Annotated in this window: 55 protein-coding genes; 27 read left to right on the top strand and 28 right to left on the bottom strand. The window is 63.7% G+C overall.

The window, feature by feature from the left end:
- Positions 1-42: 42 nt before the first annotated feature.
- The 4 genes from GSQ89_RS05715 to GSQ89_RS05700 all read right to left on the bottom strand — a co-directional run bounded on the left by GSQ89_RS05715 (position 43) and on the right by GSQ89_RS05700 (position 4,259).
- Entirely contained in the window at positions 43-279 is a 237-nt protein-coding gene (locus GSQ89_RS05715) for a TonB family protein (RefSeq protein ID WP_158922888.1), read from the bottom strand.
- Positions 280-755: 476 nt separating this feature from the next.
- Positions 756-1,148, bottom strand: a complete 393-nt coding sequence (locus GSQ89_RS05710; RefSeq protein WP_158922886.1) for a biopolymer transporter ExbD — start codon at positions 1,146-1,148, stop codon at positions 756-758.
- Positions 1,126-1,782 (bottom strand): MotA/TolQ/ExbB proton channel family protein, encoded by a 657-nt coding sequence (locus GSQ89_RS05705; RefSeq protein ID WP_158922884.1) that lies wholly within the window; start codon positions 1,780-1,782, stop codon positions 1,126-1,128. The genes GSQ89_RS05710 and GSQ89_RS05705 overlap by 23 nt, the downstream gene beginning before the upstream one ends.
- 89 nt (positions 1,783-1,871) lie before the next feature.
- Complete coding sequence (locus tag GSQ89_RS05700) at positions 1,872-4,259, bottom strand: TonB-dependent receptor (protein ID WP_158922882.1); 2,388 nt, start codon at positions 4,257-4,259, stop codon at positions 1,872-1,874.
- 726 nt (positions 4,260-4,985) lie between these two features.
- Here GSQ89_RS05700 and GSQ89_RS39740 point away from each other — a divergent pair.
- Entirely contained in the window at positions 4,986-5,909 is a 924-nt protein-coding gene (locus GSQ89_RS39740) for a hypothetical protein (RefSeq protein ID WP_158922880.1), read from the top strand.
- A gap of 367 nt (positions 5,910-6,276) precedes the next feature.
- Here GSQ89_RS39740 and GSQ89_RS05690 read toward each other — a convergent pair whose 3' ends face one another.
- Positions 6,277-6,906 (bottom strand): thiamine pyrophosphate-dependent enzyme, encoded by a 630-nt coding sequence (locus GSQ89_RS05690; RefSeq protein ID WP_158922878.1) that lies wholly within the window; start codon positions 6,904-6,906, stop codon positions 6,277-6,279.
- A gap of 12 nt (positions 6,907-6,918) precedes the next feature.
- Positions 6,919-7,452 (bottom strand): decarboxylase, encoded by a 534-nt coding sequence (locus GSQ89_RS05685; RefSeq protein WP_158922876.1) that lies wholly within the window; start codon positions 7,450-7,452, stop codon positions 6,919-6,921.
- A 96-nt stretch (positions 7,453-7,548) separates the two neighbouring features.
- Between GSQ89_RS05685 and tcuA the strand changes: the two genes are divergently transcribed.
- Positions 7,549-8,949, top strand: coding sequence for an FAD-dependent tricarballylate dehydrogenase TcuA (gene tcuA, locus GSQ89_RS05680; RefSeq protein WP_158922874.1), 1,401 nt, complete (start codon positions 7,549-7,551; stop codon positions 8,947-8,949).
- Positions 8,936-10,045, top strand: a complete 1,110-nt coding sequence (tcuB, locus tag GSQ89_RS05675) for a tricarballylate utilization 4Fe-4S protein TcuB (protein ID WP_158922872.1) — start codon at positions 8,936-8,938, stop codon at positions 10,043-10,045. Before tcuA ends, tcuB begins: the two co-directional genes overlap by 14 nt.
- A gap of 155 nt (positions 10,046-10,200) precedes the next feature.
- Here tcuB and GSQ89_RS05670 read toward each other — a convergent pair whose 3' ends face one another.
- The gene (locus GSQ89_RS05670) at positions 10,201-10,761 is read right to left on the bottom strand and encodes a nitroreductase (RefSeq protein ID WP_158922870.1); all 561 of its coding nucleotides are present in this window, start codon (positions 10,759-10,761) and stop codon (positions 10,201-10,203) included.
- A gap of 128 nt (positions 10,762-10,889) precedes the next feature.
- Here GSQ89_RS05670 and GSQ89_RS05665 point away from each other — a divergent pair, with 128 nt between their 5' ends.
- The 6 genes from GSQ89_RS05665 (at position 10,890) to GSQ89_RS05640 (ending at position 15,663) form a co-directional block, all read left to right on the top strand.
- Positions 10,890-12,218, top strand: coding sequence for an aspartate aminotransferase family protein (locus tag GSQ89_RS05665; RefSeq protein WP_158922868.1), 1,329 nt, complete (start codon positions 10,890-10,892; stop codon positions 12,216-12,218).
- A gap of 219 nt (positions 12,219-12,437) precedes the next feature.
- Positions 12,438-13,454 carry an ABC transporter substrate-binding protein gene (locus tag GSQ89_RS05660; protein WP_158922866.1) on the top strand — a complete coding sequence of 339 codons (1,017 nt, stop codon included), beginning with the start codon at positions 12,438-12,440 and terminating at the stop codon, positions 13,452-13,454.
- Positions 13,441-14,217, top strand: coding sequence for an ABC transporter permease (locus tag GSQ89_RS05655; protein WP_254073093.1), 777 nt, complete (start codon positions 13,441-13,443; stop codon positions 14,215-14,217). Before GSQ89_RS05660 ends, GSQ89_RS05655 begins: the two co-directional genes overlap by 14 nt.
- Positions 14,210-14,947: an ATP-binding cassette domain-containing protein gene (locus tag GSQ89_RS05650; RefSeq protein WP_158922864.1), complete on the top strand. Its 738-nt coding sequence runs from the start codon at positions 14,210-14,212 to the stop codon at positions 14,945-14,947. Before GSQ89_RS05655 ends, GSQ89_RS05650 begins: the two co-directional genes overlap by 8 nt.
- Positions 14,948-14,972: 25 nt before the next feature.
- Positions 14,973-15,332, top strand: coding sequence for a hypothetical protein (locus tag GSQ89_RS05645; protein WP_158922862.1), 360 nt, complete (start codon positions 14,973-14,975; stop codon positions 15,330-15,332).
- Between the two features lie 22 nt (positions 15,333-15,354).
- Positions 15,355-15,663 carry an EthD family reductase gene (locus tag GSQ89_RS05640; RefSeq protein WP_216856023.1) on the top strand — a complete coding sequence of 103 codons (309 nt, stop codon included), beginning with the start codon at positions 15,355-15,357 and terminating at the stop codon, positions 15,661-15,663.
- A 109-nt stretch (positions 15,664-15,772) separates the two neighbouring features.
- Here the strand turns inward: GSQ89_RS05640 and GSQ89_RS05635 are convergent, their stop codons facing one another.
- Both GSQ89_RS05635 and GSQ89_RS05630 read right to left on the bottom strand, forming a co-directional pair.
- Complete coding sequence (locus tag GSQ89_RS05635; RefSeq protein WP_254073092.1) at positions 15,773-16,162, bottom strand: cytochrome c family protein; 390 nt, start codon at positions 16,160-16,162, stop codon at positions 15,773-15,775.
- 145 nt (positions 16,163-16,307) lie between these two features.
- Positions 16,308-16,520 carry a hypothetical protein gene (locus GSQ89_RS05630; RefSeq protein WP_158922860.1) on the bottom strand — a complete coding sequence of 71 codons (213 nt, stop codon included), beginning with the start codon at positions 16,518-16,520 and terminating at the stop codon, positions 16,308-16,310.
- Between GSQ89_RS05630 and GSQ89_RS05625 the strand changes: the two genes are divergently transcribed.
- The 7 genes from GSQ89_RS05625 to GSQ89_RS05595 all read left to right on the top strand — a co-directional run bounded on the left by GSQ89_RS05625 (position 16,519) and on the right by GSQ89_RS05595 (position 20,971).
- Positions 16,519-17,181 carry a DUF3280 domain-containing protein gene (locus GSQ89_RS05625; protein ID WP_216856022.1) on the top strand — a complete coding sequence of 221 codons (663 nt, stop codon included), beginning with the start codon at positions 16,519-16,521 and terminating at the stop codon, positions 17,179-17,181. The genes GSQ89_RS05630 and GSQ89_RS05625 overlap by 2 nt on opposite strands.
- A complete protein-coding gene (pqqA, locus tag GSQ89_RS40005) occupies positions 17,132-17,425 on the top strand; it encodes a pyrroloquinoline quinone precursor peptide PqqA (protein ID WP_371734214.1) in 294 nt (97 codons plus the stop codon). Before GSQ89_RS05625 ends, pqqA begins: the two co-directional genes overlap by 50 nt.
- 52 nt (positions 17,426-17,477) lie before the next feature.
- The gene (gene pqqB / locus GSQ89_RS05615) at positions 17,478-18,365 is read left to right on the top strand and encodes a pyrroloquinoline quinone biosynthesis protein PqqB (RefSeq protein ID WP_158922856.1); all 888 of its coding nucleotides are present in this window, start codon (positions 17,478-17,480) and stop codon (positions 18,363-18,365) included.
- Positions 18,362-19,102 carry a pyrroloquinoline-quinone synthase PqqC gene (pqqC, locus tag GSQ89_RS05610; RefSeq protein ID WP_158922854.1) on the top strand — a complete coding sequence of 247 codons (741 nt, stop codon included), beginning with the start codon at positions 18,362-18,364 and terminating at the stop codon, positions 19,100-19,102. The genes pqqB and pqqC overlap by 4 nt, the downstream gene beginning before the upstream one ends.
- Positions 19,095-19,367 (top strand): pyrroloquinoline quinone biosynthesis peptide chaperone PqqD, encoded by a 273-nt coding sequence (gene pqqD / locus GSQ89_RS05605; RefSeq protein WP_216856020.1) that lies wholly within the window; start codon positions 19,095-19,097, stop codon positions 19,365-19,367. Before pqqC ends, pqqD begins: the two co-directional genes overlap by 8 nt.
- Positions 19,364-20,458 carry a pyrroloquinoline quinone biosynthesis protein PqqE gene (pqqE, locus tag GSQ89_RS05600; protein ID WP_158922850.1) on the top strand — a complete coding sequence of 365 codons (1,095 nt, stop codon included), beginning with the start codon at positions 19,364-19,366 and terminating at the stop codon, positions 20,456-20,458. Before pqqD ends, pqqE begins: the two co-directional genes overlap by 4 nt.
- Before the next feature lie 120 nt (positions 20,459-20,578).
- Complete coding sequence (locus tag GSQ89_RS05595; RefSeq protein ID WP_216856019.1) at positions 20,579-20,971, top strand: hypothetical protein; 393 nt, start codon at positions 20,579-20,581, stop codon at positions 20,969-20,971.
- Between the two features lie 21 nt (positions 20,972-20,992).
- Here GSQ89_RS05595 and GSQ89_RS05590 read toward each other — a convergent pair whose 3' ends face one another.
- Together GSQ89_RS05590 and GSQ89_RS05585 are read right to left on the bottom strand one after the other, a co-directional pair.
- On the bottom strand, positions 20,993-21,829 hold the full coding sequence (locus tag GSQ89_RS05590; protein WP_158922848.1) for a quinoprotein dehydrogenase-associated SoxYZ-like carrier: 837 nt from the start codon (positions 21,827-21,829) through the stop codon (positions 20,993-20,995).
- A 128-nt stretch (positions 21,830-21,957) separates the two neighbouring features.
- Complete coding sequence (locus GSQ89_RS05585; protein WP_216856018.1) at positions 21,958-22,896, bottom strand: quinoprotein relay system zinc metallohydrolase 2; 939 nt, start codon at positions 22,894-22,896, stop codon at positions 21,958-21,960.
- Positions 22,897-23,339: 443 nt separating this feature from the next.
- Here GSQ89_RS05585 and xoxF5 point away from each other — a divergent pair, with 443 nt between their 5' ends.
- From xoxF5 to GSQ89_RS05565, 4 genes are all read left to right on the top strand, one after another.
- Positions 23,340-25,151, top strand: coding sequence for a lanthanide-dependent methanol dehydrogenase XoxF5 (gene xoxF5, locus GSQ89_RS05580; RefSeq protein ID WP_371734213.1), 1,812 nt, complete (start codon positions 23,340-23,342; stop codon positions 25,149-25,151).
- A gap of 92 nt (positions 25,152-25,243) precedes the next feature.
- Entirely contained in the window at positions 25,244-25,762 is a 519-nt protein-coding gene (locus GSQ89_RS05575; RefSeq protein WP_216856017.1) for a c-type cytochrome, methanol metabolism-related, read from the top strand.
- Between the two features lie 23 nt (positions 25,763-25,785).
- A complete protein-coding gene (locus GSQ89_RS05570; protein ID WP_158922844.1) occupies positions 25,786-26,637 on the top strand; it encodes a substrate-binding domain-containing protein in 852 nt (283 codons plus the stop codon).
- Positions 26,634-27,197, top strand: a complete 564-nt coding sequence (locus GSQ89_RS05565) for a PQQ-dependent catabolism-associated CXXCW motif protein (RefSeq protein ID WP_158922842.1) — start codon at positions 26,634-26,636, stop codon at positions 27,195-27,197. Before GSQ89_RS05570 ends, GSQ89_RS05565 begins: the two co-directional genes overlap by 4 nt.
- Positions 27,198-27,248: 51 nt before the next feature.
- Here GSQ89_RS05565 and GSQ89_RS05560 read toward each other — a convergent pair whose 3' ends face one another.
- Genes GSQ89_RS05560 through GSQ89_RS05540 form a run of 5 tightly spaced genes read right to left on the bottom strand, consistent with a single transcriptional unit; the run spans position 27,249 to position 31,621 of the window.
- Complete coding sequence (locus tag GSQ89_RS05560; protein WP_158922840.1) at positions 27,249-27,860, bottom strand: hypothetical protein; 612 nt, start codon at positions 27,858-27,860, stop codon at positions 27,249-27,251.
- Positions 27,857-28,687 carry an ABC transporter permease gene (locus GSQ89_RS05555; RefSeq protein WP_158922838.1) on the bottom strand — a complete coding sequence of 277 codons (831 nt, stop codon included), beginning with the start codon at positions 28,685-28,687 and terminating at the stop codon, positions 27,857-27,859. Before GSQ89_RS05555 ends, GSQ89_RS05560 begins: the two co-directional genes overlap by 4 nt.
- A complete protein-coding gene (locus tag GSQ89_RS05550) occupies positions 28,684-29,454 on the bottom strand; it encodes an ABC transporter ATP-binding protein (RefSeq protein ID WP_371734217.1) in 771 nt (256 codons plus the stop codon). The genes GSQ89_RS05555 and GSQ89_RS05550 overlap by 4 nt, the downstream gene beginning before the upstream one ends.
- A gap of 5 nt (positions 29,455-29,459) precedes the next feature.
- Positions 29,460-30,437, bottom strand: a complete 978-nt coding sequence (locus GSQ89_RS05545; protein ID WP_216856016.1) for a YVTN family beta-propeller repeat protein — start codon at positions 30,435-30,437, stop codon at positions 29,460-29,462.
- Complete coding sequence (locus tag GSQ89_RS05540; RefSeq protein WP_254073090.1) at positions 30,422-31,621, bottom strand: ABC transporter substrate-binding protein; 1,200 nt, start codon at positions 31,619-31,621, stop codon at positions 30,422-30,424. The genes GSQ89_RS05545 and GSQ89_RS05540 overlap by 16 nt, the downstream gene beginning before the upstream one ends.
- Before the next feature lie 322 nt (positions 31,622-31,943).
- On the opposite strand from GSQ89_RS05540, the gene GSQ89_RS05535 reads away from it, so the two are divergent.
- Genes GSQ89_RS05535 through GSQ89_RS05515 form a run of 5 tightly spaced genes read left to right on the top strand, consistent with a single transcriptional unit; the run spans position 31,944 to position 36,225 of the window.
- Complete coding sequence (locus GSQ89_RS05535; RefSeq protein ID WP_158922834.1) at positions 31,944-33,101, top strand: (5-formylfuran-3-yl)methyl phosphate synthase; 1,158 nt, start codon at positions 31,944-31,946, stop codon at positions 33,099-33,101.
- Entirely contained in the window at positions 33,098-33,685 is a 588-nt protein-coding gene (locus GSQ89_RS05530) for a hypothetical protein (RefSeq protein ID WP_158922832.1), read from the top strand. Before GSQ89_RS05535 ends, GSQ89_RS05530 begins: the two co-directional genes overlap by 4 nt.
- A gap of 2 nt (positions 33,686-33,687) precedes the next feature.
- Complete coding sequence (locus GSQ89_RS05525) at positions 33,688-34,239, top strand: flavoprotein (protein WP_158922830.1); 552 nt, start codon at positions 33,688-33,690, stop codon at positions 34,237-34,239.
- A 28-nt stretch (positions 34,240-34,267) separates the two neighbouring features.
- Entirely contained in the window at positions 34,268-35,668 is a 1,401-nt protein-coding gene (locus GSQ89_RS05520) for a DUF6513 domain-containing protein (RefSeq protein ID WP_158922828.1), read from the top strand.
- Entirely contained in the window at positions 35,665-36,225 is a 561-nt protein-coding gene (locus GSQ89_RS05515; RefSeq protein ID WP_158922826.1) for a DUF447 domain-containing protein, read from the top strand. The genes GSQ89_RS05520 and GSQ89_RS05515 overlap by 4 nt, the downstream gene beginning before the upstream one ends.
- On the opposite strand, the gene GSQ89_RS05510 is transcribed toward GSQ89_RS05515, so the two are convergent.
- Complete coding sequence (locus GSQ89_RS05510; RefSeq protein ID WP_254073089.1) at positions 36,210-37,238, bottom strand: hydantoinase/oxoprolinase family protein; 1,029 nt, start codon at positions 37,236-37,238, stop codon at positions 36,210-36,212. The genes GSQ89_RS05515 and GSQ89_RS05510 overlap by 16 nt on opposite strands.
- Positions 37,239-37,284: 46 nt before the next feature.
- Between GSQ89_RS05510 and GSQ89_RS05505 the strand changes: the two genes are divergently transcribed.
- Positions 37,285-37,986 carry a HisA/HisF-related TIM barrel protein gene (locus tag GSQ89_RS05505; protein ID WP_158922822.1) on the top strand — a complete coding sequence of 234 codons (702 nt, stop codon included), beginning with the start codon at positions 37,285-37,287 and terminating at the stop codon, positions 37,984-37,986.
- Between the two features lie 89 nt (positions 37,987-38,075).
- Here GSQ89_RS05505 and GSQ89_RS05500 read toward each other — a convergent pair whose 3' ends face one another.
- Both GSQ89_RS05500 and GSQ89_RS05495 read right to left on the bottom strand, forming a co-directional pair.
- Positions 38,076-39,113, bottom strand: a complete 1,038-nt coding sequence (locus GSQ89_RS05500; RefSeq protein ID WP_158922820.1) for a glycosyltransferase family 1 protein — start codon at positions 39,111-39,113, stop codon at positions 38,076-38,078.
- A gap of 28 nt (positions 39,114-39,141) precedes the next feature.
- Positions 39,142-39,960 carry a UDP-2,3-diacylglucosamine diphosphatase gene (locus tag GSQ89_RS05495; protein ID WP_158922818.1) on the bottom strand — a complete coding sequence of 273 codons (819 nt, stop codon included), beginning with the start codon at positions 39,958-39,960 and terminating at the stop codon, positions 39,142-39,144.
- A 180-nt stretch (positions 39,961-40,140) separates the two neighbouring features.
- Between GSQ89_RS05495 and GSQ89_RS05490 the strand changes: the two genes are divergently transcribed.
- The gene (locus GSQ89_RS05490; RefSeq protein ID WP_254073088.1) at positions 40,141-41,034 is read left to right on the top strand and encodes a diacylglycerol kinase family protein; all 894 of its coding nucleotides are present in this window, start codon (positions 40,141-40,143) and stop codon (positions 41,032-41,034) included.
- 2 nt (positions 41,035-41,036) lie between these two features.
- Here GSQ89_RS05490 and GSQ89_RS05485 read toward each other — a convergent pair whose 3' ends face one another.
- The 9 genes from GSQ89_RS05485 to rpoB all read right to left on the bottom strand — a co-directional run.
- A complete protein-coding gene (locus GSQ89_RS05485; RefSeq protein ID WP_158922816.1) occupies positions 41,037-42,644 on the bottom strand; it encodes an alkaline phosphatase family protein in 1,608 nt (535 codons plus the stop codon).
- Positions 42,645-42,651: 7 nt separating this feature from the next.
- Positions 42,652-43,713 carry a serine hydrolase gene (locus GSQ89_RS05480; protein ID WP_158922814.1) on the bottom strand — a complete coding sequence of 354 codons (1,062 nt, stop codon included), beginning with the start codon at positions 43,711-43,713 and terminating at the stop codon, positions 42,652-42,654.
- 55 nt (positions 43,714-43,768) lie between these two features.
- Positions 43,769-46,294, bottom strand: a complete 2,526-nt coding sequence (locus GSQ89_RS05475) for a DUF4175 domain-containing protein (protein ID WP_158922813.1) — start codon at positions 46,292-46,294, stop codon at positions 43,769-43,771.
- Complete coding sequence (lysA, locus tag GSQ89_RS05470; RefSeq protein WP_158922811.1) at positions 46,291-47,619, bottom strand: diaminopimelate decarboxylase; 1,329 nt, start codon at positions 47,617-47,619, stop codon at positions 46,291-46,293. The genes GSQ89_RS05475 and lysA overlap by 4 nt, the downstream gene beginning before the upstream one ends.
- Before the next feature lie 245 nt (positions 47,620-47,864).
- Complete coding sequence (locus GSQ89_RS05465) at positions 47,865-48,647, bottom strand: hypothetical protein (protein WP_158922809.1); 783 nt, start codon at positions 48,645-48,647, stop codon at positions 47,865-47,867.
- Positions 48,648-48,747: 100 nt separating this feature from the next.
- On the bottom strand, positions 48,748-49,776 hold the full coding sequence (locus tag GSQ89_RS05460) for a hypothetical protein (RefSeq protein ID WP_158922807.1): 1,029 nt from the start codon (positions 49,774-49,776) through the stop codon (positions 48,748-48,750).
- A 423-nt stretch (positions 49,777-50,199) separates the two neighbouring features.
- Positions 50,200-50,520: a hypothetical protein gene (locus GSQ89_RS05455; protein ID WP_158922805.1), complete on the bottom strand. Its 321-nt coding sequence runs from the start codon at positions 50,518-50,520 to the stop codon at positions 50,200-50,202.
- A 390-nt stretch (positions 50,521-50,910) separates the two neighbouring features.
- Entirely contained in the window at positions 50,911-55,068 is a 4,158-nt protein-coding gene (gene rpoC / locus GSQ89_RS05450; RefSeq protein WP_158922803.1) for a DNA-directed RNA polymerase subunit beta', read from the bottom strand.
- Between the two features lie 164 nt (positions 55,069-55,232).
- A partial coding sequence (rpoB, locus tag GSQ89_RS39035) for a DNA-directed RNA polymerase subunit beta (protein WP_254073087.1) occupies positions 55,233-57,154 on the bottom strand: 1,922 nt, incomplete at its 5' end.

Below are 57,154 nucleotides of genomic sequence, written 5' to 3'. Positions count from 1 at the left end.
ACCGGATGGCGGGCGCTCGGATCCCCTGCTTGCGTGTCAGGGTTAGTGAACATCGATAGGAACGCGGATATCGATTGTCGACGCGACCGGCTGTCCATTGTCCATGGCAGGGAAAAAACGCCATTTCCGCAGGGCGAACATCAAAGCCGCATTGAGGCGAGGGTCGGCGGTTGCCTGAAGTAATGTGACTGTCGCGCTGCCATCAGCCGCAACGTGGAAGCGTGCCATTGCGACAACCGCAAGTTCGCGATGCCGCAGTTCCTCCGGAATGTCCGGCATCGGCTGGTAGAGTGCCCGGACCCCCATGGTCATACCGCCCGGGGGACTCTGCGTGACAGGTGCTGACGTAGGCACCTGAGCCGGTGCGGCGGTTTGATCCCGCGGACGTTGCCGCGACAGATCCCGGCGGTGCGGCGGTTGGGTGGGCTGCGGTTTCCGTGCTGGCACGGGCGGGGGTGGCGGCAGTGTCTTTGTCGTTGGCGTCATAGGTGTCGTGGGCGTCGGCGGCGCGCTTACGGGCGGTGGCACCTCTGTCGCCTCTGCCGGCGGTGGTGTTTCGATTGCCGGTGCCGGTTGGGGCTGCGATGGTTGTGGCGGCAGTTCGATGATCTGCATCGCCACTGGCTTGGATGCGGGGGGTGGCGACGCGCCTTGGGTCAGGACATCGAGAAATCCGGTCAAGGCCAGCGCTGTCACAACAAGCGCCATGGGCAGTGTCCAGGCCAACCGGACCCATGGCCTGTCTACCCGCACGCCTACTCCTTGCGAATGGCGAAGACGAACTCTTCTACGCCGGCCTCGCGCGCTTGCAGCATGGCCTCGACCACAGTCCCGTTTGGCGCCGCCCTGTCGGCCGCGACCACAACCGTCCGGCCTTCCGGTGGCTTCAACGCCGAGGCAAGCGTATCGAGTGTCACGGGAACCTTATCCAGAAAAAGATTGCCTGTCGCGGTAACGGTCAAGGTGACCGACTTTGACACGGCCAGCGGCGTCGCGCTTCCTTGCGGCAGATCGACCCGGAGCGAGTGCAGGTTCTGCATTGTCAGAGAGGCCAGCATAAAGGTCGCGAGCAGGAAGAACATCACATCGATCATTGGGATGATCTCGATGCGGCCGCGGCGGCGTTTATGCGCGGAGCGCAGCTTCATGCCGATCCTCCTGCGTATCGAGCCGGATATGATCAATGACGCGGGTGCCGAGCCGCTCCATTTCGTCCATGATCCGGGCTTGACGATCAGAACAATAGTTGAAAGCAAACAGCGCGATCAGTGCCACGAACAGTCCGAGTGCGGTCGCGATCAGCGCCTCGGCCACACCGCCCGTTACCCCCGCGGGGTCGACCAGGCCCTGATTGCCGAACAACTTGAACGAACGAATCATGCCGGTGATGGTGCCCAGCAATCCAAGGAGCGGGGCAGCGGTCACAATGGTTTCGAGAACCCATAACCAGCGGGCCAGAGATTTCTCGATCAGCGCCGCTTCATCGGCGGCGCGTGATTCCACCCACCAAACGGGATGTGTTCGATTGTCAAGAATGACGCTTAGGAAGCGCGCAAAATGGTTGCGCGCGCCAAGCCGGCCGAGCCGTTGTGCCAGGGCGTCCCAGCCGAAACCATAGTTTTCGACCAGGGCTACCAGGTCTTGTGGCAGGCGGGTCTGCACGAAGAACAGAAACATCTTGTCGATCACGATAACGATCGCAACGACCGCCAGCAGGCCCAGCGGGTAGACAGCCACGCCGCCGACCCGTAACGCATTGATGACGTCACTTACCTGTTCCACGCTTGCTCCTGAAACCGCGTCGTCCTGGCGGCTATCGTGTGCATGTATATTCCTTTGTCGTTTATGGCGAGAAGGGACATCAAGCCTGCTCAAAAGAATTTTCGTATGCCGGCGTAGATGGCTCGGCGTGGACCGTATTGCGGCGCGAACACACCGACACCCGTTCCCGAACGGATTTCATAGATGCTATCAGAGACATTCATCAGATTCAGACTCAGTTCGATCGGGCCGCCGGGCATGTTCTGGAAGCGGTGCGAGACACCGAGATTGACCTGGGTATAGCCGGGTACCGTACCCCCATTCGGAATGTCGCCACTATCCTGCCGGAGGCCCGATCCATAAATCATATCGGCACTGAAGCGGGTACCCAACCAGGTGTAAGCAATACCGCCCGAAGCGGTGACCCATTGACTGTGGTCCGTATAGATGTAGTTGCTCGAAATGAATGCGAGTTGGGCCGGTGTAAAATTGAATTGTTGCGATGCAACCTGGGTCGCACGTTCCCGGCCTACGGAGAGATTGCCGTACGCCGACCAGTTGCCGCGTTTATAGCTGCCGGTAAACTCGATGCCGTAAACATCCGCGTGGGCGTAATTAAAGACTGAGAGGATGATCGGCGCGCCGAATTGTCCTTCATCGATCAGATCCTGCGCAATCTTGTAAAACGCATCCACACCCAGCTTCAGGCCAGGCGCGAAGGTATGGTCCGCGCCGATATCGAAGTAATTCGAACGCTCCGGCAAGATCGCTCCGTCGGCGGGCGGGGATGCCGGTGTATACCCCGCGGGGTAGCCTGTTGTTCCCGCGAACTTGGCGATCGATTCTCCGGAGACCAGCTCCAAGGCCGGCGGCGTGAAATAACGCGAATAGCCGGCGTGCAGCGTGGTGTCCGACGTGGGCTTCCACACAACGTTGACACGCGGGCTGAGCTGATTGGTATTGGTGTAGGCGTTCAGCACATCGAAGCGCGCACCGTAATTGAGCGTAACGGTCGGAAGCAGCTTCCACTCGTCCTGAGCATAGGCGCTGTAGGTCCATCCGGTGATGGCGCTGCTGTCATTGACAGAGGTTGGGCTGGTTCCGACGCTGCTGCATGCCAGGTCAAGGCAGGGAAAGACCTGGGAATTGGTGTTCGAGGCTGCATGTTCCGCGGTGACCAATCCTCCGTAGCGCAAGGTGTGGCTGTCGTTGAGCTTGTAGCTTGCGTCAGCCTGGAGACCCTCCGCGACGTCGGTGCGAAGCGCGTTCTGCGCCAGCCCAAAGAACATGAGATCGCCGACGTCGTCGGGGGAGTAGGCAAGCCTGCTGTACCGCGTGAAGGCCGAGATCTGAAAACTGTAGTTGTCTTCGGTCTTGAGATAGGACAGCGCGGCGTAATCATTGCTCTCCTGCTGGGTGTCGTTGAGCAGCGTCGAGTTGAAGTTCGTCTGGTTGAGATATTGAAAAGCAGGTGCCTGACCTGGACTGTTCGGGATCTGGAAGCTGCCTTGGTAGGCGCCAAGGATCAAACTGATCTTGCTCGTTGGGTCGATGATATCTTCCAGATAGGCGAAACCATGACCTTGTCTCGTTTGATCATGGATCGGATTGCTCGAACTGGTCGGATTTTCGATGCCGATGCCGTTCTGAAGTAGATCCCCAGAGATATAGTAATTGAGATTGCCGGCCGACCCGGCATATTCCAGGCTTGGCTCCATCCAGCCGTGGCTGCCGCCATAGAAGCCGACTGAACCGCCTGGCTCGAATGCACCCGATTTGGTTTGAATATCAACGATGCCCGTTGTCACCAAGCCATACTGGGCCGGCAAGGACCCGGTGATGAGATCGACGGAACTCGCAAAACGCGAGCTCAGGCTCTGGCCGAAAAAGCTGATGCCCTCGGGTAGAATCACGCCGTTGATCCGGTATTGAATGTTGGCGTGGTCATTGCGGAGATGGATTTGACCAAACGAGTCCTGAGAGACGTCCGGGGCCTGCAACAGGGTTTGATTGAGCGGGATGTTCGAGCCTCCCGGTTGATCCTGGATCGCACCGTTGTCGAGCGTATAGGTGGTGGCGCCGATGCGCGGCTCCGTCTCGCTCCGTGCCGCGGCGAGCCGTTCGGCTGCAACTTTCATATCGAGGGCTTCGTTGGACGCGAGCGTCAGATCGCTTGCCACTCCCTTCGCCCCGACCGTTACGACTGCGGTCGCGGTCGCAAATCCTGTCTTCTCGCCAATCAGCGAGTAGACACCTGGTGCAACCGTAGGCAGCGTGTACTTGCCATTTTTTTGGGTCGTGCCGCGCGCGATCACTTTGCCGTCCGGCGTTTCCAGGCGGATTTGAACGCTGTCGAGCGGACGCTGCAACGCGTCGCGCGCGACGCCGGTCACCGTTTCAGACGATACCACCGTCGGGGTTTGGGCGTATCCAGGATGGCTACTGGTGACCAAAATGCCCCAAAGGGCAGCAGTCATGGCGCGCGTTTTTCTGTTCACGAGTGGCCCTCATGTTCGACGAACATTATCCAGGTGAATTATGGATTATCGGGTTTGGTAGACGGCTTCAGGCGGGCGGCGCGCGGACATGGCGCCGGAGAAATGTGTAAGAGACTGAAGTATCGACGGTAGCCGCAGTTTGCAGCTTGGGATGACGCGGGGCGGACGCATCGATAATCGGACACACGTATTGCGCATGTTCACCGGACTGTCGGCGCGCGCGTTGCCCCCTGCATCGACTTCGGCAGCCGAGAACCTTCGTAGCGCCTGCTGCTGCCGTCATCCTGCTCCCCATCATCTATTGAAATGTTATATCATAACATTACCTATGGTCAAGCGAGCCGCTTGATTTCTTTTGAGGCAAATCCGATTTTCGAGCGACATCGACCCAATTGGCTTGGTCGGAGCCTCTGACCGTCGCGCGGGATCGTATCGACGTGCATGCCGCGCCACGGCGGCGCGCTTTCCCCGGCGGCGGATATGAAGGATGCGCACGGTGTGCACCCCTTACCATGCCCGAGCTTTGGACGTGGTCGATGGGCCGTGAAAGTGCCGACGCGTTGCTGGTGCGCGGAGACACGGTGGTGACATAGTCGGAAATCTTTACAGGATGGCCGCTTCGCCCTTTGCCGGGGTCACGCAAAGCGGTGGAAATCAGCCATTTTGTCGCGTAGCACACCGATTGCATGTCACCGATAACGTGGCGTTATCGGAATGGGAACAATAATGAAACTTGATCTTTTGGCGGGTGTCTCGCTGCTCGCGATCTGTGTTGCCGGGACCGGCGCGCAAGCCACGCCGTTCTCTTACACCGGCACGACCCAGACCTACGACGTGACCACGACCGGGGAATACGACATCACTCTGTCGGGCGCGCAGGGCGGCAACTCGCCCGGGGGCTTCACGGGCGGCGAAGGCGCCTCCGTCAGCGGCGAGATTCTGTTGACCGCCGGGGAGGAGTTGAGCGTTGTCGTCGGCGGTGCCGGGGCCTCGGGGACGGGCGGCTTCGATGCCAGTCCCGGCGGCGGCGGCGGCGGCGGCGGCAGCTTCGCGTTTGTCGGATCGACGCTCCTGGGAGCGGCCGGCGGCGGTGGCGGCGCCGGGGGCGGCGCGGCCTATGAAGGCGGCAGCAACGGCGGCGCCGGTGTGACAGGCCTGAACGGGCAAAGTGGGGTCGGTGGCCACGGCAACGCCGGCGCCGGTGGAATCGGAGGTCTGGGCGGCGGTGGCGGCACCGCGACCGGGTTGAACGGCGCAGGAGGTGCGGGCTTCAGCGGCGCGGGCGGAAACGGCAACGGCACCGTCTCGGCTGACGGAGGTTCCGGTTACGCAACGTTCATGGGCGGCGGCTCGAACCTTCAGGGTGGTGCCGGCGGGTTTGGCGGTGGCGGCGGCGCAACCAGGCATGCTGGCGGCGGCGGTGGCGGATATTCCGGTGGTGGGGGTTCCTATTTCGACGGCGGTGGCGGCGGCGGGTCGTTTCTCGAGGCTGGGGCCTTGGACCCGGAGTTTCAGTCCGGCGTTCGGACCGGCAATGGCTACGTGACGATCAGCTATGCGGGGCCGGCGCCTGCCCCGGAACCAGCCTCGGCGGCGATCCTCGTCACCGCGCTCGCCGGGATCAGGCTCGCGCGCCGCCGGCGCGGTTAGAGCCGTCCCATCCTGACTGGACGCAGCAGTCGCGTCGCAGGAAGCTCTGGCAATCCGGCCGCGATGACGCGGCCGGGGGACACCGAAGCCAAAGTTTCCGCGTGTCAGGCCTGAGCCTAGTCACCGTTGCCATTGACCACTGCAACACGGTCTATCTGGACCGTGTCATAGGACGTTTGCGCACAGCGGGAGCAACGGTTCCTGGCGAACCGCCGGCCCATATTGCCTCCGCTTAGGATTGCGGCCGCCCATGCGATGATGCGACGACGAATTCAAGAATCGGTTGTGTTCCGTCGTCGGGGCCATCGCTGCATCGATCGCACAGGATATTGCAGGTCTGCCGGGAAATTTGCGACAGAACCGTTTATTACCCTCTCACCCCCAACCCCCGCATGAAGTTGTCCCGAATCCGAGCCGGATCGCGTTCCGTCGTGTCCACCGGCTTCTGATTATCGATCCGGCATCCGATCAGCCACGGCCCGTCTTCCTTCAGCGACCGCCCGATCAGTTCCACAAACGCATCTTCATCCGCCGCCCACGCGCTCTGCGTCAGCCCAGCCGCCCGAGCGATCCCGACGATATCGGCACCTTGGTGTGTGGTCGTCTGCTGGCCGCCGGTGATCTGGTACGCGCCGTTGTCCATGATCACGATGCACAGGTTCTTCTGTGCCCTGGCGGCGACGGTGGTCAGCGATCCGAGCTGCATCAGCACCGAGCCGTCGCCCTCCAGCGCGAATACCTTCCGCGACGGCTGGGCAATCGCCACGCCCATCGCAATCGGCACCGCCAGCCCCATGCTGCCCAGCATGTAGAAATTCTGCTGCCGCCGTCCGGACGCTGATTCGGATGCCGCCCACAGATCGAAGTTGGTGTAGCCGATGCCGCCGATCACCGCCTCATCCTGGTGCAGCAGCCCGACCATCCGCTTGGTGATGTCGTAGCGGTTCATCACCTTGGCCTGATCCCGGTTCGCCGGGTGGTTCGCTAACGATGCCATGACAACCGCCCCCTACTTCGCGAAAACTTTGCCGCCGGTCAGCAGCGGCGACAGGATGAAACAGACCGGCGCCATCGTGGCCACGGCCTGGGTGATGCTGCGATCGACAGTGAATTCGACCTCATCCAGCCGCGTCATCGTGTGGTTCTCGATCGACAGCGCGTCCAGAACCGGGCGCATCGTGCGCGCCACCAGCGACTGGCCGATGTTGAACTCGCCCAGCGTGCCGCGTTCGGACACCATCATCAGCGTCGGGATAGAGAACGGCACCGACAGCGACGCCAGCACGTTCGGCAGCGTCGCGAAGCCCGAGGTCTGCATCAGCAGGATACCGCGCACCCCGCCCATCCACGCACCGGCGTTGATCCCCAACGCCTCCTCCTCCCGCGTGCAGGAGAAGGCGGTGAAGAATGGATCGGCATGGATCGCCTCGATCAGCGGCCGCAGCACGTTGTCGGGCACATAGGTGACCAGGCTAACGTTGTGGCGCTTCAACACGTCTCGCACGATCTCGTACCAGGCGCGCCCGTCCGCGGCTTCGGCCATCTCGACCTCCTCTCCTCAAATTCTGGCGCCGCATTCGCATGCCTTGCGCGATCCCGCAACCATTCGTAGGAAAGAAACCGTCGGCGGAGGGAACGGATGCCTGATCGGACAAAGACCTATGACGTGCTGGTGGCAGGCGGCGGCAACGCGGCCTTGTGCGCCGCGATCACCGCGCGCCAGGCGGGTGCGAGCGTGCTGCTGGTGGAAAGCGCCCCGAAGGCGTTCCGCGGCGGCAACAGCCGCCACACCCGCAACCTGCGTGCCATGCATGACCAGCCGAACGCCGTGCTGACCGACGCCTACAAGGAAGACGAGTACTGGGACGACCTGCTGCGCGTCACCGGCGGCAACACCGACGAAGCACTCGCCCGCATGACGATACGAGCGTCCTCCGGCGTGTTCGGCTGGATGAAGGACGCCGGCGTGCGGTTCCAGCCGTCGCTGACCGGCACGCTGAACCTGGGCCGCACCAATGCCTTCTTCCTGGGCGGCGGCAAGGCGCTGGTGAACGCTTATTACCTGACCGCCGAACGCCTGGGCGTCGAGATCCTCTACGATACCGAGGTGGTCAACATGAACATGGAGGACGGCGCGGTTCGCTCCATCGACATCACCTACAAGGGTTTTCCGGAAACCGTGCATGCGCGCTGCGTCGTGGCGTCGTCGGGCGGCTTCCAGGCCAATCTGGACTGGATGCGCGAATATTGGGGCGACGCGGTGGATAACTTCGTCATCCGCGGCACGCCCTACAACCGTGGCCGCGTGCTGAAGAACCTGCTGTCGCAGGGCGTGGCGGCGATCGGCGACCCGACCCAGTGCCATGCGGTCGCGCTGGATGCACGCGCGCCGAAATTCGACGGCGGCATCACCACCCGCCTGGACAGCGTGCCCTATAGCGTGGTCGTGAACCGCAACGGGGACCGCTTCTATGACGAAGGCGAAGACGTCTGGCCGAAGCGCTATGCCATCTGGGGCCGCCTGATCGCCCAGCAGCCCGGCCAGATCGCTTATTCGATCTGCGATTCCAAGGCCTTTCCGTTGTTCATGCCGTCGGTGTTCCCGGCGATCAAGGCGGACACGCTGGAGGAACTGGCGGTGAAGATGAAGCTGGATCCGGGGAAGGTCCGCGAGACCATCGACGGGTTCAACAAGGCGGTCAAACCCGGCCAGATCTTCGACAACCTGAAGCTGGACGGCAACGCCACCGCCGGGCTGACGCCGAACAAGACCAACTGGGCTCGTTCCGTCGACAAGCCACCGTACTATGGCTACCCGCTGCGCCCGGGCATCACCTTCACCTATCTCAGCGTCAAGGTGAACGACAAAGCCCAGGTGCTGATGGACAACGGCCAGCCGGCCGGCAACTTGTTCGCGTCGGGCGAGATCATGTCAGGCAATATCCTCGGCAAGGGCTACCTCGCCGGCTTCGGAATGACCATCGGAACCGTATTTGGCCGCATCGCCGGCCAGGAGGCAGCTCGTCGTGCAAGAAACTGACGCCGTCATCAATGCTCGGCGGGAAATGGAGATCTGCAACGCCTGCCGCTACTGCGAGGGTTTTTGCGCCGTGTTCCCCGCGGTGGAACTGCGCCGCGAATTCTCCGCGGGCGACCTGAGCTATCTGGCCAACCTGTGCCACGGCTGCCGAGGCTGTTACTACGCCTGCCAATACAGCCCGCCGCACGAATGGGGCATCAACGTTCCCAAGGCGCTGGCGGAAGTCCGAGCGGAAAGCTATGCGGAATATGCGTGGCCGAAGCCGTTGGCATCGATGTTCAATCGCAATGGCACCGTGGTGTCGTTGGTCGCCGCACTGGGCATCGCTGTCGTGTTGATCCTGAGTATGCTGCTGAATTCACCGGGCAACTTCTTCGGCGCCCATGGTACGGCCGCGGACTCGTTCTATGAGGTCATTCCGCTTTGGGCGATGCAGGTTGTCGCCATCCTGACGTTCGGGTTTTCGCTGGTGGCGCTGGCGATGGGTGCCCGTAATTTCTGGCGCGATGCCGGACCGCGCGAAAAGATCGGTCCGACGGCGATCTCCGTCGCGCTGTGGGATGTGCTGACTCTGAAGAACCTCGGCGGCGGCGGTAACGGCTGCAACGACAATTCCGAGGCGTTCTCCATGCGCCGCCGCCATCTGCACCACGCGATGTTCTATGGCTTCCTGCTGTGCTTTGCCGCCACGACGGTCGGCTTCATCTACCATTCGTTCCTGGGCTGGCCGGCGCCGTACCCGTTCGTCAGCGTGCCGGTCCTGCTGGGCACCGTCGGCGGTGTGCTGATGCTGGTCGGCACCGTCGGATTGTTCGCGATGAAGCTGGTCGATGACCCGCTGCCGTCCGTCCGCCGGTTGCTGGGCGGCGACGTCGCGCTGTTGATGCTGCTGGCGATGATCGCGCTGACCGGGCTGGTCCTGCTCGCGGTGCGTGCCACCGGCGCCATGGGCCTGGCGATGGCGATCCATCTCGGCTTCATACTGGCGTTCTTCGTGGTGCTGCCATACTCCAAGATGGTGCATGGCGTTTACCGCTCCGCCGCGCTGCTGCGCCGGGCGGTGGAGCGGAACATGAAGCCCCTGGGCGGCGAGTAGCTAAGGCTCCGCGGACAAATAAGTGCCTCAACGCTGGTACGGCCATCCACGCCTTTTCCAAGACCTACACTCAAGGCGTGGATGGCGGGCCTGCGCCCGCCATGGCGATGTTCGGGTAGCCGTGCTCCCTTGGGGCGGTTATTTCGCGTCGCGCCCTACCCAGCCCAGGCGGTCACGAAATCACGGGCTTCCGGGCGGGGGATGGGCGACGGCCCACCCACCTGCGTGCCGATATACAGAAACCCGACGATATTATCGTCCTCGGCCAGCCCGAGCGCCGTCTTGACCACTGGATCATAGGCCGGCGCGCCGGTCTTCCACACCGCGCCATACCCTATGGCGGGCGCCGCCAGCATGATCGTCTGCGCCGCGGCCGAGGCTGAGGCGATCTGCTCGATCTCCGGTATCTTGTTGCCTTTGCGGACTTTCGCCGCGACCGCGACGATCACCGGCGCGCGGAACGCCTTGTCGCGTTCGCGCTGCAACTCAATGTCGGTCGCCGTGGGATCGCGCCGCCGCAGCGAATCCGCCATCAGCGCGCCGAACGCCGCGCGGTGGGTTTCATCGATCACGACGAACTGCCAAGGCCGCAGCCGCCCGTGGTCGGGGGCGCGCACGGCACTGTCGAAAATCCGGTTCAGTTCCTCGGCCGAGGGGCCAGGCGATTCCAACTTCAACGCCGATTCCCGGCTCAGCATCAGTTCAAGAGCGTCCATGGTGGGTCCTCCTTGCGCGACAAACTAAGCGTGTCCGGCGGTTTCGCCAACCAGAGACCGCCGGTTGTGCCATCCAACTTGTCGTCCCCGGACCTCTGCGCCATGGTGCCGCCGATTGGAGGCAGCAAGTGACCCGAATCCTGCACCGTTCCGGCGCCATTCCGCCCATTGCCGTCCGGGGCGAGGGCATCTATCTGCATACCGAAGACGGACGCGCCATCATCGATGGGTCCGGCGGGGCCGCCGTCGCATGCCTGGGTCACGGCAACCGCCGTGTGGCCGAGGCCATCGGGCGCCAAGCGGCCGCCATGGCCTATGCGCATACCGGCACGTTCTCCAACCAGCCGGCCGAGGACCTCGCGGACATCCTGCTTGGCGACCAACCGGGGGGATTGTCCCGGGCGTGGTTCTGTTCATCGGGGTCTGAGGCGAATGAGGCGGCGATCAAGCTGGCGCGGCAATATTTTCTGGAGATCGGTCAGCCTCAGCGCACCCGCACGATCGCTCGCCGCCAATCCTATCACGGCACCACGCTGGGGGCTCTGGCGGCCGGCGGCAACATGATGCGACGCGCCTATTTCGAGCCGATCCTGAGCCAGACGCACAGTTTGGTTTCCCCCTGCTTCGCTTATCGGTTCAAGCACGACGGTGAGACGGACGCGCAGTATCTGGATCGGTTGACGGCGGAACTGGACGCGGAATTCCAGCGCCTCGGCCCCGATACGGTGATGGCGTTCCTTGCCGAACCGGTCGTCGGCGCCACAACGGGCTGCGTCACCGCCATTCCGGGCTACTTCGCCGCGGTGCGAGCGATTTGCGACCGTTACGGTGCCCTGCTGATCCTGGATGAGGTGATGTGCGGCATGGGCCGCACCGGCACCATGCACGCCTGGGAACAGGAAGACGTCACCCCCGATATCCAGGTCATCGCCAAAGGTCTCGGCGGCGGCTACCAGCCGATCGGCGGCATTCTGATCGCAGATCGGATCGTGCGTGCCCTGGCTGATGGCTCCGGCGGGTTCCTGCATGGCCAGACCTACCAGGCGCACCCCGTCGCCTGTGCGGCGGCGCTGGAAGTCCAAAGGATCATCCGTGAGGACAAGCTGGTCGCCAATGTCGCGGCCATGGGTCACCGGCTGGAATCCGCGCTGCAAGAACGGTTCGGTAACCACCGCCATGTCGGCGACATTCGTGGACGCGGCCTGTTCTGGGCCTTGGAGTTCGTGACCGACCGGGGTTCCAAGCAGGTCTTTGACCCGGCGTTGAAGCTGAACGAACGGGTCAAGACCCAGGCGATTGCCCGCGGCCTCGCCACTTACCCGATGGGTGGCACGATCGACGGCAAGCTAGGCGATCACGTCATCGTCGCCCCGCCCTACATCGTGACCGAGGCTGATATCGACACGATCGTGGAGCGGCTGGGCGAAGCAGTGGATGCCGCTCTTGCCAACCTCTGAACGTAGTACGAACCGGCATTGAGGCCGCCTCTTTCTTCGTCATAATCCGGACTGACTGGCGCCGGTCCATGACGAATCAGCGGGGTCACGACGAATCGCGAGTGCCGAGCCATGACGAAGCGGGCGTTGGCCCCCAACCGGGTTCGGCGTTCGCGACGCGCAGGGGCACTTGCATTTCCTCGCCGTCCGTCTGACAGAGAATGATCGGGAGGAACGAAGTTGCTCGGTTACGATATGAAAGCGGTGCCCAGGATCACGCGACGGGCGGCGATCGCGACCGCGTCTGCCACCATGGCGCTGCGCCAGGTGCATGCCGCCGAGTCGCCGGCGCTGCGGCTGGGAATCTTGCAGTTCGGCACCATCCAATGGGTGGCCGACGTCATCCGCCGCCACGCACTCGACCGCAAGCACGGCTTCACCCTGGACACCGTGATGCTGGCCAACATCGACGCCGGCCGTGTGTCGCTGATGGCCGGCGCCAGCGACATCGTCGTCTCCGACTGGATATTCACCGCCGTCCAGCGCGCGTCGGGCACCAAGCTATCCTTCGCCCCATTCTCCAGCTCCTCCGGCGGAATCATGACTGCCGCGCAATCACCGATTCGCAGCCTGGCGGACCTGCGCGGCCGCAAATTGGGCGTCGTCGGGGGACCGGTCGACAAATCCTGGCTCATCGTCCAGGCAGCCGGGCGAGCGACGCAAAACATCGATTTGGCGACCGCCGCGACCGTGGTCTACGGCGCGCCCCCCCTGCTCGGTGCCAAGCTGAAGCAGGGCGAACTGGACGCCGTGCTGACCTTCTGGAACTTCGCGGCACAATTGGAGGCAGCCGGCTTCCGCCAGGCGGTCTCGGTCGCCCAATGCGCCACCGCTCTGGGCATCTCCCCGCGCATGAGCCTGATCGGGTTTGTCTTCCATGAGGATTGGGCAAAAGCCCACCGCGCGACCGTCGACGGCTTCCTCGCCGCCGTCGCCGACGCCGAACGCCTGCTGGCCCAATCCGACGCCGAATGGCAAACCATCCGCCCGCTGATGAACGCCGACACCGACGCCCTGTTCACCCGCCTGCGCGACCGCTTCCGCGAAGGCATCGCCCACGAGGACACGGCCGGACAGACCAAGGCGGCCGACAAGATGTTCGCGGTCCTGCACGCCACCGGCGGATCGCGCGCCACCGGCGGCATCGACACACTGCCACCGGGGATTTTCTGGCCGCCCGAACATGAGGCGACCTGACCGGCTGGCGATGGGTATCGCCGGCCGCGACCGTCTGTTGTCCCTCGCCGGTTTCCTGGCCGTCTGGTGGATCGCCGCGAGGGTCGCCGCTTCCCCCACGCTGCTGCCGTCCCCCATGGCGGTCGCCCTCTTCATCGGCCGAGAATGCGAGGACGGCGCGATGCCCGCCGCCTTCGCCGCCACCCTGCTGCGTGTCGTCGTGGCGTTCGGCGTGGCGATGGCGGGCGGCACCGTGGTCGGCTACGCGGCGGGACGATCGGGCCGAGCGAACGCCTGGCTAGATCCCTGGGTGGTGATCGCGCTCAACCTGCCGGTCCTTGTCGTCATCGTGCTGGCCTACATATGGGTCGGGCTGAACGACACCGCCGCCGTGCTGGCGGTGGTCATCGCCAAAGCCCCGACCGTCGTGGTGACCGTCCGTGAGGGCACCAGGGCGCTGGATCCCGGACTGGCCGAGATGGCCGCCGCGTTCCGCCTGCCGCGCTTGCGGCGCCTGCGCCACGTCGTGCTGCCGCAATTGCTGCCGTATCTTGCCGCCGCCGGCCGCAGCGGGCTGTCGATCACCTGGAAAATCGTCCTGGTGGTGGAATTGCTGGGCCGCCCCAATGGCGTCGGCTACGTGTTGAACCTGTATTTCCAGAACTTCAACGTCACCGGCATCCTCGCCTACGGCCTGGCCTTCGCCGGCCTGATGCTGTTGGTCGAAGCCGCCATCCTGCAGCCGCTGGAACGCCGGACCAGTGCGTGGCGATCCGATGTTTGAGGCCCGTATCGACCGCAAGGTCTTCGTCGCCCCCGACGGCACCCGTCGGCAGGTGCTGCGCGACGTCCGCGTCTCCATCGCCGGCGGCGAGGTGATCGCGCTGCTGGGTTCGTCCGGCATCGGTAAGAGTACGACCTTACGCATTCTCCTCGGCTTGGACACGGCGTTCGACGGCGCGGTACAACACCGCGACTGGCGGATCGGCGTGGTGTTCCAGGAGCCGCGGTTGCTGCCGTGGCTGACGGTTGCGGACAATTTGCGCCTGGTGGTGACGGACGGAATGCCGCAACCGGATATCGGCGCCTTACTGGAGATGGTGCGCCTTCCCAACGCCGCCGACTTGTACCCCCGCCAGCTCTCCCTCGGCATGGCCAGACGAGCGGCGCTCGCCCGGGCGCTGGCGGTTTCGCCGGAGCTGCTGGCGCTGGATGAACCGTTCGCATCGCTGGACCCGCAGCTCGCGGCGGCATTGGCGGACGTGGTGGGCCGCTGGACGCGCGACACCGGGGCGGCGGTGCTGCTGGCGACGCACGATCTGGCGCAGGCGCTGCAGCTTGCCTCCCGCGTGCTGGTGCTGGCAGGCACGCCAGCCACACTGGCGGCGGATGTGCCGGTGCCCGCCGGCAACGACGCCGCCACCCGCGCGGCATTACAGGCAGACCTGGCCAGCCGGTTTCCGTTCTTCACAGCAAACGGAGACGGATTGCCCGGCGCATCACTAACGGATTAGGCTGAGCCAAGGGAGAAAAATGCCGATGCCGAACCCGCGCACCGCCTTGTTACTGGCCTTTGCCGGCATCGCCACGATGTGCACCGGCCGGGATGCCTCAGCGGCCGATCGGTTTTTCCTCTACAACCTGACAGCATCGACGACATTCACGGGTGTCTATCTCGCCCCGGCGGGATCGGACCACTGGGGCAGCAACCAGGCCCTGAACGACAAGGACAAGGCAGTCGATCCGTCGGAGCGGCTGCAGATCAAGGGTATCGAACGCGGACAATTCGACGCGAAGATCGTCGACAAGACTGGACGAACCTGCATCAAGCGCGCCATCGATCTGGGCAAGGACACCACGTTCGATATCCGCGACAACGATCTGAAAAACTGCCACTAAACCAAAGCAAAGGGAGAGCGGTGTGATAGTATCGGTAATGTACCAAGTCGGTCCGGGTCACAAATTCGACCTGGACTACTACATGAAAACCCACGTGCCGCTGGTTGGCCGGCTGTGGGGCTCCTCTGGCCTGAAGGGCGCCCAGGTGCTGCAAGGGGCCGGTTCCCCCAGCGGTGACCCGGCGATGTTTCACATCATCGCGCTGCTGGACTTCGAGTCGCTGGACGCCTTCAAATCCGCCGCCGCCGCGCACGGCAAGGAAGTCCTCGGCGACATCCCCAACTTCACCGACGTACAGCCGACAATCCAGTTCAACGATCGGCTGGCCTGAGTTCCGTTTACCGTCATGGCCGAACGGCGTCCCGGCGATCTGCACACCGACGGATGAAGCGCAGATAGCCGGCATGACACACGGGCGGAGCGCCCGTCCGTGCCGGCCGCTACTGGATCCGCGACCCGTCCGCCTTGTAGGTTTTCAAAAACGCGATCACGTCGTTCACTTTCGCCGGGTCTTTGATCCCGGGGAAGATCATCTTCGTCCCCTTCACCACCTGCTGCGGATTGGCGAGATACTTTTGCAACGTCGCCTCATCCCACGTCAGTCCGGAATTCTTGTTGGCCGCCGAGTAGCTGTAGTCGGGATACGTTCCCGCCGGCCGGCCGACCACGCCGTTCAGCACCGGTCCGACGAAGTTTTTCGCGGTCGGGCCGATCTGGTGGCAGGCGCGACAGACGACGAACGCTTTTTCGCCCGCCGCCACGTCCTGTGCGACGGCACGGACGGAAACCGCGCAGCCCAGCGCGACAATGATCATACCCCAACGCGTCACGAAGCCTCCCACCGTCCTCTCGGGAACGTTGCCAACAAAACCGAAGGATTATCGGTCTTTTCGAGCCGGATAGTCCCCGATGCGTCTCGTGACTGTCAATTGGTCCCCTGGTTCGGCTTTGCGAACGAACACTGGGACGGCGGGATCACAAATCCTCGCCCTCCTGACCCGGCCAGGCGCAGCGATAGGAGGCGATGCGGTCATTGGGGTGGTCGCCGGCCCATTGCGCGAGGTAAGGCTGCGCCTGCATCATACAGCTTTTCAGGGAGCCATTCGACTCAAACTCGAAATGCTTCTCGGAGCATGCATTCGGATTGAGCAGGGAGCAAACCATCACGATCAGCTCGACGATGTTCATGGCAACCTCCGCGTTTCGGGTCGATCGATGCCGCGGAACAAAAACCAAGCAGAACCGGGCGCGCGCGAATGACCGTTATTTAAGATATTATAGCCGCGATGTGATCTTAAAGGCCACGATTGGTTGCGCGTCGCTCGAACACCAGGGAAGAAGCGGGATTATGACCTCAGCACACGCCCTTGCGGCGGCTATAATGGGCGGCCTGCTGCTCGCCACGCCTGCGGCGCACGCGGCCTCACTTCAGACGGCCGTGTTTGCATTCGAACTTGACGATACCAGTTTGCAAGGCGCGATGCGCGGACCTGATGAGGCCGACCAGGCACGCCTGCATCAACTCGACGCGCAATTGCAGACCGCACTGGCACAATCGTCCCGGTATGAGGTGGTTGTAGTCGCCACCGATCCCTCCACCCCGTCCTGGTGGACCTGCGACGGGTGCGAGGTGGACGCGGCGCGCAAGGCTGGCGCCCGGTTCTCGGTGATCGGCTGGGTGCAGAAGGTCTCAAACCTGATCCTGAACATCAACGTCGTCGTCCGCGACGTGACCACGGGCCAGCGCGTGGCGGCGGGCAGCGTGGATATTCGCGGCGATACCGACGAATCCTGGACGCATGGCCTATCCTTTCTTTTACGCAACCGTATCCTCAACAGCGGCCAATAGAGCGTCGGCCGGAACGCCCCGAATGAACGGGGGGATTTCACGATGCCCCCAACAGCCGCGGCAAACCACTTTCCTAACCGCGGAAGATGCGCTAACCTTCCCTGTGCTGGGGGCAATCGTTCCCGGAGTCTTTGATTTCTCGAAAGAAAAAGATAGGAGACGACCTATGGCATGGACCCGCCCGACACTACGCGAAATCTGCCTCGGCATGGAAATCAACGGGTACTTCAGCGCCCGCGTCTGACGCCGCGGTTCGATTGACCAAGCAGAATTGGCAACCCCACCCGGTTGCCCTCGTGCTCGGGTCGGCTGCCGGAGGCGGTTTTCCACAATGGAATTGTGGATGCCGTCAATGCAGCCTGGCCCGCACAGGAGACTCGCGCGTCCGCCCGGCCACCCAGGCCAGCGTCGCGGTCACCGGAAATGGTGAAAATTGGCTCCTCATCGGCGCCTCGCCCGACCTCCGCCAGCAAATCTCCCAATCCCCCCATCTCTGGCCGCGCACACCGACCCGGGATTCACCGATCACGGACGTGCTACTGATCGGCGGCGACATCGACGCCATCGCCGGCCTGCTGGTGCTGCGCGAACGCCAGCCCTTCACCGTCTACGCCCCGGTCGAACTGCTCGATCTGCTGGCCACCAACCGCGTATTCGACGTCCTCGACCCCACGATGGTGCGCCGCGTGGCAATCAGGCCGATGGAACCCTTCACCTGCGCCGGCAACCTGACCGTGACCCTGCTGACCATGCCGGGAAAGGTGCCGCTGTTCCTGGAAAACAACCGCAACGCGGCGGCCGAACCCGAATCCGCCGCAACCTACGCCGCCCAGATCCAAACCGCCGGCCGCATCGTCATCGTCGCCCCCGCCTGCGCCGACATCACCGAACCCGTCCGCACCCAACTCAGCCAGGCCGACGTCCTGTTCTTCGACGGCACGCTGTTCACTGATACCGAAATGATTGCCGCCGGCCTGGGCAGCAAGACCGGCCGCCGCATGGGCCACACCCCGATCAGCGGTCCCGACGGCACCCTGACCAGGCTTGCCGATCTGCCCGGCCGGCGTATCTTCCTGCACATCAACAACACCAATCCGATCCTGGTGAACGACTCCCCCGAACGTCGGGCCGTCGAAGCCGCCGGGTTCGAAGTCGCCTATGACGGGATGGAGATCGACCTATGAGCAACGTCCTAAGCGGCAGCGAACTGGAAGCGCGCCTGCGCGAGATCGGCGCCAAACGCTACCACATCCTTCACCCGTTCCATCGGATGCTGCACACCGGCAAGTGCAGCAAAGGCCAGGTGCAAGCCTGGGCACTCAATCGCTACTACTACCAGGCGATGATCCCGCTGAAGGACGCATCTCTGATCGGCCGCTGCGAGGATCAAGCGCTGCGTCGCGAATGGCGCAAGCGCCTGGACGACCACGACGGCGACGACGACCGTCCCGGCGGGATCGAGCGCTGGCTGAAACTCACAGACGGCCTCGGCCTGGATCGCTCCGACGTCACCTCCACCCGCCTGCTGTTGCCCGCCACGCGCTTCGCCGTGCAGGCCTATGTCCATTACGTGCGCGAACGCAGCATGCTGGAAGCCGTCGCCTCCTGCCTGACCGAATTGTTCTCCCCGCAGATCATCACCGAACGCATGAGCGGAATGCTCGCGAATTACGACTACGTAACGGCGGACATCCTGTCCTACTTCGACAAACGCCCGCCGCAGGCTGAACGCGACGCGACGTTCGCGCTGGATTGGGTCAAGCAGCACGCCGTGACCGCCGAACAGCAACAGGCAGTGATGGACACGCTGATTTTCAAATGCGACGTGCTGTGGAGCATGATGGACGCCCTGCATCACGCCTACGTGACCCCGCGCCTGATCCCGCCCGGCGCGTTCGTGCCCCATGACTCCGATGCCTGACCTCCCCGAACGCCCGAAGCTGGCGCCCGGCGTGCGCCTGCACTTCGACAGCACGCGCAACGCCTGGGTTCTTCTGTCCCCGGAACGGGTGATCGAGGCCGAAGGCCCCGCCAACGAAATCCTCCGCCGCTGCGACGGCACGCGCACCGTCGGCGAAATCATCGACGAACTTGCCGTCGTCTTCGCCGCCGATCGCGCCCTGATCGAGGGCGATGTCACCGACATGCTGCGCGACATGGTTGCGAAACGACTGCTGGCGCCATGACCGGCATCCCGGCGCCGCTGGGCCTGCTGGCCGAACTGACGCACCGGTGCCCGCTGGCCTGCCCATACTGCTCCAACCCGCTGGCGCTGGACGACCGCACCACCGAACTCGACACCGCCACCTGGGCGCGCGTGTTCCGTGAAGCCGCAGCAATGGGCGTGCTGCAAGTCCACCTGTCGGGCGGAGAACCCGCGTCCCGTCGCGACCTCGTCGACATCACCGCCGCCGCCAGCCAGGCCGGCCTTTACACCAACCTGATCACCTCCGCGATCGGCCTCGATCGAGACCGCCTGGCCCGCCTGCAAACCGCCGGCCTGGATCATGTGCAACTCTCCGTCCAGGACATCGAGCCCACATCCGCCGACCGCATCGCCGGCTACCCCGGAGGCCACGTCCGCAAGCAAGCCTTCGCCGCCTGGGTCACCGAACTCGGACTGCCCCTGACGGTGAACGCCGTCGTCCACCGCGCCAACATCCACAACCTCTCAGCCCTGGTCGACTACGCCGTCTCGCTCGGTGCCGCCCGCGTCGAGATCGCCCACGCCCAATACTACGGCTGGGCGCTGCGCAACCGAGACGCCCTGATGCCCACCCGCGAACAAACCGATCGCGCAATGGCCGAGATGGACAGCATCCACGCCCGCCACGCCGGCCGCGTGCTGATCGACCTGGTGATCCCGGATTATTACGCCAGCCGCCCGAAACCCTGCATGGGCGGCTGGGGCTTGCGGTCGCTGAACGTAACCCCCTCCGGCATGGTGCTGCCCTGCCACGCCGCCCAAACAATACCCCTGGAATTCTGGTCGGTCCGAGACCACCCCCTGGCCGACATCTGGCAAAACGCCCCAGCGTTCCAAGCCTTCCGAGGCACCGACTGGATGAAAGAACCCTGCCGGTCCTGCGAATTCCGAGACCGCGATTTCGGCGGTTGCCGCTGCCAGGCCCTTGCCATCACCGGCGACGCCGCCGCCACAGACCCAAGCTGCGACCTGTCCCCCTATCACACGCAGCTCCTGGGCATGGCCGAACAAGCGGCGGCGGTGCGGGACACACACTACGTTTATCGTGGGCGACCGGTGGTTTCCGGCTGATTCGCCGTACCGTGGGATTGATCCACCACTCCCTGGTGGCGGACGTCTCGGATCCACGCCGAGGCCGGTGTGTCAATGTCAGCGCGACGGTATAAGATATTCGCGGAGGGAAGGATCGCCATGACGCTACGCATTTCGGCGCTCGCAATGACATTCGTGCTGGCCGGATTCGGCGCCTGGGCCCAGAGTCCGACTGTCACCAGCCCAGACGCCACGCCACCCGAAACGGCCGGCGCCGTGAACGACTACCCGACCGCGGCCCGAGCGGAATACGTGTTTGCCTGCATGGCCACCAACGGTGAGACCCGGGACGCGCTCGATCACTGCTCCTGCGCGATCGATACGATCGCCGCGGCGCTGCCATACAGCCAATATGAAAAGGCCGAAACCATCCTCCGCATGCGCCAGGAGGGCGGCGGCTACCTGGCGCAGGAATTCCGCGTCACCGAAAGCAACAACATGCTGCGCGACCTTCAGGAAGCCCAGGCGGAAGCCGACGTCAGTTGCTTCTGACCCGGCCGGCCCCGGAAGCCTTCAGGCAGCATCCTGCGCGGGAAACGAACCGCTGAAGTGCTTGCCGTCGCTGTCGCTACCGTCGACGCGAAACGTTTTCGCCTCATTCGGCTTGAAACTGAACCGGAACGATGGGTTCTCGGAGATCGATATCCCCCCCTCGACCGTCAGCAGAAGCTGATCGCCCTGCCATATCCGCAGCTTTTCCACGAAATCGGCGGGAATATACAGCCGCGTGAGCTGGTCCATCTGCATCCCCGAGTAATTCGGATGCCGCACCATGACCTGCGCCTCCCGCTGGGCGGGATCGGTCGCTTGCAGCTCGCGGAACCGCAGCGTTCCGACCGGTATGGCGTCCGCCGTCTGCTTCAGTGCCGGCGCCGAACATCCGCCCGCCGCCTTCACATAGCGCGTGGCCATGTAAAGCTTGCCGTCGCTGAGTTCGGCGACCGCATGCACGTTGGTGTAGTCGTCGACGCGAACACGGGTGGCGATGCTGTCGATACCGGCATGCGGCTCCAACGTGAACACCGCCGCCACCGGTGACGGATTGGCGTCGATCACCAGGGTGATCTTGCGCACCTGCCTGGGGTCATCCGCCGCCAGCGTCGTGTGCAGCGTCACGGGCACCACGGCGGCGTCCTCAGCGCGATAGGGTGCGTCGATCGTCAGCACGTTCGTCCCGTCCTCCAGCGCCCGGTCGGGGAAGATCTGCGGGGCGAGCGCGGGCCACGGATCGGCATCGGCGGCCATGGCGGCGCGCATGCGGGGCGCGATCAGCAATGTGCCTGACAGGGCGCCCAGGACGGCGCGTCTTCCGGTTCGCCCGAACCCGGCGGCGTGATCAATCGTCGGCATGTCGCCTCCTATCCGGTCTTTACTCGCATATAGTATAATCTGTACGGCTTCGACAGTCCTGGTCGTCCGATCCCAACGCTTGACTCCCGGGCGTCGGCTGAATTGGCCCACCCAACTCACCGGGATGCCTATTCCCATTCCAGTTCGCTGAATGCCGCCGTGGCGTTACGCGGATTATAGTCGTCGAACAGTTGCCAATGCCCGCGTTCGGATTGGCCGATCAGCGGTACCGCCTTCGCCAGCGGCGTGCCGGCGGCGATGAGCCGGCGCGCATCCGCTTCCACGGTCAGCAGATAGCGCCGCTCATCATCCAGTGCACCCGGCCACGACCCGATCCGGTGCCCATGCCCAGGCACCACGCGTACGGCCGACAGTTCGGCCAGTCGCGGCAACACGTCCAGCCAGCCCTTCAGGCTGCCGTCGATGACCGGAATGTGATCCAGGAACACCAGATCCCCGGCAAACAGGGTATGCGTTCCTTCATCCAGCACTGTCAGGTCGCAATCGGTGTGGGCAGGCGGCGACCAGGCCGTCAGCAACAGTGTCCGGCCGCCCAGATCCAGCGTCATCGTGTGGTCCACCAACACGGTGGGGGGGATCAGCCGGACCTGGTCGATCGCGGCGGCGCCGAGAACGTCGCGGAACGAATGCAGATAGAACGGACCATGTGCCCGCATGGATGCCGGCAGGTTATGGTGTCCGACGAAAGTCGCGCCCGTATTGGCGAATGCTGCATTGCCGAAGACATGATCCGGATGCTCGTGCGTGTTGATGACATAGCGCACCGGCTTGTCCGTCAGTTTTTGCACGGCTGCCCGGAGGGCCCGGCCAACCGCGACGCTGCCGCCGGTATCGATGACCGCCACCGCGTCGCGCCCGACAACGATGCCGAGATTGGCGATGTCGCCCGCGTTTGCGGCCGTGGTCATGGCGACCTGCCCGAAATGCACGTAGTCTCCGTCGGCGATCTTCTGGATCGCGAAGGGTTCGGTCTGCGCGTGGGCCGGCAGGACGAGGGCGGCGAGCATCCATGCTGCAAGTGCGAACGTGGCGGCTCGGAGTCGCATGGTCTTCCTTTCCCGATCGGCGGATGCGGCAATACCTGCGGCGCCGCAAACAACTTCCCGCCTATCACGGCACCGGTTCCGTGAATATCGACGATACAATCCGTTTCGATGATGAACATTCATGATGCGCCGCATCATTTCTCACGGAAACGTGTGCCGCCACCGTATCGCGGCGCTAACGAATAAACCTGTTGCTGTCTCACCACGACAGCATTATGGTTTTTGCAACCGACTTCTAGGCTACCTGTAAATCGGGAGGACAGGTAAAACCTCGAAGACAGTGCATCGTCGAGCAGGTGTTACGGGCGACCCTGGCCCCCTTCTCGCAGACGCTGTCGTGACACGCTGTCGGAAGTCTCTTCCTGATCGGATCGCCCGGTCGGCGTGGCAGGTTTTTCTTGTACTCGTCCATCGGTCGTCAAATGGCGAAGGGAAAAAACAAAATGGGAAGAATGTCTCGCAACGGGTTGCTGGTGACAGGGGCGCTTCTGTCATCCGTCCTGATGGCGTCAGGGTCCATGGCGCAAACCACGGCATCAGCGGCGGGCAAGGATTGGACCACGCCGGCTGGCACCATGAGCGGCCAGCGCTATTCCAGCCTGGACCAGATCACCAGCAAGAACGTTGGCAAACTTCAGGTCGCATGGACGTTCTCGACCGGCGTGCTGCGCGGGCATGAGGGCCAGCCCCTCGTCATCGGCAACATGATGTATCTGGACGCACCTTTCCCCAACACCGTCTTCGCCCTCGACCTCGATCACGATGGCAAGATCGTGTGGAAGTATGAACCGAAACAAGATCCCAATGTCATTCCCGTGATGTGCTGCGACACCGTCAACCGCGGCGTGGCCTACGGCGACGGCAAGATCTTCCTGCATCAGGCCGACACCACGCTGCTGGCGCTGGACGCAAAGACCGGCAAGGTGGTCTGGTCGGTGAAGACCGACGATCCGTCCAAAGGCGCAACCGGCACCGATGCGCCGCTTGTGGTCAAGGACAAGGTCTATGTCGGCGTGTCGGGCGGTGAGTTCGGCGTGCGCGGCTGGTTCGCGGCCTACAACGTGGCCGACGGCAAGCAGGTCTGGCGCGGCTATTCGATGGGTCCGGACAGCGACACGCTGATCGTTCCCGACAAGACGACCGACCTGGGCAAACCGGTTCCCGCCAATTCCAGTGAGGCGAGTTGGCAGGGCGACCAGTGGAAGATCGGCGGCGGCGATACCTGGGGATGGAAATCGTACGACCCGAAAACCAACCTGATTTTCTACGGTTCGGGCAACCCGTCCACCTGGAACCCGAAGCAGCGGCCCGGCGACAACAAATACTCGATGACCATCTGGGCCCGCGATGCCGACACCGGCGCGGTCAAGTGGCTGTATCAGATGACGCCGCACGACCAGTGGGACTATGACGGCGTCAACGAGATGGTACTGGTCGACCAGAAGATCGACGGTAAGGACCGGCATCTGCTGGTGCACTTCGATCGTAACGGCTTCGGCTACACGCTGGATCGCGATACCGGCGCGTTGCTGGTCGCGCAGAAATACGATCCGGCGGTGAACTGGGCCTCCAAGGTCGACATGGACCCGAAAAGCCCGAATTACGGCCGTCCGGAAGTCCTGCCGCAGTATTCGACCGAACACGGCGGCGAGGACGTGAACACCACCAACATCTGCCCGGCCGCCCTGGGTTCGAAGGATGAGCAACCCTCCGCCTTCTCGCCGCAGACCGGCCTGTTCTACGTGCCCACAAACCATGTCTGCATGGACTACGAGCCGTTCCGCGTGTCCTACGTCGCGGGCCAGCCCTATGTCGGCGCGACGCTGTCCATGTATCCGCCGAAGGGCGATACCAACATGGGCAATTTCATCGCCTGGGATGCCACCAAGGGTAAGATCGTCTGGTCGTTGCCGGAACAGTTCTCGGCTTGGGGTGGTGCGCTCGCCACCGCCGGCAACGTCGTGTTCTATGGCACGCTGGAAGGCTACCTGAAGGCGGTGGACGCCAAGACGGGCAAGCTGCTGTATAAGTTCAAGACCCCGTCCGGCATCATCGGCAACGTGATGACCTACGAACACGCCGGACGCCAGTATGTGGCCGTGCTGTCGGGTGTTGGTGGCTGGGCCGGAATCGGTCTCGCCGCGGGCCTGACGGATCCGCATGCGGGCCTCGGTGCGGTCGGCGGTTATGCCGCGCTCAACCAGTACACGTCACTCGGTGGCTCGTTGACCGTCTTCGCGGTGCCGCAGAACTGAAACCTGTCTGGATTGATTTGATACAGGGCCGGTGACTCGGCGATAAACCGAGTTCCGGCCCTTTTTTCGCCCGACCCTCAAGGATGACCAGTGTGACGAAACACGCACGTACTTTTGCTATCGCCTGCATTTTCACATGCCTGAGCACGAGTTTCGTATTTGCGGACAAGCCGGGCAATCCGGCAGCGGTGACGTCTCAGGATGGCAAATACGCCGACAAGGACGGCAACCCCACCTACAAGGTGGACAAGGACGGCAAAGTCGATTTCTACAGTTATATCGGTTTCGTCCGCTATTCGGCCAACTGCCTGCAGTGCCACGGCCCCGACGGCCTGGGGTCCACCTACGCGCCATCGCTTGTCGATGCGCTGAAAAGCATCGACTACGGCACGTTCCTCGCCACCGTCGCCGGCGGCAAGAAGGACGTGTCGGCGTCCCAGCAACTCGTGATGCCGTCGCTGGGTGAGAACAAGAACGTCATGTGTTATATCGACGCGATCTACATTTACCTGCGCGGCCGCTCCGACGGCGCCATCGGCCGGGGGCGTCCAGCGGCGCACGAATCGAAACCGGCCGCATTCACCACCGCCGAAGATAGTTGCATGGGATGAGGAACGCTCAGCAGCAACGCGCGATGAATCTTATCTTCCGTAACGGCCGCCAGCTTGCGTTGGCGATCTGTCTGTTCGGCATGCTCGCGGTGCGGGCGCATGCCCAGGCGCCGGGCCTGGGCGGGTCGGTGGAGCTGGTCGATCCGAAGGTGCTGCGTGTCTGCGCCGATCCGCGCAGCATGCCGTTTTCGGATGAGGCGCACGAAGGCTTCGAGGACAAGCTTGCGGAATTGTTCGCCCAGAAACTCGGGAAAACGCTGTCCTACACGTATTATCCGCGTGCGATCGGGTTCGTGCGCAACACGCTGAACGCGCTGAAATGCGACGTCGTCATGGGCGACGCACAGGGCGACGATATGGTGCAGACCACCAACCCCTACTACCACGCCTTCTACGTGCTGGTGGTTCCGGCCGGAGGCGGTCTCGGCGACGTCAAATCGCTGGAAGACCCACGCCTGAAAGGCAAGCATATTGGGGTGATCGCCGGCACGCCGCCGGCGACAGTCATGGCCAATAACGGACTTATGGGTGATGCAAGACCATTCCCGCTGATGGTCGATACCCGAGTCGACGCGCCATCCAAGTCGATGATCGATGAGATCATTTCGGGGTCGTTGGATGCCGGCGTCCTGTGGGGGCCGATCGGCGGTTACTATGCCAAGCATGCGTCCAAACCGCTGACCGTCATCCCGCTGATCCAAGAACACGGTGTGCCGATGGATTTTCGGATCTCGATGGGGGTGCGGCACAGCGACCAGGATTGGAAACGCACCCTGAATCGCCTGATCAGCGAAAACCAGGATGCTATCAACAAGATCCTCATCGGCTACGGCGTTCCGATCGTCGATGAGGAGGGCAAGGCGATCACCCAATGACGGGCCTGCCGCGCCCGCTCCTGCGATTGGGTGTGTTGCTGGGCCTGGTATTGTGGGCGACGACGGGTTTGGCTGCCTCGCCGCCTGAACCGGCGGGTTATCGCACCAGCGATTATCGTTCGCCCGTGCCGGCAACGGTCAACGACAAGCCGGTCCTGACGACACAGCAGGCGGCGGCGCTATGGCGGGATCATGCGGCGATCTTCGTCGATACCTTGCCGCAGGCGCCTCGGCCCGCCGAGCTTCCGGCGGGTACGATCTGGCACAGTAAGGTCCGCGAGGACATACCAGGCAGCATCTGGTTGCCGGATACCGGTTACGGGCAGTTGCCGGCGGTGATGGAAACGTATTTCGAGGACAATTTGCGTGATGCCACCGGCGGGGATCGGGGCCGGCATCTGGTTTTCTACTGCCTCGCGAATTGCTGGATGTCGTGGAATGCCGCGAAGCGTGCCATGGACCTGGGTTACACGCTGGTGGATTGGTATGCCGGTGGGACCGATGAATGGGCGGCGCAGGGCCTGCCGGTGGAACCGCGGGAGCCGAAGCCCCGGCCGTAATGATTTGGCGGGCAGGGCAACGGAACGCCTGGCCGCCAAACAACGGCCGGTTCAGCCAAGATTCTGCTGGATCGCCTGCGACAGTCCATACAACCGCTGCTCGATCGTCGTCGCCACGTCGCAGGCGAAGCGCAGGGACTGCCGCCTTGTCTCGAAAAACTGTTGATCCCACAACAGATGCTTTGTCAGGTCGGCGACTTTCGCGTCGTCCGGAGGCGTACTAGTTTGCGCCGCACGCAGGCCCTCGCCTTCCTGCCGCAGATTGGCCGCGAGGACCTTCTGGCGCTGGCCGAACCGGTCCAGTCCGTCGATCACCTTGCGCCGCTCCTGGTTCAGCACATCGAACACACCCGCGAACACCAACACCAGTTCGTGCTGCTTGTCATCGCCAGCTTGTTTGGCGAACGCGGCGATCCGCTGACCGGCCTCATCCATCGGTAGCCGTCTCTGGGTGACGGCACCGACCAGGGACGCCACCGCCGCATCCTTTTGCCAGTCGGCGGTCGCCGCATCGATCGCCGGGCCGTTCCAGAAAGATCCCACGGACAATTCGCTGACCTTCACCTGCTCGCAGGGCCAGTCGGGGTCGCTGTTGCGCGGCGCGGCCATCGCCAGGGAACTCGCACCAGCCAGCAGTGTCGCAAGCAGAAGCGTCCGTTTCATCCGGGTCCTCCTCCGCGGCGCACCAGCAAGCCCTTGGCGGGATCGTAGGCGACGATCGCGGCGATCATGAACACGGCGGTCATCACCACGACCACCGCCAGTGCGATGGGATCCAGCTTGCCGTAGAGCGAGAAGCGGATCAGTTCGATTCCATAGGTAAACGGATTCAGCCGGCAGATCAGGTAGACCGTCGGGCTGGATTGCTGCACCAGCCACAGCGGATACAGCGCAGACGAGGCGAAGAACATCGGGAAGATCACGAAATTCATCACGCCCGCGAAATTCTCCAGTTGCTTGATCATCGACGACAGCAACATCCCCAGCGCACCCAGCATCAACCCGACCAGGATGAGCGCCGGCAGCACGGTCAGCCACGACCATGGCGGCAGATCGACTCCCCAGAGTTCGGCGACGATCAGGAACGCGGCGACCTGCAGGATAGAGACCGCGGTGCTCGCCAGCAATTTGGAGACCAGCAGGTACCAGCGCGGAAACGGGCTGACCAGCAGCATGCGCATGTTGCCCATCTCGCGGTCGTAGACCATCGACAGGGACGACTGCATGCCGTTGAACAGCTGGATCATCGCGATCAGGCCGGGGGTCACGTAGACCTCGTAGAGGACGTAGGTCTCATAGGGCGGGATGATGGACACCCCCAGGATCTGGCGAAACCCGGCGGCGAAGATGAACAGCCAGACCAGCGGGCGCACCAGGGCCGAAACGAACCGTTCGCGCTGGTGGACGAAGCGCAGCCCTTCCCGCCAGGTGATGCCGCGCAGGCAGATCAGATGCTGCCTGAAGGTGAAACCCTGTGCGATGGCCGTCATGCCGCGGGCTCCCGCGATCCGGTCAGCGAGGTGAAGGCGCCGCGCAGATTGTCCGCACCGGTCTGTGCCACGACGTCGGATACCAGGCCGGCGGCCATCCGCTTGCCTTGATGCAGGATCACCACGTTGTCGGACGGTTCGATTTCATCCAGCAGATGCGTGGTCCACAGCACAGCTACGCCGCGTTCGCGCACCAACGTCCGGACATGCGTCACGATCGCGAGCTTGGAGGCGATGTCCAGTCCAACTGTCGGCTCATCCAGCACCAGCAGACGTGGGCGATGCAGCAGGGCTCTGGCGATTTCCACGCGGCGCATCTGGCCGCCTGACAGGTTGCGTGCCTTGTCACGGGCTCGTTCCGCCAGTTCCACCTCGGCCAGCACGTCCGCCGCGCGTTGGCGCGCTTCGTAGCCGCCGATGCCGTGGAGGGAAGCGTGGAAGAGGAGGTTTTCCCTGATCGAAAGATCGAGATCGAGCGTGCGGGCCTGGAACACCACGCCGAGTTGGCGCAACGCCTCTCCCGGCTCGCGGTCGATCCGATGGCCGAGGACGCTGATGCTACCGGTCTTGGTGTCGAACAGCCTTGTGATCAGCGACAGCAGCGTCGTCTTGCCCGCGCCGTTGAGGCCCAGCAGAGCGGTGAACTGACCCTGTCCGACGGTGAGCGTAACGTTGTCCAACGCCTTGCGGGCGCCATAGGCATGACTGACCCCGGTCACCGACAAAGCGGGCGTCGTGACGACTTCATCGTCGGTCAACGCCGTCACCACCGTCATTGCGCCGCGACCGCCACGCCCCAGGGCAACCGGCCGACCTGGATCGACTTGATGACCTTCTGGTCGGCGACGTCAATGACGGAAATATCGTTCGAAAGCCCGTTGGTGGTCAGCAGGTATTTTTCGTCCGGCGTGAACGCCATCTGCCAGACTCGCTGACCGACCAGCAGGTATTTCTCGACCTTCTGTGTCTTGGTGTCGATCACCGCGACCCGGTTGGCCGGCCCCAGCGCTACGAACGCGGTGGCGTCGTCCTTGGTGAAGCGGATCCCCACCGGCTGGATTACGTCCGAGCGCAGGCCCTGGACGGCAAAATTGATCTTGCCGACGACCGCACGTTTCGCCGTGTCTATGATGCTGACGGTGCCCCCGAGTTCGGAGGAAACCCAAACCTGCGAACCGTCATGCTTGAACATCGCGACCCGGGGACGGGCATCGACCAGCACGTTCGCGACGACCTTGCGCGTCTGGTAGTCGATGAAGTGCGCCATGTTGGTCGTTTCGGAGGTGTTGACGATGGTCTGGCCGTCCGGGCTGACCGCCATCCCCTCCGGTTCCACACCCGTTGGAATCTGCGCAAGCACCTTGCGCGTCGGCACGTCGATCACCGTGACCATGTTGTCGTTTTCGTTCGACACGTACAGCGGATTGCCGGAATCGCGCAGCGCGAAGGTCTCCGGGTCGGGCCCGGAGGGCAGGCTGCCGACGATCTGCAGCGTCGCTCGGTCGATGATCTGGATTGTGTCGTCGTCGCTGGCGCAGACCAGGATGTCTTTCTCGTCCTTGGTCAGCAGGATGCCGCGGGGGCGTTGGCCGACATCGATGGTCTTGATCGTTTTCATCTGGTCCATGTCGACGACGCTGATGGTGTTGTCGCGTTCGTTCGATACGTAGGCGGTCAGGGCGAAGGCATTGCCGCTGGCCAGCAGGATGCCGATCGCGGCGACCAGGATCCGGTTCATTGCAGTTTGCATTTCGTCTCCGGACGGTCGATGCCCAGCGTATCCAGCTCCGTCACCTGATGCAGGAACCCGGGTTGCGGGGAAATTGAAACAACAGTCCGGCCGTCCGCCAGCAGGATGGGTTGGCGAAGCTGCCAGTCCCAGTCGCGCAGCGTCAGGCGCTGTCCCTTGTAGGCGGCGATGCCGAAATCCGACCCTTTCATGTAGGCCATGATCTTGTCGGGATCGCTGCTGCCGGTGCGGCTGGCCGCCTCACCCACCATACGCACGCCGGTCCAGGCCTGCATGTCCAGCGGCATCATCTGCCGGTGAAACAGCCGCTCGAAGCGGTCTTGCAGTTGCGTGCCGCCCCAGGATTCGCTGCTGGCGTCCCAGGTCGTCGGCTCCAGCCCTGCCGAACCCGCCACCGGCCGAGCGTCCCAGGTGCGGAACGGCAGGTAACCGGCGAACACCTCGTTCTCATCGGCCGCGATCAGCACGTCGTAGTCGGGCGCGCCCTGCGTCTGCCTGGGTATCTGCTGCTGGGTCTCTGCCACGCCCGAATCGGTTTCCCGTGACCCGCCGGTGTCCGCGAAGAGCTTCTCCGCCACGATCTTGGCGCCGAAGCGGGTGGCGGTGCGGCGATAGGCGTCGGCCAGCAGCTTGTCCTCGGGATGCGAGCCGTAGACCAGGTACCAGCGGGTCCATTTCTTCCAGACCAGATATTGCCCCACCGCATCCGCCAGCATGGCACGCGAGGGCGCCACATGGATCAGGTCGTTGCGGCAATCCTGCTGGCGCAGCGTGTCGTCGGGCGCGGCCAGGTTGAAGACCGTCATGCCGTGCGCCCGCCCGGCGTCCGCCAGCTTCAGCACGGCGTCGGCCGGCAGGTCGGTCATCACCAGCTTGACGCCCTTCGTCGCCAGCCCCTCCAGCGCCGCCACGACATCGGTGTTCGGGTGCACCGGCACATCGATCAGCGCGAAGCTCTGGCCTTGCAGCCGGCCGGTCGTGTTGTCGTCGTCCAGCCCCAGCGTCGCGCCCGCCAATCCGGCATTGGGCGTCGGCTTGTCGAGCAGCGAGATCGTCGGATGCCGCTCCATCGACCTTATGTAGCCGATCTGGATCGCCGGCTCATCCGCCCGGGCGGTCGACGGCAAGGCGGAGGCGGCCAACAGCAAGGCGACCGCATGGCGCCGGCTTATGCCGTTGCGCACATTTCGATTTGGACGTTTCATGCCGCCAAAGTGGGACAACCGGACATTCCCCGCAAGCCGCCAGGAGGGCAGAAAGACAGCCAATGATGATGCGACCGCCGCATTTCGCGACAGGGTTTCGGGATCGTGAACAATCCTTTCTTTCCAGCAACCGGATCGTCCGTGTTGGGACCCTTCGCGCAGGCATCAGGATGGCGATCATACTCTCATCGTCATGGCCGCGCGTGTCCCGGCCATCCGCGCACCGGAGGACGAAGCGCGGATGGCCCGGACTTCGCCGGGCCATGACGGATAGAAACAGCCTGTCCGCGGGGCTCCTTCGATGACCCGCATGCTGGCTTCGGTGAACGGACCGGCGGAGGCGGACATCGCCCTGGCCGCCGGCGCCGACATCATCGACCTGAAGGACCCCACCCGAGGCGCCCTGGGCGCCGTCGCCACCGATGTGATCCAAGCCACCGTGCAGTCTGTCCGCGGGCGCCGCCCCGTCAGCGCCGTCGCCGGCGATCTGCCGATGCGGCCCGACCTGGTCGCGGCCACCGTGCGGGACATCGCCGCCACCGGCGTGGATTACGTCAAGCTGGGCATCTTCCCCGACGGCGACCCGGCCGCCTGCATCAAGGAACTCGCCGCGATCGCACCACACACGAAACTCATCGCGGTCTTCTTTGCCGACGCGGCACCTGACCTCTCCCTGCTGCCGCTGCTGAGGCAAAGCGGCTTCGCCGGCGCGATGATCGACACCAGGGGGAAATCCGCCGGCCGCCTGCTGGATCATTTCGATGTCACCCGCCTGCGCGGCTTCGTCGTCGACTGTCGCGCCCTGAACATGATCGCCGGCCTGGCCGGCTCACTCGAACCACCCGATATCCCCCGCCTGCTGGTCCTGGCCCCCGATCTGCTTGGTTTCCGAGGTGCACTGTGCGGTCCCGGCGGCCGAACCGCCGCGCTCGATCCCGAACGCGTGCGGGCGGTGCGTGACCTGATCCCGCTGGAAGGTTTGGACACCACGGTGCACGAAGTGGACTACCGCCTGCTGGCGGCGCGCGGCTATGCGCCGGAAGCGCCCGGTGACGATGTGCCGGTCGATCTGGTGCTGGTGGATGATTTCATTCTGCCCGTATTCATCGGCGCCTATGCAAGTGAACGGGACTCTCCGCAGGACGTCCGGTTCGCCGTCACCGCCTCGGTGATGCGCACCGGCCGCGCCGCCGAGGACATGCGCGATGTCTTTTCCTACGACCTGATCACCGACGGCATCCGGATGCTTGTGGGGGCCGGCCACGTGGCGCTGGTGGAAACGCTGGCCGAACAAATCGCCGCGACGGTGCTGGGCCATCCGCGCGTGACCAAGGTGGTGGTGCGGGTGCAGAAGCTGCAAACCGGCTCCGGCATCGTTGGTGTCGAGATCGAGCGCACCCAAACCGCCGCCCGCGCCGCCGAACGGCCGCTGCTGGCCGAAGCGGCGCCCAAATCGTGATCCGCGGCCCCACCGTGGTGAAACTCGGTGGCAGTCACGCACTGTCGCCGTTGCTGCGGCCGTGGCTGGATGCGATCCGCCAAGGCGCCGGCGATGTCGTCGTGGTGCCCGGCGGCGGCCCGTTCGCCGATGCGGTGCGCACAGCACAGCCCACGATGGGCTTCGACGACAACGCCGCACACGACATGGCGATGATGGCAATGGCGCAGTATGGCCGAGCACTGACCAGCCTCGCCGATGGGTTCGTCTACACCGACACGCTGACCGCGGTGCGGGAAGCGGTGGCCCATGGCGACATCCCGGTCTGGTCGCCCTGGCCGGGATTGCGGTCACATCCGGACATCCTGCGTTCCTGGGACGTCACTTCCGACAGTCTGGCCGCATGGCTCGCAACTGCCCTGAACGCGCGCCGCCTGGTGCTGATCAAGCATCGAGCGCCCGCCCCGACCGGCGGCGACGACCTGCTGGACGCCGCCTTCCCGCGCTTCACCCGGCACTTTCGCGGCACCATCGCCATCGCCGGCCCCGACGACCTGGCCTCGGCGGACACGCTGTTCGCCACCCATTCCCCCGCCGGCGCCTGACCATGGCCCGCAAGCGGCCCCCCCGCTGGGCTTGGGCACTCACCGGATCGGGGCATTTCTTCACCCAGTCGCTCGATATCGTGCGCGCCCTGGGGGACGTCGACCTGTTCGTCAGCCGCGCCGCCGCCGAGGTCGTGCGTATGTACAAAACCGATCTGAACCTGCCAAAAGGCTGCCAAGTCTATCGCGACACCACCGCCAGTGCCGCCCCAGTGGCACGCTTCTACCATGGCGACTACCACACCGTCGTCGTTGCGCCGGCGACGTCCAACACGGTGGCGAAATGCGTCGTCGGCATCTCCGACTCCCTGGTCACCAATGTCTTCGCGCAAGCCGGCAAATGCCGCGTTCCCGCCATCGTCTTTGCCTGCGACAGTGCCCCGGAGATGGAAACCGAAGCCCCCGAGGGCATAGTCAACGTCTACCCCCGCGCCATCGACCTTGAGAACACCACCCGCCTGGCATCATTCGAGCGAACCAAGGTGGTGCTGACCCTGGCCGATCTGGAATCCGCCATCGCCGAACGCCGCCGTGTGCTGCGGGACACACCATGACAGCGTCGCCGGTGTATAACCGTTCGTCATGACAGAACGGCTGCTTTTCCTGACCGGTCATCTCGCCGAACCCCGGCTGCGCCGCATTCTGCAGGCACTGGGCGAAACCCCCTTCGCCTGGGACATCGTCGACATCGGCGTGCAGGTCGCTGCCCTGATGACCGAGGCGATCATCCTCCGCCGCCTGCCGCGCCCGGTGCAGGCGACCCGCGTCATCTTCCCCGGCCGAGCCGGCATCGATCCCGCCCGCCTGACCGCCGAATTCGGCGTGAAATTCGAACGCGGCCCGGATGAACTCGCCGACCTGCCCGCCTATCTAGGCCGCGACGGTGCCCCGCTCGACCTGTCCAAGCACGACGTCCGCATCTTCGCCGAGATCGTCGACGCCCCACTGCTGCCATGGGACCGCCTGCTGGCCCGGGCCAAGACACTGCGTGCCCAAGGCGCCGACATCATCGATATCGGCTGCCGCCCCGGCACACCATTCGACCACCTGGAAACCACCGTCACCGGCCTGCGCGACGCCGGCTTCCGCGTCAGCGTCGACTCCGGCAACCGCGATGAACTCCGCCGCGGCGCGCTCGCCGGCGCCGACTTCCTGCTGAGCCTGACGGAAGAGACTCTCGACGTCGTCGACGGCACTGCCGCCATCCCGGTCCTGGTTCCGGCCAAACAAGGCGACCTCGACTCCCTGATCCGCGCGGCCGAAATGGCCCGAACCCGCGACCTGCCCTGTATGCTCGATCCGATCCTCGATCCGATTCATTTCGGTTTCACCGCGTCCCTGATGCGCTACGCCACGCTGCGGGCGCGCCTGCCTGACGCGGAAATCCTGATGGGCACCGGCAATCTGACGGAACTCACCGACGCCGATTCCTCCGGCGTCACCGCGATCCTGATGGGGATCTGCTCCGAACTCGCCATCCGCAACGTGCTGGTGGTCCAGGTCAGCAAGCACACCCGCGAAACCGTCGCTGAACACGACTTCGCCCGCCGCATGATGTTCGCCGCCCGAGCCAACACCGACCTGCCGCGCGGCTACGGGGCCAGCCTGCTGCAAGCGCACGACCGCAAGCCGTTCGTGCAGACCGCCAACGACCTCGTCGTCCAGGCACAGGCCGTCCGAGACCCTAACTACCGGATCGCGACCGCCGAGGACGGCATCCACGTCTTCAACAACGCCATCCACGAAATCGGCCGCGAGGCGATGGCGCTGTTTCCAACGCTCGACGTTGCAACCGACGGCGCACACGCCTTCTACCTCGGCACCGAACTGATGAAGGCCGAGACCGCCTTCGCGCTGGGCAAGCGCTACGTCCAGGACACACCGCTCGACTGGGGCTGCGCCGTGCCGCGCGCAAAGGCCGAACCGACCCGACTCGCCGAAGCCGGCCACACGTTGCGGTCGAAACCGGGCCGCACCCGATGATCCGAGAGGTCATCGTCACCACCATCTCCGCAGCCGGCAAGCCGCATGTCGCGCCGTTCGGCCTGATCGAGGCACCGCCGGCCGAATGGGTGATCGCCCCGTTCCATCCATCGACCACCCTGGACAATCTGCGGGAAATTCCGTTCTTGGTGGCCAACTACACCGACGACGTCCGCATCTTCGCCGGCAGCCTGACCGGCCGGCGCGACTGGCCCTGCGTGCCATCCACCGTCGTGCCGCCGCCCCGCCTGACCGCCGCCCTGGCCCATGCCGAGATGGCGGTGGCATCAGTGCGCGAAGACCCCCAGCGCCCCCGCTTCCATTGCCGGATCGTGCATCGCGAGACGCACGCCCCGTTCGAGGGCCTGAACCGCGCCAAAGCCGCCGTCATCGAAGCGGCGATCCTGGTCAGCCGGTTAGGCATGCTGCCGCGCGGAAAAATCGAAACCGAACTCGCCTATCTGGAAATCGCCATCGGCAAGACCGCCGCCGATCCGGAGCGCGAGGCCTGGGGCTGGCTGATGGACGCCGTCCGCGCCCATTACGCCAAAGGCTGATCCGCGGCGAGCAAACCCACCGCGACCGCCGGCGCGCACCCATCCACCCAGTTGACGCCATCGGCCCCGAACAGGCTGGCAAACGCCACGCACGGCCGCCCCAGCCGCTCCGCCAGCCGTTGAACGATCGAGGCACCCACCCCCGCCGCGATCACCGGCGCGTCCGGCGGCAGCCCAGCACCCGACAGCACCAACAGCGCCCCGTCATGGACCTGCCGCAGTTGCATCTCCGCGAACCACGCCGCGAGACCATGCCAATCCGCATCGCTGGCGTCCGCCGCATCACGGCCGATCATACGAGCCAGCCGCGCCCGCGAGTCCGCAACGGTCTTCGGCCGCCCATCGGCGGTGTCCATCTGATCCGCCGCCTCATCCAGCGTCCCAAGAACGCGATGGACATCCGCCGCGGACGCGAAATACTCAGCCGCGAGTGTGGTCCACGCTCCCCCGAACGGCGCCCGCGCCGCCATCGCCATCACGAACGCCCGCGTCAACCCGGTATAGACCAGTTCCCCATACCCCAACCGTTCCGCATCCGTGTAACCCCTGGCGTGCACGGTGCCATCACGAAGCGGAACGATATCCGTCGTGGTGGACCCGATATCGACGAACAGCCCATCACCAAACCGAGCGGCCAGCGCCGCGCTTGCATGCCAGTTGGCTGAAGCAATGTCCTCGACATGCCGCGCTACCATCGATGCATCGATGATCCCCGCCCGCCCGGCGTACAGGCGCAACGATCCAGCCGGCAATGCCCGCATTAAAGCCTCCGTGATCGCCAATACGCCGGTGCGCCGGTCGGGGAAAACGTCGGCCAACTCACCGGTCATCGTTGCGACATGCAGATCGGCCGCTCCGAACGCCGACAGCACCGTCTCCAGCACCGGTGCCAGCCGGTCCGCGCCCAGCCATAGCGGGCACGCCAACTGCCTGACCGCCGTCACACGCCCCTTCTCGATGCAGGCGGCCTTGACGTGAGCCCCGCCGATATCCCAGCCGATGACCTTTTGCACGGTGCTGTCCTCCTGGGTCACAATGCATGCTTCGGGAGGGGCGCGCATGGAAGTGATACCGGTGATCGACATCAAAAACGGTCAGGTCGTGCATGCGCAAGGGGGACGCCGGGATTCGTATCGCCCGATCCAGACCCCGCTGAGTCCCACCAGCGAACCAGCCGACGTAGCGGCCGGATTGCTGCGCCTGGCACCATTTCGCCACCTTTACATCGCCGATCTGGACGCAATCGAGGCGCGCGCCCCAAACGATGCCGCGATCCGTTCGATCGCCGAGAGCGTGCCCAGCGTCGAACTTTGGGTCGACAACGGCATCGCCGGCGCGGAAGCGGCATCGGCCTGGCTGAAACGCTGGCCGCATAGCCTGGTCATCGGCAGCGAATCCCAACATGACACGCAGACGATCGCATCCCTGCGCGATGAGCCGCGTGTGCTGCTCTCATTGGATTTTCGCAGTGATGTCTTTCAGGGCCCCGCCGCGTTACTGGAAGACCCCGCCTTATGGCCCGCCCGCGTAATCGTCATGACCCTGGCCCGCGTCGGTGCCGCCGCCGGCCCCGACATCCAGCGCGTGTCCGCCATCGTGACGCGGGCCAACCGGCGCGCGGTATTTGGCGCCGGTGGTGTGCGGCATGGTGCCGACATCAGCGCCCTGAAAACCATCGGGGCAGCGGGCGTGCTCGTTGCCACGGCGCTGCACACCGGCGCCCTGACCCGTTCGGACATCCAAAGATACGCCCAGCCTTGAGGCCGAAGGCCTATTTCAGTGCGTCAGTTCCTCGCCTGGCTGGTATCGGATAACCGAGTGCCAGGCCTACGTCGGCCGCGATGTGTGCCCTATCGGTTCCCCATCACGGGCACCAGATGCGACAGGAAGATCTCGGCGCAGGCACGCCATGAATAGCGCTCCGCATGTATGCGGCAGGCTGCACGGTCCGCCGTCAGCGCATCCAGGGCGGCCGCCCGAAGGTCTTCGTTGACCGAACCGATTTTGCCCTCGGCATTGATCAGCACGTCTTTCGGTCCTGTCACCGGGAATGCGGCCACCGGCGTGCCGCAGGCCAGGGCTTCCAGGATCACCAGCCCGAATGTGTCGGTCCTGCTGGGGAACACGAACACGTCCGCGCCAGAGTAGGCCCGTGCCAGAGCCTCACCATACCGCGGGCCGGTGAACGTCACCTTCGGATAGTCCCGTTGCAGCGACGCCAACTGCGGGCCGCCGCCCACGACCACCTTCGAGCCCGGTAAATCCAGGTCGAGGAACGTGCCGATGTTCTTCTCTACCGCCACCCGACCGACATAGATGAAGATCGGACCTGGAAGATGGGCGAACTCGTCCCGCGGGTACGCCTTGAACTGGCTCAGATCGACCCCGCGCGACCAGGGCCGGATATTGCGGAACCCGCGCGCCGACAGTTCGTCCCGCAGCGATTGCGTCGCGACCATGGTTCCCTGGCCGGCGGCATGGAACCGCCGCATCCAGGCGTAGATCGGCGTCACCGGAATGCCGGTCCTCGCCTTCACGTATTCGGCGAACCTTGTGTGAAACGCCGTGGTGAAGGCAACGCCATTGCGCTTCGCCCAGCTTCGGGCCGCGAGACCAAGCGGTCCCTCGGTGGCGACGTGCAGCGCATCCGGCTTGAACGCCTCGATCATGCCGATCAACCGCCGGCGCGGCATCAGCGACAACGCAATGTCAGGATAGGTCGGGCACGGCAGGGTGCGGAACCGGTCAGGCCCAATCACGTCGACGACGTGACCCATGTCCTGCAGTTCCTGCGCCACCGTGGACAGCGTGCGCACCACACCGTTGACCTGGGGCTTCCATGCATCCGTCACGATCAGGATGCGATGGCACGGGGCTGGCGGCAACATGTCCGCTATGTCCGCGAGGGGGATGGTATCAGGCAGTTGCGGGCACCCGGGTTTGGCGCGGGGCGAAGAACGACAGGCGATTGCGTTCCGCCCAATCGATCAGTTCCAGGCGTCCGTCGTGATGTTCCACCAATGCTGTGCAGCTTTCCACCCAGTCCCCGTCGTTCAGATACAGCACGCCCTGCACGTCTCGCATTTCCGCATGGTGGATGTGGCCGCAGACCACGCCGTCGAAGCCCCGGCGGCGAGCTTCACAGGCCAACGCGGTCTCGAACCGGTCGATCGCCTTGACCGCTTCCTTCACCTGCCGCTTCAGCCAGGCGGACAGCGACCAGTATGGGTAGCCCAGCCGGCGGCGGATGGCGTTGAACCAGCGGTTGACCACAAGCGCGGTCGTATAAGCCCAGTCGCCCAGCAGCGCGAGGAACTTGGCATAGCGCACCACGCTGTCGAATTCGTCGCCGTGCATCACCAGCAGGCGCTTGCCGTCGGCGGTGGTGTGCTCCGACTCGCGGCGCATCTTGATGCCGCAGATTTCCAGCCCGATCGGCAGCCAGTTACGGAACATCTCATCGTGATTGCCGGGAATGTAGGTGACGTCGGTGCCGGCGCGCGCATGGCGGACGATCTGCTTCAGCACGTCGTCATGGTGTTCATCCCAGTACCACGATTTCCGCAACCGCCAGCCATCGATGATATCACCGACCAGAAACAGGTTGTGGCAGCTTGATTTCTTCAGGAAATCCGCCAGGAATTCACTGCGGCAGCCACGCGTGCCGAGGTGCGTGTCCGAAATGAAGATGGTCCGGTAGTCGGTGGGGACGCCGATATGGGACATTGCGTTCATTCAGGGGGAAATCACTTTTTGTCGCTTCAGTCACAGCGCACCAGATACTGTGCTTCCCGCGCCGGAGAAGTTAAGATTCGATGACGTAAGCGATTTATCTGGATTTTCTCAAAGATATCCTGATGGTCACTCAACTGTCATGGAAATGACATTGGATAGTGGCACCCAGTGGTATTTACCGTGGAAACAGGTTTCGATTCGCTGATGGTCATCGTCTTCAACCCTGTTGCTGGACGCCGGCGCGCCCATTTACTGTGGCGGGTGCTCGATGTTCTTGTAGCCAATGGCGTCAGGCTGGATCTGGCGGAAACCCACCGTGCCGGACACGCCGAGGCACTGGCGCGTGAAGCCGCGCGGCGCGGGGAAGCCATGGTCGTTGCGGCGGGCGGCGACGGCACCATCGCCGAGGTTGCCAACGGCCTGATGGGCTCCACCGCCCGGCTCGGTGTTATTCCGCTTGGTACCGCCAACGTCCTGGCGCACGAACTGGGGCTGCCATTCGCGCCCCGGTCCGTCGCCGCGGCCCTGGCGTTCGGACGTACCTGCACGCTGTGGCCAGGCCAGGCGAACGGACCCGACGGCGCCAGGCTGTTCGTGCAAATGCTGGGCGTCGGTTTCGATGCACACGTGGTGCATAACCTGCCTTTCCCGCTGAAGAAAGTGTTCGGCAAGGGTGCTTACGTGATGCAGTCGATGCGGGAACTTGCCCGTTACAAATTTCCGCTGATCCGGATGCGCATCGACAACACGGAAACCGAGGCAGCGAGCGTCATCATCAGCAAAGGGCAGTTGTATGGCGGAAGCTTCCTTCTGGCCGCCGACGCGGTGCCGGGCGCCCCTGGATTCTCCGTGGTGCTGTTCGACCGGTCCGGTCCAGGTGCCGCGATGATGTATGGCGCCGCGCTGCCGTTGAACCTGCTGGGCCGTGCGCCGGGCGTGCGGCACATCCGGGCACAGCGGATCGACTTCCTCCAGAACGAGACGGTCCCGGCACAAACAGACGGCGACAGCGCCGGCCGCGCCCCGCTGTGGGTGAGTGATGCACCGGGACCGATCCAGGTGGTGATGGGGTAGACTTAGGACTGCCTCGCTTTGTCCAGCTCCGCCTGATCCCAGAAGCCGATCACGATCCCCCCCTTCAACTGCGAGGCCTCGCTGTAAGCGGCGATCCGGGCATCGGGCGTGGTGATCCGATTGTGATCGCGCAACGACCATGTCAGCAGCGCATCCTTCAGCCGAACACACACATCCGCGCAAGCGGGGTCGGCCCCGAGGTCGTGGAGTTCATTCGGATCGGTGTTCAAATCATACAGCATTGGACGAAAGCCGACTGCGTGGACGTATTTCCAGCGCCCATCAAACACCATGAACAGCCGCGACGCATCCACCGGCGTATCCAGCGTCCGGCGAGCCGGCATCGTCCCGTAGTCGTATTCGGAAAACACATGTTGCCGCCAGTCCGGCACGGCCTTCCCATGCAGCAGCGGTTGCAATGCCCGCCCCTCGATAACGTGCGACTTTGGCTCGCCGCCGAAGTATCGGATGAAACTGGGCACCAGGTCGATCGCCTCCACCAGGGCGTCGCTTACCGTCCCTCGCGTGGCATCCGCGGCAGGCGACGGGTCGACCACGATCAGAGGGACCTTGGCGGAGCAATCGTGAAACAAATCCTTCTCACCCAGCCAATGATCGCCGAGGTAATCGCCGTGATCGGAGGTGAACGCAATCATGGTGGTATCCAGCAGGCCGCGATCCGCCAGGAAACGCATCAGCACACCGATCTGGTCGTCGATCTGCTTGATCAGCCCCATATACGCCGGGATCACCCGTTGCCGCACTTCGTCGCGAGAGAACGCCTGCGACACCCTGGCGGCCATGAATGCGCCGTAGACGGGGTGCGGATCGCGTCTTTCGTTCTGAGACCGGATCGGCGTGATGATGTCCGACGGTCCATACATCGCGTGATACGGCGCCGGCACGATGTACGGCCAGTGCGGCTTGATGTATGAAAGATGCAGGCACCATGGGCGCCCATCCACCGCCGCCTCCTCGATGAACCGCATCGCCCGGCGAGTCATGTAGGGTGTTTCGGAATGTTCCTCCGGAATGCGCGCGGGTTTGTCGGCGTGCTCCAGCAGCCAGCCGCTCAGCAACGTGCCGTCCGGTGCCTCGGCCGAATTCGCCCATTGCTCCCACGGATTGCTTGCATCGAAGCCCTGTGCGCGCAGATAGTCGTCGTAGGGCACACGAGGCGCCGGGTCGGGGTTCAGGCCGTCATCACGTTCATAAGGTTCAAAGCCGCATTCGGCGACTTGCACGCCAAGCGATGAGGCCGGATCGATGCCGAGCCGACGCAGGCCCTCGATGTCGGCTTGCATGTGGGTCTTGCCGACAAGGACGTTACGGACGCCAAGTTCCGCCAGGTGGTCGCCCAGGGTTGGCTCGCCGATCCGGAGCGGGAAGCGGTTCCAGTTGGCACCGTGGCTACGCATGTAACGACCGGTGTAGGAACTCATGCGGGACGGGCCGCAGACCGGGGATTGCACATAGGCTCGGGTGAAGCGCACCCCACGCGCGGCCAGCGCGTCGATGTTGGGCGTGTGCAGATGCGGATGGCCGTAACAACTCAGGTAATCGAACCGAAGCTGGTCGCACATGATCCACAGGACGTTACGCTTGGTCATGTTTTTCCTATTCCGGTCTGAAGCCGCCAGCCTTCAGGATCATATCAAGCATCGAGACAACCATCGCCATCGGCGGCGACGGCAGCCCTGGTTTCCGGTCCACCCGATTCACCACCACAAGGTCGTGCGCCGGAATGACAAAAGCATACTGGCCACCATTGCCTCGGGCCAGGAAACTTCCTGCCGGCAACCTGACGCTCCCCGGCGTGGGGTCGGCGAGGGCCACGCGCCACAGGTATCCATAACCCGTTCCGGGTTCCGATCTGGAGTAGGCCTGGATACTGTCCCGCACCCATTCGGCGGGCACGACCTGGCGTCCCGCCCATCTGCCTTCGTGTAGATACAGCAACGCGAACCGCGCCAGGTCCCGGGCGCTCATCCAGATCGGATAAGCGCGGTGGATCGAGGCCGTACCGGTGAAATATTTACCGTCCCGCGGCCGGTAGTCCTGCATCCCGATCGGCTGCGCGATCTGTTGGTCCAGCGCGTCATAGATGCCGATCCCGGTCGCATGTTCATAGATCGTGCCGAGTGCATTAAAGTCCCAGTTGTTATAGTACCAGAACGTGCCCGGTGCGTGACTGCCCCGTGCCGGCCGCCGAAATTGCATCGTCTCCGTTTCATAAAGCGCGTCGTGGTAGACACCCGAACGCGCTTCCAACAGCATGCGGACCGTCGCCTGCTTCTCGACCTCGGTCAGCGACGGCGGGTTGTCGTCGATGCCCAGTTGCGCCAGCGTGCTGTCCAGGTTGATCTTCTTTTGCGCCACCGCGATGCCGATCAGAGCACTCAGAATACTCTTGCGCACCGAGGCGAGTTCGGTGCGCTTGGCGGTGTCACCCCATTCCGCAACCACCACGCCGTGATGGATCACCATCACCGCGGTTGAGTTGATTTTCCGCGACCAGTCCCGAGCCTGCGCCAGGCCCTCTTCCGACCATCCGGCCTGCGCAGGGGATACGTGTGCCCATTCGGCGCCGGGAAAGCGGTCTTCGGCCTTCGCATGACGGCCCGGAAACACGACGCAGAGCAAGGCGACGACCAGGATGTGTCGCAGGCTGCCGCTCATCGGCTGGTTCCCCCCCTCGACCCATGCTACCGCGCCTGCGCGATACGCCTACGAATCAGAACTGCTTCAGCAGCCGACCGATATAGTCCAGTTCCTGCCGTGGCCGCTCCTGGTCGGCACCGCGGCGGCGCAGTTCGTCCTGGATCGCCTGGGTTCGCTGCTGCTCCCGATGCTCCGGCACCGCGTTGTCGTCGTTGTCGGAGGCACTGCCCTGATTGTAGCGGCCCAAGGGATCCCGCCCATTCGGGTCGGCCTGATCCGGCGAACCCGGCAGCGCCCCTGATCCCTGGCCATCGGCGCCCTGGCCATCCTGCATCATCATCCCCAGGGTATCTTCGGAGCCATCTCCTTGCCCATCCTCACCTTCCTGCCCCGGCTGCTGGCCCATCCTCGCCATCGCCTGGCCCATCTCCTTGTTGCCCTTCTGCAACGCGGCGATCGCCTGCTGCTGCGAGTCGCCGGCAGCCTGGTCCTGCCCCTGGTTCAACTTCGTCACGGCGTCCCGCATTGCCTGATCCGCCTCGCCCAAGCCCGGGGATGCTTCGCCACTGAGGTCGGTGAACTGCTGCATCAATTCCCCCAGGGCGCGCCGCAGCGCCTGTTGGACACGGGCATCGGCGGTGCGTTCGGCATTGGGATCGGCCGCCGAGGGGTTCGGGTCATCGCGTTGCTGGGCGTGATCCAATAGCCCGCCTTCGCGCGCGATCAGGTCCTGAACTACGCTTTGCTGATTCTTGCCGCGCTGGCGCTTGCTCTTGGCCTGCTTACCGTCGTTCTTTTGGACATGCGCGTTACGAAGCTGGTCGAGCATCCGCTCCAACTGCGCCATCTGCTGCTGGGCATCGGCCATGCGGCCTTCCTTGGCCGCCTGTTCGGCCTGTTGCGCCATACGCTGCATATCGCGATCGGAGAGCCGCAGCGCCTTGGGATCGAACGGCATGATGGCGTTGTTGCGTTGCGCCTCCTGCAGCAGCGCCTGCATGTGCCGGTCGATGGCCTGACGCAGTTCCTCCAGCTTCTTCGCCAACTCCTGGCGCGTCGCGTCGTTGGGCTGCTGCTGGGCTTTGTCCATCGCGTCACGCGCGGCCTGGCGAGCCTCTTCCAGCGATTGGGCGGTCTGCTCGGTCTGGCCTTCCTCCATGTGCAACGCCAGTTGCCACAGCATGTCCTGCGCCTCGGCGATCGCGTTGTCGGCGTGGTCGAAGACCAGGCCATAGTAAATGGCGCTGAGATTGAGGAATGCGCCGATGTCGCCGGCGAACAACCCCGGACGCTGCATCAGTCCGTCCAGCGCCTCCAGCGCATCGCCGCGATCGTCGGGATGTAAACTCAGGCTTTTGCGAGCGGCGATCAGCACCTGGGCGACGGGGTTGTGGAAGGGCCGTTCGGCGATGGTGAACGTCGCATCGGCGCTGGTCCCGGCCTGGCCGGCGGCGTCATGGGCGACCAGCCGGCCGATGACGGGCAGGCCGGCCCAGGGATGCGCGGTCAGGTCCTGCTGGCTGAGACCATGCGCGGTTTTCGGCGAACCGCCCGGCATCGGAATGGTCACCACCAGCGGCGGCGCATCTGGCCGGTCGCGCAGACGGAGCTCGGCTTGCAGGCTGGTGACGCCGTAATCGTCCGCGGCCTGCCACGGCAACCGCGTCCGCTGGCTAGATGGTGGGCTACCCGGGTTGTCGCTCCACGCGGCGGTCGGCGGCTGGTCGGCGACGACGGTGACGGTCCAGTCCGCGAGGGTGCCGCCATCCCGCCGCACGGTCAGATGGCCGCCACGAGTCAGATCCCAGTCGGCCTGGAAACTGCTGTGGTCCAGCGCGGTGAAGGACCCGGTGCGGTCATTGAGCGAAAGGGTCGGTTCGCTGCCGCCGCCGGAGACGTTCACTGTCAGATGCGACCCGGCCGGGACGGAGACGCTGCCACCCTCGGGCTTCAGGAAGATCGGGGCGATGCGCGTGTAGGCGGGCGGGGTGATCCACGCCTGCAGTTCGGTCGCCGGCGCGCCGGGTGTGACCGGCAACGACGGTGTCACCGCGGCATACAGGCGGGTCGGCGCATCGGTGTTGGCGATACCCAGACAGGCCAGAACAGACAGCAGCAACCCATAGCGCAAGGCCCTGGGATCGCGGCGTGCCAACCCTGGTTGCGGCAGCCCCACGTGCATGCGGCCGATCTGCGTGATAGCTCGGGCGGCATGCGCCTGCCACAGCGCGAGGCCGACGGCATCGCCGGTCGCTGGCTTGTCGGTCAGCACCGAGAGCGGCCGGTGCAGCATGCCAGACCGTGTTTCCAGCCGGCGGTCGGCGGCGTGATCGTCCGGCAGGCGGACTTTGCGCAGACCGTTGAACAGCAGGCCGGCTGTGGCCAGCGCGACCAGCACGAGGAGCGCCACTTGCAGCGAGGCGGGCAGCAGCGGCGGCAGGTTCAGCAGCGCCACGCACAGAAACAGGCCAACCACTGCGAGCGGCGGCCAAAGCGCGGGCCACACGGCCTCGAATAAAATGGCGGCGCGGGCCAGGAAGCGGCGACCGGCGAGGCGCCTGTGCAGGTTCGTCGAACCTTGGGGCGCCGGATCGGTCATGTCGGCAGACGCTCCCGCTCCCACACGGCCTCGAACGGCTGGCGGTCGCGAATGACCGACCACTGGCCTTGATCCACCCATACCTCGGCCGCCAGCGGGCGCGCGTTGTAGGTCGAACTCATGACCGCACCATACGCGCCGGCGTCGAGGATCGCCACACGCGCGTTGGGGACCAGCCGCGGCAGGGCGCGGCTTCGCGCAAAGGTGTCGCCGCTTTCGCAAACCGGGCCGACGATGGTGGCGGGGGCGGCCGGGGCATGGGCGTCGATGGCGGAAACCGGGACGATGCCGTGCCAGGCGTCGTACATCGCCGGGCGGACCAGGTCGTTCATGGCCGCGTCGAGGACGACGAACGGCTCGTGCGGGGTCTGCTTGACCAGCACGACCGAGGCCAACAGCACGCCGGCGGGGCCGACCAGCCAGCGACCGGGTTCCATGGCGAGATGGACATCGAGATTGTGGAACGCCTGCTTCATCGCGGCGGCAAGCCCGGCGGGGGATGGCGCGGCTTCATTGCGGTAGGGGATGCCAAGGCCGCCGCCGCAATCGACGGTGGTGATGGGAAGGCCGTTTTCGCGCAAGGCGAGGACGAGGTCGGCGATGCGGCGGAAGGCATCCCGGTACGGGGCGAGGTCAAGAATCTGGCTGCCGATATGGGTGGCGAGACCGACCGGCTCGATCCACGGCATCGACGCTGCCTTGGTGTAGAGAGCGATTGCATCGTCATACGGGATGCCGAATTTGTCGGTGGCTCGGCCGGTGGTGATCTTGTCGTTGGTGCCGGCGTCGATGTCGGGGTTCACCCGCAAGGCGACGCGGGCGGTCCGTCCGCTGGCGGCGGCGAGGGCGGAGAGGGTTTCCAGTTCCTCGGCGCTTTCGACGTTGATCTGGCCGATGTCTTCTTCCAGCGCGAGGCGGAGTTCGGCGGCCGACTTGCCGACGCCGGAATAGACGATTTTCGACGCCTGGATGCCGGCGCGGCGGGCTTTCAGGAGTTCGCCGCCGCTGACTACGTCGGCCCCGGCGCCCTCCGTCGCGAACAGGGCGAGGACCGCTCGGCTATCGTTGGCTTTCACCGCGTAATGCATGTGTGTGTCCAGACCGGCGTCGGACATGGCGGTGGTCAGGGTCTTGTAGCGGGCGCGCATGGTGGTGGCGGAATAGACCCAGGTGGGGGTGCCGACGGCGTCGGCGATACCGGCCAGCGGGACGTCGTCCAGCATCAGGCCGGAGAAGGCGTCATACTTGAGCCACGGACGGGCGGCGATCAGGTCCTGGATGGAGGGATCGGTGGCGGGGTCGTTGGGAGGGGAGGGAGAGGCCATTCGGTCAGTCTATCGCCGGCGGCGGGGGATGGGAATGTGGGATTTATTGCAACGCAACGTCGGGCTGCAACCTGTTCCTGGTTACCTGCCAGGCGAACGGGACATGGTCGGTGCAATCCCGGGTCCACCACATTCCTGTCTGGCGAGCATCACGCGCTGACGTTATGACCTTTGGGCCATTTCGATTGCGCGGAGGTACGGACTCGCGGGTCCGAATGAGATAGATTCGTCTGCTCCGTGTTCGGCTACAGACGGGGCTTCGCTGCCCCGCCGGTCTGCTGCTTGCGTATATCGGCATCGCCTTGCGCCAGATTATTCAGAATGAGGTCAACCGAAGCCTTCGCCCGCGGTACATCGCCGATTTCCATTTGAATATTTGCCACCAATTCGGGATTTTGGTTCCAGGGAGATAGCATCACTTGCCCCCATGTGCCGCATTTTGTCATCGCCGCATCCTGAGGATGGGAACTGATGTCCTGGCCTGCGTAGTTCGCCGCGCCCACATGGCTCATGTAACTAAGGCACGATGTATAGTGGGCAAAATTGACAAGCATCGAGGGGTCGGTGCCGAAATGCCAAATCAGTGTACGAAGCTGATTCCCGTGGGGATTCCCCGTAGCGATTTGTGGTTTGCCGAATTTCTCCACAAGCGCTGCCTCGGTGTCAGCGAGGCTGGGCATTTCACCTTCCTTGAAGAGCTGATACCGGCTGACCGCGAGGACTGTCTGCGGGTCGTGCTGATCGAAGGCAACGTGGACATAGCTGTGGAAATCGTTGACTTTCGCAAAACCAGCTTCGACACCAAAAGTCATTGCGGGTGACGTATATTGGCCCATGGTGAGGGAACCGCTGGCGTCCTTAAAGCTCGCATCCGGTAATTTGTCGTGCAGTATCGCAAGCGCCTCGGTTCGCGTGCTGCCGAGATGCACACCCAGGATGTCGAGTTTGTCTGCTGACTGTGCCGCGGCCGGTTCGACGGCCCAAAGCAAGGCGGCGGCTGCGAGGAGGGAGTATTGGAGTGTGCGCATCATATGGCTCCAGATGTGGAGGGGATGGGCCAGTTATGGCGCCGGGTTACCTTGATAGACGTTGGTGAGTTCTGACATGCCAGGGTCGCCGGTGGCGGATCTATCGCACACGACGAAACCGAAGGACTTGATGGCCATTGGTCACTTGTAGTCCTCCGTCCGCCGTCAATTCTATCTGGCCGTCGCCACCGGGGTCATCCATAAGAACATGATTGCCAGAAACCCTATAGGTGAACGGCGGCGATTTAGCGCCGTTTGCTATTATGAATGCCTGTCCGTTGGCGAAAATAATGGTGTGCCCTTGGCCGTCGGCAAAGGTGCCTTCTAGCGTGCCCCCCGGCCGGGCCGTGCCCGCTTGCGTACCGCTGTTGGGCGAACAATCAAGCAGAAATGCGTGCAACGCGGCATCGTCCGGGGAAAACGTAACAACCGGCGTTCGGCCGTCCGCGAGCGGGATTTCGACCTTGATCTGATGGGCCGTAACGAGTTGGTCGAGCGTTCCGGCGGCGGTCAGAGGTAGGAGGGTCGGCAGTGTCTCCGTTACCATGTCACCAAGCGCACCATTCAGGTCGGATAATATCTGGCCGAGGTTCTCATGGTTGGCCCCGTGTGGCTGTTTATTGGCCGAGGCATAGTACTGGGCACGGCGATTGGCCTGATTTTGGACCTCGGCTGGATCGTAGAATACAATTTCTGCTTCGTTGGTGAATTTGCTGCTGGAATTCCGTGAGACGACGGCAAACTGACCGACGCGGATGCGCAACGGAACCCAGCGCCTTACATCACGGTTTATCTGGGTAGAGAAGCCGAACGTCGTGGCTGAATAGGTCTCGTTCTCCAGCCAGGCGAGGCTGGAGGCGTGATCATTGCTTTTGTTGGCAGCGTAGAAGTCGAACGCGAAATTGATGATTCCGCCTGCGCAAGAAACGGTGGTTTGAAACCGCCCTCCGCCATCGACGTGGAAGCTGTGTATGAGGGATTCCGATGCGGCGTCAGACATTGAATCGGTTTGGCGGTGGCGTTCCCAGGTGCCGCCTTGGCTCTGCGAAAAGGCAGGGCCTGCGACGCTGATGATGGCGGTGGTAACAAGCAGGATGGATCGTCGGGTCCCGGCGGCGGGCTTCGTCATTGGGCAACACTTCTCGGGGTAAGAGGGATCAGTTTTGCATTAGATTCCAATTGTCACCGTCCTTGACGAATCGTCCTTCGGAGGCACTCGTTCCTCTCTGATTGAGGAGTTTATTGAAGGTTGTTGCGGAATATGAGCAGACGTACCCAGGTTTCCCCTGGGCTTCCTTGCAATCAACATTCGAGACGGCTTCAACGGTGACCGTACCCGAACCCATGAGAAGGGTGAGCGCTCGCTGGAGCGCCGCTTTAATGTCATCTGCGGATGGCCCATTCGCACATCCAGACAGCATAAAAAGCAATGCAAGAATGCCGTACCGTGGCTTCACCCGAAGTTCCCTTACCGAAATGGAACCGCTACCGCGGGTTACGTGACGGAACATCAAAATGTTAAGAACAGTAACAACACCTCTTGCCGAGAAAATCAGCCTGGCTGGTCGGGCGGCACTCTAACCCATTTGTTGTCGGTTTTTGTGAACTGCGCGCTTGCGTTAGGATTGGTTACTCGACTCGTTCCAACTTTAAGCTTTGTTAAAGACGTCAATGAAAAAGAGCAAAAATATCCAGGTTTATTCTGCACTTCTTTGCAACTGACATTCGAGATTTCTTCAAATACAACAGCACCTCTGCCGACCTGAGCATCGGCATAGTCTTGCATTGCCGTTTTGATTTCATCGGCCGATGGGCCGCTTGAGCATCCAGAAAGTGTCAAAATCAAAAGTAAACTGATTGCCTTTATACTCACGCCGGTTCTCATCAGTTTAATCACCCTCAGAATAATTCCGATTTCCGGTACACTGCCTCCGATTCCTAAAGCTGTCAATTCCGGAGGCTATGCGTTTGGGCGAATTCGCGGTTGTCAAAATAGACATCTTCGGCTCGCCAAAGCTCCGATTCCGGGCAAGTCGGCGTCAGGAAGACCAGCCATACATGTTGACGGGAATAGCGGGAGACGACTGCAACAATCGTATCGAAAGTCTGGGCTTCGGCGGCCCCGACTTACCTTCCACGGCTGGAACAGCCATATCCTGGAGGGCTCCGCATATCCTGCCCATTGATCGCAAGAGCGCTTCATAAAAAGGCCGGTGGCACCTTCGCGCCACCGGCCCCTTCGTCAACCCAGCCGCGTGGAAACCTACTCCGCGGCGGCTTCGTCCGTCAGGCGTGCGTTCTCGTTCCACAGCGTCCGCTGATCGCGGCCGGCGGCGACGGCACGCAGGCGGTTCATCACCGCGCCCGTGCCGGCCGGGATCAGGCGGCCGACGATCACGTTTTCCTTCAGCCCCATCAGGCTGTCGGTCTTGCCGGCAGTCGCGGCCTCGGTCAGCACCCGTGTGGTCTCCTGGAAGGACGCGGCGCTGATGAAGCTGTTGGTCTGCAGGCTGGCCTTGGTGATGCCCTGAAGCACCGGCATCGCGTGGGCCGGACGTTCGTCCTTCAGCAGCTTGTTGTTGATCGCGTCGAACTCGGTGCGATCAATCTGCTCGCCGGTCAGGAACGTCGTGTCGCCCGGATCGAGGATTTCCACCTTCTGCAGCATCTGACGGACGATCACCTCGATATGCTTATCGTTGATCTTCACGCCCTGCAGTCGATAGACGTCCTGGATCTCGTTCACCAGGTAGTCGGACAGCGCCTCCACACCCAGCACCTTCAGGATGTCGTGCGGCACGCGCGGGCCGTCGACCAGCGGGTCACCCCGGCGGACGAAGTCGCCTTCCTGCACCGAAACGTGCTTGCCCTTCTGGATCAGGTATTCGGTTTCCTCGCCCGTCTCATCGTTCTTCACGATGACGCGGCGCTTGGCCTTGTAGTCCTTGCCGAATTCCACCCGTCCGTCGCACTCGGCGATGACCGCGTGATCCTTGGGACGCCTCGCCTCGAACAGTTCGGCGACGCGTGGCAGACCGCCTGTGATGTCACGCGTCTTGCTGCCTTCACGCGGGATACGCGCGATCACGTCGCCGGCCTGGACGATGGCGCCGTTATCGACCGACAAGATCGAGTCCGGAGCCAGGAAGTAACGCGCATCGGTGTTGTTTTCGAGACGGATGACCTCGTTCTTTTCGTCCTTCAACTGCAGGCGGGGACGCAGATCGATGCTCTTCGATCCCTGCTTGTAATCGACGACGACCTTGGAGGTCAGGCCGGTCACCTCATCCATCCGTTCCATCAGCGTGATGCTGTCGATCAGGTCGATATATTCGACCTTACCGGCACGCTCCGTGATGATGGGCAGGGTGAACGGATCCCAGTCGGCGAGCTTCTGGCCGCGGGTCACCGTCTGGTTTTCCTCGGCCAGCAAACGCGCACCGTACGGGACGCGGAAGCGCGCCCGTTCGCGGCCCTTGTCGTCCGCAAGGACGATTTCGCAGTTGCGCGACATGACCACCAGCGCGCCGGAGCTGTTGGCGATCACGTTGCGGTTCTTGATGGTGACCGTGCCGTCGTGGCTGGCCTCCACGCTGGAGGTTTCCGCCCCGCGCTGCGCCGCGCCGCCGATGTGGAACGTGCGCATCGTCAACTGCGTGCCGGGTTCGCCGATGGACTGGGCGGCGATGACGCCGACCGCTTCACCGATGTTCACCGGCGTGCCGCGCGCGAGGTCACGGCCATAGCAGTGACCGCACACGCCGATCTCGGACTCGCAGGTCAGCACGGAGCGGATTTTCACCGACTCCACAGCCGAGGTCTCCAGCAATTCGGCTTCCGGTTCCTCGATCAAGGTGTTGTTCGGTATCAGCACCTTACCGGTGGCCGGGTCGAGCACATCCTCGGCCGTGGTGCGGCCCAGGGTCCGTTCGGCCAGGGACGATACGACTTCACCGCCGTCCATGACCGGTTTCACGGTCAGGCCGCGTTCGGTGCCGCAATCTTCCTCGACGATGATGCAATCCTGCGCCACGTCGACCAGACGGCGGGTCAGGTAGCCGGAGTTCGCGGTCTTCAACGCCGTGTCCGCCAGCCCCTTGCGGGCACCGTGGGTGGAGTTGAAGTATTCCAGAACGGTCAGGCCTTCCTTGAAGTTGGCGATGATCGGCTGCTCGATGATCTCACCCGACGGCTTGGCCATCAGCCCGCGCATGCCGGCCAACTGGCGCATCTGCGCCGGCGACCCACGTGCGCCGGAGTGCGACATCATCCACACGGAGTTGGTGGGGACGCCTTTCTCCTGCTTGCTGATCTCGGCCATCATCGCCTTCGCGACATCGTCGGTGCAACGCGACCAGGCGTCGACGACCTTGTTGTAGCGTTCGCCGGCGGTGATCAGGCCGTCCTGATACTGCTGTTCGAAGTCCTTCACCTCGGCCTGGGTGGTGGAGATCAGCTTACCCTTGCTTTCGGGGATGATCATGTCGTCCTTGCCGAACGAGATGCCGGCCTTCGCCGCGTTGGCGAAACCAAGACCCATCAGACGGTCGGCGAAAATCACGCACTCCTTCTGACCGCAATGGCGATAGACCATGTCGATCACGTCGGAGACGCTCTTTTTCGTCAACTGGCGGTTGATCAGGTCGAACGGCACGTCCGGGTGCTTCGGCAGGATCTGCGCGATCATCATCCGGCCCGGGGTGGTCACCACCACCGGCTTGATCGGGTTGCCGCCGGCATCCACCGTCTCATAACGAGCTCGGATTTTGTCGTGCAGGGTAACCCGCTTGGCGAACAGCGCGTGCTCGATTTCACCGATGCGGCCAAACGCCGGCGCGTCGTTGTCAGGGGTTTCCTTGAACAGCGCGGTTTCCAGCGACAGGTAGTAGATGCCCAGGACGATATCCTGGCTGGGCACGATGATCGGCTTGCCGTTGGCCGGGCTGAGGATGTTGTTGGTGGACATCATCAGCACGCGGGCTTCGAGCTGCGCTTCCAGCGACAGCGGCACGTGGACCGCCATCTGGTCGCCGTCGAAGTCGGCGTTGAAGGCAGTGCAGACCAGCGGGTGAAGCTGGATGGCCTTGCCTTCGATCAGCACCGGCTCGAACGCCTGGATGCCCAGGCGGTGCAGCGTCGGCGCCCGGTTCAGCATCACCGGATGCTCGCGGATGACTTCTTCCAGGATGTCCCAAACCTCGGGGCGTTCCTTTTCCACCATCCGCTTGGCCGCTTTGATGGTCGTGGCGTGGCCGTATTTTTCCAGCTTCGAGTAGATGAACGGCTTGAACAGCTCCAGCGCCATTTTCTTCGGCAGGCCGCACTGGTGCAGTTTCAGTTCCGGGCCGACCACGATGACCGAACGGCCGGAGTAATCGACGCGCTTGCCCAGCAGGTTCTGCCGGAAGCGGCCCTGCTTGCCCTTCAGCATATCGGACAGCGACTTTAGCGGACGCTTGTTGGCGCCGGTGATCGCTCGGCCGCGGCGGCCGTTGTCGAACAGCGCATCGACGGATTCCTGCAGCATGCGCTTTTCATTGCGCACGATGATGTCCGGCGCGCGCAGCTCGATCAGCCGCTTCAGGCGGTTGTTGCGGTTGATGACGCGGCGATACAGGTCGTTCAGGTCGGACGTGGCGAAGCGGCCGCCATCCAACGGCACCAGCGGACGCAACTCGGGCGGAATGACCGGGACGACGTCCAGGATCATCCAGTCGGGGCGGCAGCCGGATTCGCCGAACGCCTCGATCAGCTTCAGGCGCTTGACCAGCTTCTTGCGCTTGGCCTCCGAGGAGGTCTCCTTCAGGTCGGCGCGCAGCTTGACCTTTTCCGCATCGGTGTCGATACGGTTCAGCACCTTCTTGATGGCCTCGGCGCCGATGCCGACCTCGAACTGATCGTCGCCGAACTCGTCCTGCTTGGAGACCAGTTGGTCTTCGGTCAGAAGCTGCAACATCTTGAGGTCGGTGGTGCCGGGTTCCAGCACGACGTAACTCTCGAAGTACAGGATCTTTTCGAGTTCCTTCAGCGTCAGGTCGACCATCAGGCCGATACGGCTGGGCAGCGACTTCAGGAACCAGATGTGGGCGACGGGGGAGGCCAGTTCGATGTGGCCCATGCGCTCGCGGCGGACTTTCGCCAGGGTGACCTCGACGCCGCACTTCTCGCAGATGATGCCGCGGAACTTCATGCGCTTGTACTTGCCGCACAGGCACTCGTAGTCCTTGATCGGGCCAAAGATGCGGGCGCAGAACAGGCCGTCACGTTCCGGCTTGAACGTCCGGTAGTTGATGGTCTCGGGCTTCTTGATCTCGCCATACGACCAGGAGCGGATCTGCTCCGGGCTGGCGATCTGGATCTTGATCTGGTCGAACGTCATTGCCTGGCCGGTCTGGCCGAGGATTTTCATTAGTTCGTTCATACGTTTGATACCCTTTTTCGTGGGTTCATCATCTCAGCGCGCAGTACGGCAATCCGCCCGACCCCACCCGTCATGGCCGGGCACGTCCCGGCCATCTGCGCACGAACGGTTGCGGGGTGGATGGCCGGGACACACCCGGCCATGACGGTTTTCGTGTTCGTCAATCAAGCAGCCCGGTTATCCAGATCGACGTTCAGGCCGAGGCTCTTCAGCTCCTTGACCAGCACGTTGAAGCTTTCCGGGATACCAGCTTCGAAGTTGTCCTGCTCGCGGACGATGGCTTCGTAGACCTTGGTCCGACCGGACACGTCGTCCGATTTCACCGTCAGCATCTCCTGCAAAGTGTAGGCTGCACCGTAGGCCTCCAGCGCCCAGACCTCCATCTCCCCGAAACGCTGGCCGCCGAACTGCGCCTTGCCGCCCAGCGGCTGCTGGGTGACGAGGCTGTACGGCCCGATGGAACGGGCATGGATCTTGTCGTCCACAAGATGATGCAGCTTCAGCATGTAGATGTAGCCGACCGTCACCTTGCGTTCGAACGTCTCACCGGTCCGCCCGTCGGTCAGCACCACCTGCCCCGACGTATGCAGGCCGGCCCGTGTCAGCATGCCCTCGATATCGGCCATGCGGGCGCCATCGAACACCGGGGTGGCGATCGGGATACCCTTCTTCAGGTTGTCGCACATCTCCAGCAACTGCGGTGTGTCCAGCGTGGCGATCTGTTCGTCGTAGACCGCGTCGCCGTAGATTTCCTTCAGCGTTTCCAACACTTCCTGCCGCTTGGCGTCGGTGACGGTCCGACGGTACTCTTCGACCAGTTCGCCGATCTGCTTGCCCAGGTTCGCGCAGGCCCACCCCAGATGGGTCTCCAGAATCTGCCCGACGTTCATGCGCGACGGCACGCCCAACGGGTTCAGCACCAGATCGACCGAGGTGCCGTCTTCCAGGAACGGCATGTCCTCCACGGGGACGACGCGAGAAACGACACCCTTGTTGCCGTGGCGGCCGGCCATCTTGTCGCCGGGTTGCAGCTTGCGCTTCACCGCGATGAAGACCTTGACCATCTTCATCACGCCGGGCGGCAGTTCGTCACCGCGCTGCAGCTTTTCGACCTTGCTGTCGAAACGCGCCTGCAGGCGGCCGACGGCGGCGTCGTATTCCCGCTTCAGCGTCTCGATGTCGGCCATCACCGCGTCGTCCTGCACGCCGATATGGCGCCACGACCCGCGCGGATGCTCCGCTAGCACCGCTTCGTCGATCTCGGTGCCGGACTTGATGCCTTTGAAGCCGCCGGACGCCTTGTGGCCCAGCAGTTTCTCGCGCAGGCGGTTCAGGAACGAGCGCTCCTGGATCGCCTTCTCGTCGTCGCGGTCCTTGGCCAAACGCTCGATCTCGGCACGCTCGATCGCCATCGCACGCTCGTCCTTGTCCACGCCACGGCGGCTGAACACGCGGACGTCGACGATGGTGCCGGTCACGCCCGGCGGCAGCTTCAGTGAGGTATCCCGAACGTCCGACGCCTTTTCACCGAAGATCGCGCGCAGCAGCTTTTCTTCCGGCGTCATCGGGCTTTCGCCCTTCGGCGTCACCTTGCCCACCAGGATGTCGCCCGGGTTCACTTCGGCACCGATATAGACGATGCCGGCTTCGTCCAGATTCTTCAGGGCTTCTTCACCGACATTCGGGATGTCGCGGGTGATTTCCTCCTGACCCAGTTTGGTGTCGCGCGCCATCACCTCGAATTCCTCGATGTGGATGGAGGTGAACACGTCGTCGCGGGCGATCCGCTCACTGATCAGGATCGAGTCTTCGAAGTTATAGCCGTTCCACGGCATGAACGCGACCAGGACGTTGCGACCCAGTGCCAGTTCGCCCAGTTCGGTGGACGGGCCGTCGGCGATGATGTCGCCTTCCGCCACGCGATCGCCGACCTTCACCAGCGGGCGCTGGTTGATGCAGGTGGATTGGTTGGAGCGCATGAATTTCCGCAGGCGATAGATATCCACGCCCTTGGTCGTCGCGTCTTCGTTCGTCGCGCGCACCACGATGCGGGCACCGTCGATCTGGTCGATCACGCCCTCGCGGC

Source organism: Acidisphaera sp. S103 (genome assembly GCF_009765975.1).
Taxonomy (GTDB): domain Bacteria; phylum Pseudomonadota; class Alphaproteobacteria; order Acetobacterales; family Acetobacteraceae; genus Rhodopila.
The sequence above is the reverse complement of the archived record's forward strand: the minus strand, read 5'-3'. Positions and strand labels throughout refer to the sequence as shown.

Bases quoted from the DNA above. Each gene is read 5' to 3' on its own strand.
- GSQ89_RS05515 (WP_158922826.1), top strand. From the start codon at position 35,665: ATGATCCGAGAGGTCATCGTCACCACCATCTCCGCAGCCGGCAAGCCG.
- GSQ89_RS05715 (WP_158922888.1), bottom strand. From the start codon at position 279: ATGCCGGACATTCCGGAGGAACTGCGGCATCGCGAACTTGCGGTTGTC.
- GSQ89_RS05520 (WP_158922828.1), top strand. From the start codon at position 34,268: ATGACAGAACGGCTGCTTTTCCTGACCGGTCATCTCGCCGAACCCCGG.
- GSQ89_RS05690 (WP_158922878.1), bottom strand. From the start codon at position 6,906: ATGGCATCGTTAGCGAACCACCCGGCGAACCGGGATCAGGCCAAGGTG.
- GSQ89_RS05685 (WP_158922876.1), bottom strand. From the start codon at position 7,452: ATGGCCGAAGCCGCGGACGGGCGCGCCTGGTACGAGATCGTGCGAGAC.
- GSQ89_RS05560 (WP_158922840.1), bottom strand. From the start codon at position 27,860: ATGAAACGGACGCTTCTGCTTGCGACACTGCTGGCTGGTGCGAGTTCC.
- GSQ89_RS05590 (WP_158922848.1), bottom strand. From the start codon at position 21,829: ATGCCGACGATTGATCACGCCGCCGGGTTCGGGCGAACCGGAAGACGC.
- lysA (WP_158922811.1), bottom strand. From the start codon at position 47,619: ATGGCCTCTCCCTCCCCTCCCAACGACCCCGCCACCGATCCCTCCATC.
- GSQ89_RS05465 (WP_158922809.1), bottom strand. From the start codon at position 48,647: ATGCGCACACTCCAATACTCCCTCCTCGCAGCCGCCGCCTTGCTTTGG.
- GSQ89_RS05485 (WP_158922816.1), bottom strand. From the start codon at position 42,644: ATGACCAAGCGTAACGTCCTGTGGATCATGTGCGACCAGCTTCGGTTC.
- GSQ89_RS05545 (WP_216856016.1), bottom strand. From the start codon at position 30,437: ATGCAAACTGCAATGAACCGGATCCTGGTCGCCGCGATCGGCATCCTG.
- GSQ89_RS05495 (WP_158922818.1), bottom strand. From the start codon at position 39,960: ATGAACGCAATGTCCCATATCGGCGTCCCCACCGACTACCGGACCATC.
- GSQ89_RS05460 (WP_158922807.1), bottom strand. From the start codon at position 49,776: ATGACGAAGCCCGCCGCCGGGACCCGACGATCCATCCTGCTTGTTACC.
- GSQ89_RS05630 (WP_158922860.1), bottom strand. From the start codon at position 16,520: ATGAACATCGTCGAGCTGATCGTGATGGTTTGCTCCCTGCTCAATCCG.
- GSQ89_RS05565 (WP_158922842.1), top strand. From the start codon at position 26,634: ATGACGGGCCTGCCGCGCCCGCTCCTGCGATTGGGTGTGTTGCTGGGC.
- GSQ89_RS39740 (WP_158922880.1), top strand. From the start codon at position 4,986: ATGAAACTTGATCTTTTGGCGGGTGTCTCGCTGCTCGCGATCTGTGTT.
- GSQ89_RS05585 (WP_216856018.1), bottom strand. From the start codon at position 22,896: ATGCGACTCCGAGCCGCCACGTTCGCACTTGCAGCATGGATGCTCGCC.
- GSQ89_RS05505 (WP_158922822.1), top strand. From the start codon at position 37,285: ATGGAAGTGATACCGGTGATCGACATCAAAAACGGTCAGGTCGTGCAT.
- GSQ89_RS05670 (WP_158922870.1), bottom strand. From the start codon at position 10,761: ATGGACGCTCTTGAACTGATGCTGAGCCGGGAATCGGCGTTGAAGTTG.
- GSQ89_RS05535 (WP_158922834.1), top strand. From the start codon at position 31,944: ATGACCCGCATGCTGGCTTCGGTGAACGGACCGGCGGAGGCGGACATC.
- GSQ89_RS05650 (WP_158922864.1), top strand. From the start codon at position 14,210: ATGTTTGAGGCCCGTATCGACCGCAAGGTCTTCGTCGCCCCCGACGGC.
- GSQ89_RS05475 (WP_158922813.1), bottom strand. From the start codon at position 46,294: ATGACCGATCCGGCGCCCCAAGGTTCGACGAACCTGCACAGGCGCCTC.
- GSQ89_RS05570 (WP_158922844.1), top strand. From the start codon at position 25,786: ATGAATCTTATCTTCCGTAACGGCCGCCAGCTTGCGTTGGCGATCTGT.
- GSQ89_RS05480 (WP_158922814.1), bottom strand. From the start codon at position 43,713: ATGAGCGGCAGCCTGCGACACATCCTGGTCGTCGCCTTGCTCTGCGTC.
- GSQ89_RS05500 (WP_158922820.1), bottom strand. From the start codon at position 39,113: ATGTTGCCGCCAGCCCCGTGCCATCGCATCCTGATCGTGACGGATGCA.
- GSQ89_RS05710 (WP_158922886.1), bottom strand. From the start codon at position 1,148: ATGAAGCTGCGCTCCGCGCATAAACGCCGCCGCGGCCGCATCGAGATC.
- GSQ89_RS05595 (WP_216856019.1), top strand. From the start codon at position 20,579: ATGACGCTACGCATTTCGGCGCTCGCAATGACATTCGTGCTGGCCGGA.
- pqqA (WP_371734214.1), top strand. From the start codon at position 17,132: ATGGCCTATCCTTTCTTTTACGCAACCGTATCCTCAACAGCGGCCAAT.
- xoxF5 (WP_371734213.1), top strand. From the start codon at position 23,340: ATGGGAAGAATGTCTCGCAACGGGTTGCTGGTGACAGGGGCGCTTCTG.
- GSQ89_RS05555 (WP_158922838.1), bottom strand. From the start codon at position 28,687: ATGACGGCCATCGCACAGGGTTTCACCTTCAGGCAGCATCTGATCTGC.
- pqqD (WP_216856020.1), top strand. From the start codon at position 19,095: ATGCCTGACCTCCCCGAACGCCCGAAGCTGGCGCCCGGCGTGCGCCTG.
- GSQ89_RS05655 (WP_254073093.1), top strand. From the start codon at position 13,441: ATGAGGCGACCTGACCGGCTGGCGATGGGTATCGCCGGCCGCGACCGT.
- GSQ89_RS05625 (WP_216856022.1), top strand. From the start codon at position 16,519: ATGGCAACCTCCGCGTTTCGGGTCGATCGATGCCGCGGAACAAAAACC.
- pqqC (WP_158922854.1), top strand. From the start codon at position 18,362: ATGAGCAACGTCCTAAGCGGCAGCGAACTGGAAGCGCGCCTGCGCGAG.
- GSQ89_RS05525 (WP_158922830.1), top strand. From the start codon at position 33,688: ATGGCCCGCAAGCGGCCCCCCCGCTGGGCTTGGGCACTCACCGGATCG.
- pqqE (WP_158922850.1), top strand. From the start codon at position 19,364: ATGACCGGCATCCCGGCGCCGCTGGGCCTGCTGGCCGAACTGACGCAC.
- tcuA (WP_158922874.1), top strand. From the start codon at position 7,549: ATGCCTGATCGGACAAAGACCTATGACGTGCTGGTGGCAGGCGGCGGC.
- rpoC (WP_158922803.1), bottom strand. From the start codon at position 55,068: ATGAACGAACTAATGAAAATCCTCGGCCAGACCGGCCAGGCAATGACG.
- GSQ89_RS05645 (WP_158922862.1), top strand. From the start codon at position 14,973: ATGCCGAACCCGCGCACCGCCTTGTTACTGGCCTTTGCCGGCATCGCC.